This is a genomic window from Acrocarpospora catenulata, assembly GCF_018476525.1.
GTDB classification, from domain to species: Bacteria; Actinomycetota; Actinomycetes; order Streptosporangiales; family Streptosporangiaceae; genus Acrocarpospora; species Acrocarpospora catenulata.
Genome location: NZ_JAHCST010000005.1, coordinates 170,147 through 226,637, shown reverse-complemented (window position 1 = coordinate 226,637; position 56,491 = coordinate 170,147). Strand labels below are relative to the sequence as shown.

General features: G+C 70.4%; 53 protein-coding genes and 2 tRNA genes (2 of these 55 cut by a window edge). 32 read left to right on the top strand and 23 right to left on the bottom strand.

Translation table 11 applies throughout. From position 1 onward, the window contains the following. A protein-coding gene (locus tag KIP79_RS07650) for an NAD-dependent epimerase/dehydratase family protein (RefSeq protein ID WP_214103962.1) crosses the window boundary here: on the bottom strand, window positions 1-120 show its start. 867 nt of this gene lie to the left of the window's left edge; 120 of the gene's 987 nt are visible here — the first part of the coding sequence; the start codon lies at window positions 118-120; the stop codon falls past the left edge of the window. A 310-nt stretch (window positions 121-430) separates the two neighbouring features. Between KIP79_RS07650 and KIP79_RS49260 the strand changes: the two genes are divergently transcribed. Beyond that, window positions 431-3,181, top strand: coding sequence for a CARDB domain-containing protein (locus KIP79_RS49260; protein WP_214103961.1), 2,751 nt, complete (start codon window positions 431-433; stop codon window positions 3,179-3,181). Here KIP79_RS49260 and KIP79_RS07640 read toward each other — a convergent pair. Next, the gene (locus KIP79_RS07640; protein ID WP_250212821.1) at window positions 3,175-4,116 is read right to left on the bottom strand and encodes a hypothetical protein; all 942 of its coding nucleotides are present in this window, start codon (window positions 4,114-4,116) and stop codon (window positions 3,175-3,177) included. The two genes, KIP79_RS49260 and KIP79_RS07640, sit on opposite strands and share 7 nt — an antisense overlap. Window positions 4,117-4,313: 197 nt before the next feature. Between KIP79_RS07640 and KIP79_RS07635 the strand changes: the two genes are divergently transcribed. Both KIP79_RS07635 and gnd read left to right on the top strand, forming a co-directional pair. Beyond that, window positions 4,314-5,483, top strand: coding sequence for a TIGR03118 family protein (locus KIP79_RS07635; protein WP_214103960.1), 1,170 nt, complete (start codon window positions 4,314-4,316; stop codon window positions 5,481-5,483). Between the two features lie 26 nt (window positions 5,484-5,509). Continuing rightward, window positions 5,510-6,928, top strand: a complete 1,419-nt coding sequence (gene gnd / locus KIP79_RS07630; RefSeq protein ID WP_214103959.1) for an NADP-dependent phosphogluconate dehydrogenase — start codon at window positions 5,510-5,512, stop codon at window positions 6,926-6,928. 58 nt (window positions 6,929-6,986) lie between these two features. Here the strand turns inward: gnd and KIP79_RS07625 are convergent, their stop codons facing one another. Further along, on the bottom strand, window positions 6,987-8,564 hold the full coding sequence (locus KIP79_RS07625; protein ID WP_214103958.1) for an MDR family MFS transporter: 1,578 nt from the start codon (window positions 8,562-8,564) through the stop codon (window positions 6,987-6,989). 127 nt (window positions 8,565-8,691) lie between these two features. On the opposite strand from KIP79_RS07625, the gene KIP79_RS48160 reads away from it, so the two are divergent. The 3 genes from KIP79_RS48160 to KIP79_RS07610 are packed head-to-tail and all read left to right on the top strand — an operon-like array spanning window position 8,692 to window position 12,266. Then, on the top strand, window positions 8,692-9,297 hold the full coding sequence (locus KIP79_RS48160; RefSeq protein ID WP_308169614.1) for a TetR/AcrR family transcriptional regulator: 606 nt from the start codon (window positions 8,692-8,694) through the stop codon (window positions 9,295-9,297). A 36-nt stretch (window positions 9,298-9,333) separates the two neighbouring features. Further along, window positions 9,334-9,735: a nitroreductase family deazaflavin-dependent oxidoreductase gene (locus KIP79_RS07615; protein WP_214103957.1), complete on the top strand. Its 402-nt coding sequence runs from the start codon at window positions 9,334-9,336 to the stop codon at window positions 9,733-9,735. A gap of 47 nt (window positions 9,736-9,782) precedes the next feature. After that, window positions 9,783-12,266, top strand: coding sequence for a DEAD/DEAH box helicase (locus KIP79_RS07610; protein WP_372453533.1), 2,484 nt, complete (start codon window positions 9,783-9,785; stop codon window positions 12,264-12,266). A gap of 135 nt (window positions 12,267-12,401) precedes the next feature. Here the strand turns inward: KIP79_RS07610 and dusB are convergent, their stop codons facing one another. Then, window positions 12,402-13,517, bottom strand: a complete 1,116-nt coding sequence (dusB, locus tag KIP79_RS07605; RefSeq protein ID WP_308169613.1) for a tRNA dihydrouridine synthase DusB — start codon at window positions 13,515-13,517, stop codon at window positions 12,402-12,404. Between the two features lie 118 nt (window positions 13,518-13,635). Between dusB and KIP79_RS07600 the strand changes: the two genes are divergently transcribed. From KIP79_RS07600 to KIP79_RS07585, 4 genes are all read left to right on the top strand, one after another. Then, entirely contained in the window at window positions 13,636-14,298 is a 663-nt protein-coding gene (locus KIP79_RS07600; protein WP_214103955.1) for an ACT domain-containing protein, read from the top strand. Window positions 14,299-14,341: 43 nt separating this feature from the next. Further along, a tRNA-Gly gene (locus tag KIP79_RS07595) sits at window positions 14,342-14,416 on the top strand. A gap of 28 nt (window positions 14,417-14,444) precedes the next feature. Beyond that, window positions 14,445-14,518, top strand: a tRNA-Cys gene (locus tag KIP79_RS07590). Window positions 14,519-14,591: 73 nt separating this feature from the next. Then, window positions 14,592-15,356, top strand: coding sequence for an rRNA methyltransferase (locus KIP79_RS07585; protein WP_214103954.1), 765 nt, complete (start codon window positions 14,592-14,594; stop codon window positions 15,354-15,356). Here the strand turns inward: KIP79_RS07585 and KIP79_RS07580 are convergent. From KIP79_RS07580 to KIP79_RS07565, 4 genes are all read right to left on the bottom strand, one after another. Next, the gene (locus KIP79_RS07580) at window positions 15,310-16,167 is read right to left on the bottom strand and encodes a TrmH family RNA methyltransferase (protein ID WP_214103953.1); all 858 of its coding nucleotides are present in this window, start codon (window positions 16,165-16,167) and stop codon (window positions 15,310-15,312) included. The two genes, KIP79_RS07585 and KIP79_RS07580, sit on opposite strands and share 47 nt — an antisense overlap. A 56-nt stretch (window positions 16,168-16,223) precedes the next feature. Continuing rightward, a complete protein-coding gene (gene ybiA, locus KIP79_RS07575) occupies window positions 16,224-16,799 on the bottom strand; it encodes a riboflavin biosynthesis intermediates N-glycosidase (protein ID WP_214103952.1) in 576 nt (191 codons plus the stop codon). A 71-nt stretch (window positions 16,800-16,870) separates the two neighbouring features. Next, complete coding sequence (locus tag KIP79_RS07570; protein WP_214103951.1) at window positions 16,871-17,425, bottom strand: ATP-binding protein; 555 nt, start codon at window positions 17,423-17,425, stop codon at window positions 16,871-16,873. 427 nt (window positions 17,426-17,852) lie between these two features. Continuing rightward, on the bottom strand, window positions 17,853-18,089 hold the full coding sequence (locus tag KIP79_RS07565; RefSeq protein ID WP_214103950.1) for a DUF397 domain-containing protein: 237 nt from the start codon (window positions 18,087-18,089) through the stop codon (window positions 17,853-17,855). A gap of 570 nt (window positions 18,090-18,659) precedes the next feature. Between KIP79_RS07565 and KIP79_RS07560 the strand changes: the two genes are divergently transcribed. From KIP79_RS07560 to KIP79_RS07550, 3 genes are all read left to right on the top strand, one after another. After that, window positions 18,660-19,469, top strand: a complete 810-nt coding sequence (locus KIP79_RS07560; protein ID WP_308169612.1) for an SAM-dependent methyltransferase — start codon at window positions 18,660-18,662, stop codon at window positions 19,467-19,469. Between the two features lie 139 nt (window positions 19,470-19,608). Beyond that, window positions 19,609-20,481: a helix-turn-helix domain-containing protein gene (locus tag KIP79_RS07555; protein ID WP_214103948.1), complete on the top strand. Its 873-nt coding sequence runs from the start codon at window positions 19,609-19,611 to the stop codon at window positions 20,479-20,481. Between the two features lie 294 nt (window positions 20,482-20,775). Further along, entirely contained in the window at window positions 20,776-21,174 is a 399-nt protein-coding gene (locus KIP79_RS07550; protein ID WP_214103947.1) for a helix-turn-helix domain-containing protein, read from the top strand. On the opposite strand, the gene KIP79_RS07545 is transcribed toward KIP79_RS07550, so the two are convergent. Both KIP79_RS07545 and KIP79_RS07540 read right to left on the bottom strand, forming a co-directional pair. After that, complete coding sequence (locus KIP79_RS07545; protein ID WP_250212819.1) at window positions 21,161-22,003, bottom strand: SAM-dependent methyltransferase; 843 nt, start codon at window positions 22,001-22,003, stop codon at window positions 21,161-21,163. The genes KIP79_RS07550 and KIP79_RS07545 overlap by 14 nt on opposite strands. Before the next feature lie 270 nt (window positions 22,004-22,273). Next, window positions 22,274-25,171, bottom strand: a complete 2,898-nt coding sequence (locus KIP79_RS07540) for an AfsR/SARP family transcriptional regulator (protein WP_214103946.1) — start codon at window positions 25,169-25,171, stop codon at window positions 22,274-22,276. A gap of 361 nt (window positions 25,172-25,532) precedes the next feature. Between KIP79_RS07540 and KIP79_RS07535 the strand changes: the two genes are divergently transcribed. Both KIP79_RS07535 and KIP79_RS07530 read left to right on the top strand, forming a co-directional pair. Further along, a complete protein-coding gene (locus tag KIP79_RS07535; protein WP_214103945.1) occupies window positions 25,533-26,768 on the top strand; it encodes a hypothetical protein in 1,236 nt (411 codons plus the stop codon). Next, on the top strand, window positions 26,765-28,135 hold the full coding sequence (locus KIP79_RS07530; protein ID WP_214103944.1) for a hypothetical protein: 1,371 nt from the start codon (window positions 26,765-26,767) through the stop codon (window positions 28,133-28,135). Before KIP79_RS07535 ends, KIP79_RS07530 begins: the two co-directional genes overlap by 4 nt. Window positions 28,136-28,234: 99 nt before the next feature. Here KIP79_RS07530 and KIP79_RS07525 read toward each other — a convergent pair whose 3' ends face one another. Then, the gene (locus KIP79_RS07525; protein WP_214103943.1) at window positions 28,235-30,523 is read right to left on the bottom strand and encodes a hypothetical protein; all 2,289 of its coding nucleotides are present in this window, start codon (window positions 30,521-30,523) and stop codon (window positions 28,235-28,237) included. Between the two features lie 47 nt (window positions 30,524-30,570). Beyond that, a complete protein-coding gene (locus KIP79_RS07520; RefSeq protein ID WP_214103942.1) occupies window positions 30,571-31,941 on the bottom strand; it encodes an ATP-binding protein in 1,371 nt (456 codons plus the stop codon). Window positions 31,942-32,482: 541 nt separating this feature from the next. Between KIP79_RS07520 and KIP79_RS07515 the strand changes: the two genes are divergently transcribed. The 7 genes from KIP79_RS07515 (at window position 32,483) to KIP79_RS07485 (ending at window position 38,368) form a co-directional block, all read left to right on the top strand. Next, the gene (locus tag KIP79_RS07515; RefSeq protein ID WP_214103941.1) at window positions 32,483-33,160 is read left to right on the top strand and encodes a hypothetical protein; all 678 of its coding nucleotides are present in this window, start codon (window positions 32,483-32,485) and stop codon (window positions 33,158-33,160) included. Beyond that, window positions 33,157-34,236, top strand: coding sequence for a 3-deoxy-7-phosphoheptulonate synthase (gene aroF, locus KIP79_RS07510; protein WP_214103940.1), 1,080 nt, complete (start codon window positions 33,157-33,159; stop codon window positions 34,234-34,236). The genes KIP79_RS07515 and aroF overlap by 4 nt, the downstream gene beginning before the upstream one ends. Window positions 34,237-34,314: 78 nt before the next feature. Beyond that, window positions 34,315-36,069, top strand: coding sequence for an MFS transporter (locus tag KIP79_RS07505; protein ID WP_214103939.1), 1,755 nt, complete (start codon window positions 34,315-34,317; stop codon window positions 36,067-36,069). A gap of 22 nt (window positions 36,070-36,091) precedes the next feature. Then, entirely contained in the window at window positions 36,092-36,670 is a 579-nt protein-coding gene (locus tag KIP79_RS07500; protein ID WP_214103938.1) for a chorismate pyruvate-lyase family protein, read from the top strand. A gap of 46 nt (window positions 36,671-36,716) precedes the next feature. Continuing rightward, entirely contained in the window at window positions 36,717-36,968 is a 252-nt protein-coding gene (locus tag KIP79_RS07495) for a DUF5302 domain-containing protein (protein WP_214103937.1), read from the top strand. After that, the gene (locus KIP79_RS07490; RefSeq protein WP_214103936.1) at window positions 36,968-37,636 is read left to right on the top strand and encodes an NUDIX domain-containing protein; all 669 of its coding nucleotides are present in this window, start codon (window positions 36,968-36,970) and stop codon (window positions 37,634-37,636) included. The genes KIP79_RS07495 and KIP79_RS07490 overlap by 1 nt, the downstream gene beginning before the upstream one ends. Before the next feature lie 66 nt (window positions 37,637-37,702). Beyond that, entirely contained in the window at window positions 37,703-38,368 is a 666-nt protein-coding gene (locus KIP79_RS07485) for a hypothetical protein (RefSeq protein ID WP_214103935.1), read from the top strand. A 27-nt stretch (window positions 38,369-38,395) separates the two neighbouring features. Here the strand turns inward: KIP79_RS07485 and KIP79_RS07480 are convergent, their stop codons facing one another. Together KIP79_RS07480 and KIP79_RS07475 are read right to left on the bottom strand one after the other, a co-directional pair. Beyond that, window positions 38,396-39,055, bottom strand: coding sequence for a hypothetical protein (locus KIP79_RS07480; RefSeq protein WP_214103934.1), 660 nt, complete (start codon window positions 39,053-39,055; stop codon window positions 38,396-38,398). A gap of 183 nt (window positions 39,056-39,238) precedes the next feature. After that, window positions 39,239-39,727 (bottom strand): hypothetical protein, encoded by a 489-nt coding sequence (locus KIP79_RS07475; protein WP_214103933.1) that lies wholly within the window; start codon window positions 39,725-39,727, stop codon window positions 39,239-39,241. A 165-nt stretch (window positions 39,728-39,892) separates the two neighbouring features. On the opposite strand from KIP79_RS07475, the gene KIP79_RS07470 reads away from it, so the two are divergent. Further along, a complete protein-coding gene (locus KIP79_RS07470; protein ID WP_214103932.1) occupies window positions 39,893-40,393 on the top strand; it encodes a GNAT family N-acetyltransferase in 501 nt (166 codons plus the stop codon). A gap of 36 nt (window positions 40,394-40,429) precedes the next feature. Here KIP79_RS07470 and KIP79_RS07465 read toward each other — a convergent pair whose 3' ends face one another. Further along, window positions 40,430-41,080 (bottom strand): fasciclin domain-containing protein, encoded by a 651-nt coding sequence (locus tag KIP79_RS07465; protein WP_214103931.1) that lies wholly within the window; start codon window positions 41,078-41,080, stop codon window positions 40,430-40,432. A 157-nt stretch (window positions 41,081-41,237) separates the two neighbouring features. On the opposite strand from KIP79_RS07465, the gene KIP79_RS07460 reads away from it, so the two are divergent. Next, window positions 41,238-42,254 (top strand): zinc-dependent alcohol dehydrogenase family protein, encoded by a 1,017-nt coding sequence (locus KIP79_RS07460; protein ID WP_214103930.1) that lies wholly within the window; start codon window positions 41,238-41,240, stop codon window positions 42,252-42,254. Window positions 42,255-42,260: 6 nt separating this feature from the next. On the opposite strand, the gene glgA is transcribed toward KIP79_RS07460, so the two are convergent. Then, the gene (glgA, locus tag KIP79_RS07455) at window positions 42,261-43,436 is read right to left on the bottom strand and encodes a glycogen synthase (protein ID WP_214103929.1); all 1,176 of its coding nucleotides are present in this window, start codon (window positions 43,434-43,436) and stop codon (window positions 42,261-42,263) included. A 49-nt stretch (window positions 43,437-43,485) separates the two neighbouring features. Here glgA and glgC point away from each other — a divergent pair, with 49 nt between their 5' ends. The 3 genes from glgC to KIP79_RS07440 all read left to right on the top strand — a co-directional run bounded on the left by glgC (window position 43,486) and on the right by KIP79_RS07440 (window position 45,685). After that, window positions 43,486-44,712, top strand: a complete 1,227-nt coding sequence (gene glgC, locus KIP79_RS07450) for a glucose-1-phosphate adenylyltransferase (RefSeq protein ID WP_214103928.1) — start codon at window positions 43,486-43,488, stop codon at window positions 44,710-44,712. A 269-nt stretch (window positions 44,713-44,981) separates the two neighbouring features. After that, on the top strand, window positions 44,982-45,269 hold the full coding sequence (locus tag KIP79_RS07445; protein WP_214103927.1) for a hypothetical protein: 288 nt from the start codon (window positions 44,982-44,984) through the stop codon (window positions 45,267-45,269). Continuing rightward, window positions 45,266-45,685, top strand: a complete 420-nt coding sequence (locus KIP79_RS07440) for a hypothetical protein (RefSeq protein ID WP_214103926.1) — start codon at window positions 45,266-45,268, stop codon at window positions 45,683-45,685. The genes KIP79_RS07445 and KIP79_RS07440 overlap by 4 nt, the downstream gene beginning before the upstream one ends. Window positions 45,686-45,690: 5 nt before the next feature. Here the strand turns inward: KIP79_RS07440 and KIP79_RS07435 are convergent, their stop codons facing one another. Further along, window positions 45,691-46,881 (bottom strand): benzoate/H(+) symporter BenE family transporter, encoded by a 1,191-nt coding sequence (locus KIP79_RS07435; protein ID WP_214103925.1) that lies wholly within the window; start codon window positions 46,879-46,881, stop codon window positions 45,691-45,693. 94 nt (window positions 46,882-46,975) lie between these two features. Between KIP79_RS07435 and KIP79_RS07430 the strand changes: the two genes are divergently transcribed. Beyond that, window positions 46,976-47,518 carry a helix-turn-helix domain-containing protein gene (locus KIP79_RS07430; protein ID WP_308169611.1) on the top strand — a complete coding sequence of 181 codons (543 nt, stop codon included), beginning with the start codon at window positions 46,976-46,978 and terminating at the stop codon, window positions 47,516-47,518. Here the strand turns inward: KIP79_RS07430 and KIP79_RS07425 are convergent. Next, window positions 47,515-48,114: an Rv1733c family protein gene (locus tag KIP79_RS07425; RefSeq protein ID WP_214103923.1), complete on the bottom strand. Its 600-nt coding sequence runs from the start codon at window positions 48,112-48,114 to the stop codon at window positions 47,515-47,517. The two genes, KIP79_RS07430 and KIP79_RS07425, sit on opposite strands and share 4 nt — an antisense overlap. 140 nt (window positions 48,115-48,254) lie before the next feature. On the opposite strand from KIP79_RS07425, the gene KIP79_RS07420 reads away from it, so the two are divergent. Continuing rightward, window positions 48,255-49,376, top strand: a complete 1,122-nt coding sequence (locus KIP79_RS07420) for a DUF5685 family protein (protein ID WP_214103922.1) — start codon at window positions 48,255-48,257, stop codon at window positions 49,374-49,376. A 25-nt stretch (window positions 49,377-49,401) separates the two neighbouring features. Then, a complete protein-coding gene (locus tag KIP79_RS07415; protein WP_214103921.1) occupies window positions 49,402-50,037 on the top strand; it encodes a hypothetical protein in 636 nt (211 codons plus the stop codon). 66 nt (window positions 50,038-50,103) lie between these two features. On the opposite strand, the gene KIP79_RS46585 is transcribed toward KIP79_RS07415, so the two are convergent. The 3 genes from KIP79_RS46585 to KIP79_RS07400 form a co-directional block, all read right to left on the bottom strand. After that, window positions 50,104-50,433, bottom strand: a complete 330-nt coding sequence (locus tag KIP79_RS46585) for a hypothetical protein (RefSeq protein ID WP_250212817.1) — start codon at window positions 50,431-50,433, stop codon at window positions 50,104-50,106. Between the two features lie 104 nt (window positions 50,434-50,537). After that, window positions 50,538-51,497 (bottom strand): alpha/beta hydrolase, encoded by a 960-nt coding sequence (locus tag KIP79_RS07405; RefSeq protein WP_214103920.1) that lies wholly within the window; start codon window positions 51,495-51,497, stop codon window positions 50,538-50,540. A gap of 30 nt (window positions 51,498-51,527) precedes the next feature. Beyond that, complete coding sequence (locus KIP79_RS07400; RefSeq protein ID WP_214103919.1) at window positions 51,528-51,845, bottom strand: putative quinol monooxygenase; 318 nt, start codon at window positions 51,843-51,845, stop codon at window positions 51,528-51,530. Window positions 51,846-52,008: 163 nt separating this feature from the next. Here KIP79_RS07400 and KIP79_RS07395 point away from each other — a divergent pair, with 163 nt between their 5' ends. Then, a complete protein-coding gene (locus KIP79_RS07395; RefSeq protein WP_214103918.1) occupies window positions 52,009-52,905 on the top strand; it encodes an AraC family transcriptional regulator in 897 nt (298 codons plus the stop codon). Between the two features lie 5 nt (window positions 52,906-52,910). On the opposite strand, the gene KIP79_RS07390 is transcribed toward KIP79_RS07395, so the two are convergent. Continuing rightward, complete coding sequence (locus KIP79_RS07390; RefSeq protein WP_214103917.1) at window positions 52,911-53,570, bottom strand: response regulator transcription factor; 660 nt, start codon at window positions 53,568-53,570, stop codon at window positions 52,911-52,913. Continuing rightward, a complete protein-coding gene (locus tag KIP79_RS07385; protein WP_250212816.1) occupies window positions 53,567-54,676 on the bottom strand; it encodes a sensor histidine kinase in 1,110 nt (369 codons plus the stop codon). The genes KIP79_RS07390 and KIP79_RS07385 overlap by 4 nt, the downstream gene beginning before the upstream one ends. Before the next feature lie 367 nt (window positions 54,677-55,043). Between KIP79_RS07385 and KIP79_RS07380 the strand changes: the two genes are divergently transcribed. After that, window positions 55,044-56,491: the 5' portion of a DUF1349 domain-containing protein gene (locus tag KIP79_RS07380; protein WP_214103915.1), read on the top strand. Its footprint extends 49 nt past the window's final position; only the first 1,448 of its 1,497 coding nucleotides appear in the window; its start codon is at window positions 55,044-55,046; its stop codon lies off the right edge, out of view.

Sequence of the window (56,491 nt, the reverse complement as noted above, 5' to 3'; positions counted from 1 at the left end):
CCAAGAATCCAGCGGTTTGACATCTACGGCGATAACCGGCTGTCCGGATTCCACCAACCGCCGGACCACATGTCCCCCGATGAAGCCACCGGCGCCCGTTACCAGCACTTCCCCGCTCAAAATGATCGTTCCCTGTCTCAGGGCGATGTTGGCATGAGATTACCCTGGGCATCTCCCCCTGCCAATGTCCAAACCCTCCAGCGCCCATGATCTCCGCCCATTACTCCGCGAATCCTAATTTATCCGGACAAATGGACGCGCTGGGTGGTCTTTGAGTACGGGGCTACTCATGTCTGGGGGTGCGGGTCGCTGAATCGTGGGGAATATGGTGACCAGTCCCTTACGGGTGGCCCTCGCGTTGGTTTTGGTTGTTGCGGGGTTGTCCGTGTACAGCGCTCCAGCAAGGGCGGCGGCGACGCAGCCGCTCACTGTGCGCATTCTCCTGGTGAACTGCATCGATCCCTGTCGTAACGAGGGGCTTGAGGCGGCCGGGGAGAGTGCGCCCGACTTCTATGCGGAGATCACGTTCGCGGGGTTTCCGACGCATACCACGCCCCGAGCTCCCGACGATCAGGAGCAGGTCACGCCGTTCTGGGAGGTGACGCGGGATATTCCGACCACCGTGGTCGAGCAGGACATCGCCATCCTGATCAAGGACCATGACTCGACCAGCGCGGACGACCTGGCCGACAGCTCGCCGCGGGTGGGCGACCCCTACACCCGGGTCAAGGTGAACATGATCAACGGCAAGGTCACCGGCGACCTGACCTCCTCGGCGGGGTGCGTGGCGGGTAACGGCGAACCCGGTGGCGGGATCTTCGGCGCCGATCCCCAGCCGGCCGTACAGGTCTGCTTCGAGATCACCCCGTCGTCCGCCGCGGACTCCGACGGCGACGGCTTCACCGACTACGAGGAGTACCGCGGCCGGGACTTCGACGGCGACAACGTGGTCGATCTGGTGCTCCCGAACGCCGACCCCACCCGCCGGGACATCTACGTCGAGATCGACTACATGCGGGGCCTGCGCCCGCAAACCGGAGTGCTGTCGACGGTCGAGGGCGTCTTCAACAACGCGCTCGTCACCAACCAGCAGACGGGCGCGAGCGGCCTGGCCCTGCACCTGCTGGAGGACGAGGAGGTCCCGTTCGCGACCACGACGTCCTTCAACAATGTGCCGCCCGACGCCCCGGCCGACGACTTCGACAACATCAAGCTCGGCAGCCCGGAGAAGGCGTGCGGCACCACCGGAACCGGCCGGTTCGGCACCGCCGCCGACCGGGCCAGCCCGCTCTGCGCGGACATCCTCAACTTCAAGCGCCAGCGCTTCCGGTACGGCCTGTTCGTCAACGGCCTGACCGGCGCGGGCACCACCTCGGGCCGGGCCGAACTGCACGACAGGGGCGGCAACGACTTCGTGGTCTCGCTCGGCCGCTGGACCACCAACATGTTCACCAACGTGGGCGGGCGCAAGGCCGCCGAGGAGGCCACCCTGCTGCACGAGCTCGGCCACACCTTCGGCCTCGGCCACGGCGGCCGCCGCGACAACGGCACCGTGGACCTGGTCAACTGCAAGCCGAACTACCAGAGCGTGATGAGCTACTCCTGGCAGTTCACCGACCTGGACGCCAACCGCCCCCTGGACTACCAGCGCTTCGGCAAGGCGACCCTGGTCGAGAACAACCTCGACGAGACCGCCAACCCGGGCCTGCCCGGGGTGGTCCGCCCGGTCATCTACGGCGTGGGCGGCGTCGTCACCTACGGCTCGGCCAGCGGGCCCATCGACTGGACGGGAGACGGCCCGCCGTTCTCGGCCAGCGCGCAGGCCAACATCAACCACCTGCCGACCGTCGGCAACGACTGCATCAGCACCTCCAACACCGAGACGCTGCTCAGCTCGCCGGACTGGGACCGCCTCCAGTACAACTTCACCAACAGCCCGCACTGGTCGGACGGCAACCGCGGCGACATGCCCGCGGAGCTGACCGGCGAGGAGGTGCTCACCGCCACCTCGGCCGACCTGACCGCCGCGCTCACCGTGGACAAGACCGACGCGAACGGCGGCGACACGGTGACCGCGACGGTGACGATCGGCAACAAGGGCGGCAGCGGCTCGACCGCGACCTCGGTGACGTTCACGCCGCCGGCGGGCAACCCGGTCACCCGGACGATCCCCGACCTGGCGCCCGGCGGTTCGCGGACCGAGACGTTCACCTACACGGTCCCGTGCACGGTGACGGACGGCGGCACGCTGACCGCGACCGCCACGGTGACCGGGAAGAACGCCCAGGGCACCCCGGAGCCGGCCGAGCTGCTGGCCGACAACACGGCCTCGGCGACCACCAGGGCGCACGTCCCGGTGCTGACGTTGACCCCGTCCGCGACCGCGACGGTCAACGCCGGTGAGGCGATCACCTACACGGTGAGCCACCGCAACACCGGCAGCGCCGCCGCCACGGGCGCCACGCTGACGTACACGCTCCCCGCGAACGTGTACTACAGCACCGGCCTGGACACCGGCGCGGGCCCGCGTCCCGCCACGGTGACCAGGAACGCCGACGGCACCACCACGCTGACCTGGAACCTCGGCACGGTCGCCGCGAACGGCACGGGCACCGTCGCCTTCACCGCGCGGCCGAGCCTGCTCCTGGTGGCGGGGACGCCGGTGACCGGCACGGCCAGGGTGTCCTACGGCGGCGCCAACGGCTGCGCGTACGACCCGGTGACCGGATCGGCCACGACCACCGTGACGGTGGTCCCGCCGAGCCGCCAGCCGCTGGTCAGCGCGTTGTGGATGGTCCGCACCGACCTGCGCACCCCGGAGGCGCTGGCCCGGGTGCAGGCCACCGACCAGCGCTTCGACGGCGCGGACGGCTCCGCCGCCAACGGCGTGCTGTCCCAGCCGGAGGCGTCGGCGGCGCTCTTCCCGCCGTCCGCGCAGCCGCGCAGGCTGCAGCAGGAGTTGCTGGCCACCCTGCTCAACCTGGCCACCCGCCGGATCAACGCGGGCACGGAGGTCCGCACGGTCACCATCCAGCGGCTCGACCTGGACACGGTGGCCGACGCCGTCAGGTACGCGCAGGCGACCCTGACCCAGCCCCCGACCCTGGCCAACCTGATCCGCTACAACGACGCCTCGCTGGTCCTCACGGAGATCAACACAGGCGTGGCGGAACGCTACTGATCGGAATCAGCCGGTACGCCTTCCGGGAGAGCCTCCGGGAGGCGTACCTCCGTGCGGAGTTCGTGGGCCCCGTCGGAGCGGGTCCACTCGTAGTAGATCCGGGTCCGGCCGTCAGGCAGCGGAACGATGTCCAGGTAGCGCAGCCCGCCGTACACGGAGGAGGCGTGCGGCTCGGTGCCGACGGCGGTCAGCGTGGAGGGGCCGGGCCCGGCGGCGACGCCGGTGCGCTCCTCGTAGTTCTCCAGCGCCGAGGCCCGCCCGTCGTAGAACGCCAGGACGCCGGCCGGCGTGAACCGCACCGCCGAGACCCGCACCCCGCGGGAGTCCCAGTACCCGGGCCGCCGGTCCAGCGCCGTGCCCTGCCAGCTCCATTCCAGGCCGTCCGGGCTGGTGGCGTAGTCGGTGACCATCTGGTCGGCCTCGGCGGGGATCTCCAGCGGATGGCAGGAGGCCCACAGGTGCCAGATCCCGTCGTGGTGCACGATCACCGGGTCCTTCACCCCGGTCTTCAGATCGCCGGGCAGCACCACTTTGGCGGTGGCCGGGTCGAAGGCGTCCGGCCGGTCGGCCTCGAGCAGTTCCACCCGCCAGTGCTTGGTGCCGTAGGTGGCGCAGCTCAGGTAGAGCCGCCAGCGGCCGGACGGGGTGCGGACCAGGGTGGGGCGCTCCAGCGACTCGGTGCGCATCTGGTCCTTGGTGATCGTGAGCAGCGGCTCGAAGTGCGCGCCGTCGTCCACCGAGCGGGCGACCACCACGGCGTACCCACGCCCTTCCGCGAGCGGGCGGCGCAGGCGGTAGGCGAGGTAGACGGCGTCGTCGCCGGCGACGGCGCTGGGCGCGCCGGCCCAGAAGCCGGGGCCGTCGCCCGGCGGGGGCACGGCGACCGTGGAAAGTTGCGGCTGCGGTAGGTACACGCTGGTGTCTCCATTGATCACGGCACGACCATAGACGCCCACGTCCCGGCAGCCGGTCGCTTTTGCCCGTCCGTTAACACCGAAAAGCCTACTGGTAAAGAAGGGTAAAAAGCCCTGAACCGAATCCCGGGGGGCCGCGTATCTCGCCCAGTAAGGGAGTTTCGCGAACTCAGCTACCTCAGCAGTCAAGAACCCCGAGCAGGTTCCAAGGAGGCTTGATGCGATCACGCATCGCCGTTCTCTGTGCCGGCGCACTCATTCTGAGCACCGTCCCCGGCACGGCCCACGCGGCATCGGCACCCCTATCCCCCGTACTGGCCGGCGGCAAACTCGGCAAGGTCACCGCCACCCGGTTCAGCCAGGTCAACCTCGTCTCCGACGTGGCCGGGCAGGCCAGCGTCACCGACCCCAAGCTGGTCAACCCGTGGGGCCTGGCCATGGGCAAGACCCTCTGGGTCTCCGGCACCGGCACCGGCGTGGCCACCGTCTACTCCGGTGCGGTCAAGAAGGAGCAGACCGAGGTCGCCATCCCGGGCGGCGCGCCCACCGGCCAGGTGGTCAACACCGGCCAGGACTTCACCGTCAAGGGCAAGCCCGCCACCTTCATCTTCGCCAGCCCGAGCGGCGCGATCACCGGCTGGAACGCCGAGGTGGACCCGAAGAACGCCATCATCGCCGCCTTCACCCGGGGCGCCGACTACAAGGGCCTGGCCCTGATGACCACCAACCGCGGCTCCTTCCTGCTGGCCCCGTCCTTCTCGCACGGCAGGATCCACGTCTTCGACGAGGACTTCGCCCGGGTACGGCTGGCCCGCTGGCAGTTCCGCGACCCGCGCCTGCCCCGCGGCTACTCCCCCTGGAACGTCGAGGTGGTCGGCAACTCGGTCCTGGTCGCGTACGCCCTGCGGGACGCCACCACGGGCAAGGCCGTACCGGGCAAGGGCAAGGGCTTCATCAGCCAGTTCACCCCGGACGGGCGGTTCGTCGGAAGGTTCGCCGCGCGGGGCGCGCTCAACGCGCCGTGGGCGATGACACTGGCGCCGCGTGGCTTCGGCGGCTTCTCCGGCGCCTTGCTGGTGGGCAACTTCGGCGACGGCTGGGTCAATGCGTACAATCCCCGCAACGGCCGCTACCTCGGCCCGCTGCGCAAGGCCGACGGGTCGCCGATCGCGATCGAAGGCCTGTGGGACCTCGAACGCGGCACCGCGGCCAACGGCGGCGAGAACGCGATCTGGTTCTCGGCCGGCATCCAGAAGGCGCAGCACGGCCTGCTGGGGCTGCTCCGACCGGCCACGGCGAGCTCAGCGGGTACCGGGGCGAGCGCCACCCCGACCGTCACACCATCTGCTACGCCGAGCAAAGCCGGGGGCTCGTCGTACGGTTACTGACCTGGCCCGAAGGATAGGAGCGGCTCATGGAGACAGCTGACATCGGAGTGACCGGCCTGGCGACGATGGGCCGCAACCTGGCCAGGAACTTCGCCCACCACGGTTTCGTGGTGGCGGTGCACAACCGGAGTGAGAGCAAGACCAAGCAGCTCATGGAGGACCACGCCGACGAGGGCAGGTTCCTGCCCGCGGCCTCGGTGGCCGAGTTCGTGGCCTCGCTCCGCAGTCCCCGGCGGGCGATCATCATGGTGAAGGCCGGTCCGGCCACCGACGCGGTGATCGAGGAGCTGGCCGCGCACATGGAGCCGGGCGACATGATCGTCGACGGTGGGAACGCCCATTTCGCCGACACCCGGCGCCGCGAGGCCGCGTTGAAGGAGCGCGGGCTGCACTTCGTCGGGGCCGGTATCTCCGGTGGTGAGGAGGGCGCGCTCAACGGCCCGAGCATCATGCCGGGCGGCGCCCCCGAGGCCTACCGTGACCTGGGCCCGCTGCTGGAGACGATCGCCGCCCAGGTGGACGGCGTGCCGTGCTGCGTGCACGTGGGCCCGGACGGCGCCGGTCACTTCGTGAAGATGGTGCACAACGGCATCGAGTACGCCGACATGCAGCTGATCGCGGAGGCGTACGACCTGCTCAGGCAGGCGCTGGGGCGCACCCCCGGCGAGCTGGCCGAGATCTTCCGGGAGTGGAACCGGGGCGACCTGGAGTCGTACCTGATCGAGATCACCGCCGAGGTGCTGGCCCATGTGGACGCCACCGGCCAGCCCCTGGTGGACGTGATCGTCGACCAGGCGGAGCAGAAGGGCACCGGCCGGTGGACCGTGCAGAGCGCCCTGGAGCTGGGCGTGCCGGTCACCGGCATCGCCGAGGCGGTTTTCGCCCGGGCGCTCTCCGGCCACCCTGAGCAGCGCGCCGCCGCCCGCCACCTCGAAGGTCCGGACGGCACCGCCCCGAACTACTCGCTGGTGGAGGACGTACGGCTGGCCCTGTACGCGTCGAAGATCATCGCGTACGCCCAGGGCTTCGACCAGATCACCGCGGCCAGCGCGGAGTACGGCTGGGACGTCGACCGGGGCGCCATGGCCACCATCTGGCGGGGTGGCTGCATCATCCGGGCCCGGTTCCTGGACCGCATCCGGGCCGCGTACGAGGCGAACCCGGGCCTGCCCACCCTGCTGGCCGACCCGGCCTTCGCCGACGCGCTGACCGAGGCGCAGCAGGCCTGGCGCCGGGTGGTCTCCACCGCCGCCCAGATCGGGGTGCCGACCCCCGGCTTCTCCTCCGCGCTCGCCTACTACGACGCGCTGCGCCGGGACCGGCTCCCGGCCGCGCTCATCCAGGGCCTGCGCGACTACTTCGGTGCGCACACCTACCGCCGGATCGACCGAGAGGGGGTCTTCCACACCGACTGGTCCGGTGACCGGGCCGAACGCCCGGCCTGATCGCGAAAATCCCGGTACGGCCACCGCCCGGACAGCCGGGTGGCCGTACCGGGAGAACTCACAGCGCCGGGACCGGCTCGCTTTCCGACGCGGGCTGGGCAGGACCGCCGCGCAGCGGGATCTCCTTGACGAAGGCCGCCAGCACCGGGACCACCACCGCGAACAGGACGGCCCAGAAGAAGACGCTGCCGATCGCGCCCGCCAGCGACTCCAGGAAGCCCGCCTTGACCTCGGGGGGCAGCTGGGCCATGGCGGCCGGGCTGGTCTGCGCCCCGCTGGAGACCATCGTGGCGGCCTCCGGGCCGAACCGGTCGGTCAGGCTGTTGGTCAGGTGGTTGTTGAAGATGGCGCCGAACAGCGCCACGCCGAACGAGCCGCCGATGGACCGGAAGAACGTGGCGGCGCTGCTGGCCACGCCCAGGTCCTTCTGCTCCACGCTGTTCTGCGCGATGAGCATGGTGGTCTGCATCAGGAAGCCCATGCCGGCGCCGAGCACGGCGATGAAGACACCCGTCTGCCAGCTGGGCGTGTGCACGTCCATCAGCGAGAGCAGCGCCATGCCGACGGCCATGACCGCGCCGCCGATCACCGGGAAGATCTTGTACTTGCCGGTCTTGGTGATGGTGCGGCCGACGAACAGCGAGATCACCATGGCCGCCGCCATCATCGGCAGCAGCAGCAGACCGGAGTTGGTCGCCGTGGCGCCCTGCACGAGCTGCTGGAAGAGCGGCAGGAAGCTGATCGCGCCGAACATGGCGAAGCCGAGCAGGAAGCCGATCCAGGAGATCAGGTTGAAGTTGCGGTCCCGGAAGACGTGCAGCGGCATGATCGGCTCGGCGGCCCGGCGCTCGATCGGGATGAACAGGGCGATCGCCACCACGGCGACCACCGCGAGCGAGATGATCTGCCAGGAGCCCCACGGGTAGCCGTGGTGCTGGCCGCCCCAGGAGGTGATCAGCACCAGCGCGGTGATGGCCACGGTGAGCACGGCCGCGCCGATCCAGTCGATGCGGTGCTCGGTGCGGTACTTGGGCAGGTGCAGCTTGAACCAGAGCCAGAGCAGGGCGATGCCACCCAGCGGCAGGTTCACGTAGAACGCCCAGCGCCAGTCCAGGTGGTCGGTGATGAAGCCGCCGACCAGCGGGCCCGCGATCATCGCCAGCGACATGATGGCGGCCATGATGCCCTGGTACTGGCCACGCTCCCGGGGCGGGACCAGGTCGCCGATGATGGCCATCACGCCGACCATCAGGCCGCCCGCGCCGAGGCCCTGGATCGCGCGGAAGGCGATCAGCTCGGTCATGCCGCCGTTGACCCCGCCGAGGAACACCGAGCCGGCCATGCCGCAGAGCGCGGAGCCGATCAGGAAGAGCACGATGGAGCCGAGGAAGATGTTCTTCCGGCCGTAGAGGTCACCGAGTTTGCCCCAGATGGGGGTGGAGACGGTGGTGCCCAGAACATAGGCCGTGGTGACCCAGGTGAAATATTCCAGACCGTTGAGCTCGCCGACGATGCGCGGCATGGCGGTTCCAACGATCATGTTGTCCAGCATCGCGAGCATCATGGCGAGCATGAGACCGGGCAGGACGACCATGACCTCTTTGGACCGGGCCGGTCTGGCCTCGGCATCCGTCATTCTGAGCCCCCTAGTTAGTTGCGCCTTAAAGTAATGTGAACGCGGGCTTACTTGCCGACCGGCAAGTGGCCAAAGGTAAGGTAAGGTCCGTACTAGCCGGGCGTCAAGTAAGATTAAAGGGACAAAGGTGAATATAAGGGAACGAACGACCACAGAGAGCGCGTTCGCCCCCACGTCCGCGGAGGAGCGCCCTCGCGACACCCGCACGCGCATCCAGGAGATCGCGCTGCGCCTGTTCACCGAACAGGGCTACGAGGCCACCTCGCTACGGGAGATCGCCGAGGTCCTGGGGGTGACGAAGGCCGCTCTCTACTACCACTTCAAGACCAAGGAGGACATCGTCGCCAGCCTCGTGGTGCGGCGGACGGCCTTCCTTGACCAGCTCATCGACTGGGTCCGCGACCAGCCCCGCACCCCGGAGGTCCGCCGCGAGGCGGTCCGGCGGTACGCCGCGTCCCTGACCAGCGAGGGCTACCACGAGATCATGCGGTTCCTGGAGCGGAACCAGACCGCGCTCAAGAACCACCCGGACATCGGCCAGATGCGCGCCAAGATGGTCAGCCTCTGTGGCCACCTGGTCGACCCCACCGCCCCGCCGGAAGTCCGGCTGAAGGGCGCGCTGGCCCTGTTCGCACTGCACGCGGCGCTCTTCCTGCTCCCCGACGAGGATCTCACCGAGGCCGACCGCGCCGACGCCGCGCTGAAGGTCGCCCTGGAATTGATCGACGCCTGACGGAGTTAGCGCGATCGAAAGGGTAGGTGACTCATCATGCTTTTCGGTGCGGAACACGTGGAAAGATACATCGCCACCGACGGCCGCGAAGGCCACGACTGGCGCGGAACTACGGCCGCGTTGCTCACCACCACGGGCCGGAAGACCGGCCGGCGGCACACCACCCCGCTGATCTACCAGCGGTACGGTGACGACTACCTGGTGGTCGCGTCCAAGGGCGGCAGCGACGCCCCGCCCGCGTGGTACCTGAACCTCGAGGCCAACCCCGAGGTGGAGTTCCAGGTTCTGGGGGACAGGTTCAAGGCCCGGGCGCGTACGGCGACGCCCGAGGAGAAGCCGGACATGTGGCGGGTGATGGCCGCGACCTGGCCGGACTACGACGCCTACCAGCGCAAGACCAGCCGGGAGATCCCCGTGGTGGTCATCGAGCGCGTCTGATGATTCGCGGTTAGGGGCAGGCGGCGGTTCGGGGCAGGATAGAGGGCGTGAACCTCGACCTGCCTGCCGCCGCTGACCCCGACAGCATCTTCGACGCCTTCGTCCGGTGGAACGAGGAACGGGGCCTGACGCTCTACCCGGCGCAGGAGGAGGCCCTGATGGAGGTGGTCTCCGGGAACAACGTGATCCTGGCCACCCCCACCGGCTCCGGCAAGAGCCTGGTCGCCGCCGGGGCGCACTACGCGGCCCTGGTCAGGAACGAGGTCAGCTTCTACACCGCGCCGATCAAGGCCCTGGTCTCGGAGAAGTTCTTCGACCTGTGCGCGATCTTCGGCACCGAGAACGTCGGCATGATGACCGGCGACGCCTCGGTCAACGCGGACGCGCCGATCATCTGCTGCACCGCCGAGATCCTGGCGCAGGTGGCGCTGGCCGAGGGCACCCAGGCCGACGTCGGCACGGTGATCATGGACGAGTTCCACTTCTACGCCGAGCCGGACCGGGGCTGGGCCTGGCAGGTGCCGCTGCTGGAGCTGCCCCAGGCGCAGTTCGTGCTGATGTCGGCCACCCTGGGCGACGTGCAGCGGTTCGAGAAGGACCTGACCCGGCGCACCGAGCGCCCGACCGCCGTGGTGAAGAACGCCGAACGCCCGGTGCCGCTGGTCTACTCCTACCGGATGACCCCGCTGCACGAGACCCTGGAGGAGTTCCTCTCCACCAACCAGGCCCCCGTGTACGTGGTGCACTTCACCCAGGCCGCCGCGATGGAACGCGCCCAGGCCCTCATGTCCATCAACATGTGCACCAAAGCCGAAAAAGAGGCGATTGCCGCACTCATCGGGAACTTCCGGTTCACCACGCGGTTCGGCCGGGCGCTCTCCCGGCTGGTCCGGCACGGCATCGGCGTGCACCACGCCGGCATGCTGCCCAAGTACCGCCGCCTGGTGGAACGCCTGGCCCAGGCCGGCCTGCTGAAGGTCATCTGCGGCACCGACACGCTGGGCGTCGGGGTGAACGTGCCGATCCGGACCGTGCTGTTCACCGCGCTCACCAAGTTCGACGGCAGCAAGGTGCGCCGCCTGCGCGCCCGGGAGTTCCACCAGATCGCCGGCCGGGCCGGCCGGGCCGGCTTCGACACCATCGGGTACGTGGCCTGCCAGGCCCCCGACCACGTGATCGAGAACGAGCGCGCCCTCGCCAAGATCGGCGACGACCCGAAACGGCGCCGCGGCTACGCCAGGAAGAAGCCGCCGGAGGGGTTCGTCAACTGGAGCGAGGAGACCTTCACCAACCTCCAGGAGGCCGAGCCGGAGCCGCTCAACTCCCGCTTCAAGGTCAGCAACGCCATGCTACTGGCGGTCATCAACCGGCCCGGCGACTGCTTCCAGGCGATGAAACGCCTGCTGACCGACAACCACGAGGACCGCAAGTGGCAGCGGCGGCACGTCAGCCACGCCATCGCCATCTACCGCTCGCTGCTGGCCGGCGGCATCGTGGAGACCCTCAAGGAGCCCGACGAGCAGGGCCGCCGAGCCAGGCTCACCGTCGACCTCCAGCAGGATTTCGCGCTCAACCAGGCCCTGTCCACCTTCGCGCTGGCCACCTTCGACCTGCTCTCCCGCGACTCCCCCACGTACGCGCTGGACCTGGTCTCCATCGTGGAGTCCACCCTGGACGACCCCCGCCAGATCCTGCACGCCCAGCTGAACAAGGCCCGCGGCGAGGCGGTCGCCCAGATGAAGGCCGACGGGGTGGAGTACGAGGAGCGCATGGAGCTCCTCCAGGAGGTCACCTACCCGATGCCGCTGGAGAGCCTGCTCTTCGGCGCGTACGAGACCTACCGGCAGGGCCACCCCTGGGTGGGCGACCACACGGTCAGCCCCAAGGCCATCGTCAGGGACATGTTCGAGCGGGCGATGACCTTCGCCGACTACATCCAGTTCTACGAGCTGTCCCGCTCGGAGGGCACCGTGCTCCGCTACCTGGCGGACGCCTACCGCACGCTCTCCCGCACCGTGCCGGAGCACCTCAAGACCGACGATCTGATCGACCTGATCGAGTGGCTGGGCGAGCTGGTCCGGCAGGTGGACTCCAGCCTCATCGACGAGTGGGAGAAGCTGGCCAACCCGTCGGAGGCGCTGGAGACCCGCAACGAGCTGGAGTCCTCGATCCGCCCGGTGACCGCCAACACGCGCGCCTTCCGGGTACTGGTCCGCAACGCCATGTTCCGGATCGTCGAGCTGGCCGCGCTGGACAAGCAGGAGGAGCTGGAGGAGCTCTACCCCGACGTGGACTGGGCGGCCGGCCTCGACGCCTACTACGACGAACACGACGAGATCGGCACCGGCGCCTCGGCCCGCGGCCCCGCCTTCCTGCGCATCGAGGAGGAGAAGGAGCTGTGGCGGGTCCGCCAGGTCATCGAGGACCCGGCGGGCCACGGCGACTGGGGAGTCAGCGCCGAGGTAGACCTGGCCGCCTCCGACGAAGCCGGCTCCGCAGTACTCCACGTCACCGGCCTGACCCGGCTGTGACCCAAACTGAACGCGCTGTGACCCAAACTGAATGCCCTGAGAGCGCCGCGCAGAACGGCCGCGCTTTTGGCGCCGGTGCGGCGAGATCCCTTCACCTGCGCTGACGGCGCCGGATAACGGCGAGGAGCCGTGACCTCACCCGCCCGAGGTGGCGTCCTCGGCTTCCGCGCCGGGCACCGTGAGGTCGTCGGGGTCCTCAAGCCAGCGGTGCGGTAGCAGGACCTTCTGGCGTTCGCCGCTCTTGCCGCGCGGGCCGTCGGCGGCGGTCCCCGGCCAGGGCTGGTCCCGGTCCAGTTCGTTGATCCGATCGGTCAGCTCGGCCAGGCTCTCGGCGAGCGCCAACCGGCGGCGGGTCTCCGCGCCGACCGCGAAGCCCTTCAGGTACCAGCCGAGGTGCTTGCGGAAATTGGACACGCCGTACTTCTCGCTGCCGACCATCTCGCAGAGCAACTCGGCGTGGCGGAGCAGGGTGGCGGTCACCTCGGCCAGGACGGGCTCCGCCCGTTCGGGGCTGCCGTTGAAGGCGTTCTCCAGGTCCCGGAAGAGCCACGGGCGGCCGAGGCAGCCCCGGCCGATCACCACGCCGTCGCAGCCGGTCTCGGCGACCATGCGGAGCGCGTCGTCGGCGGTCCAGATGTCCCCGTTGCCCAGCACGGGGATCTCGGGAACGGCGTCCCGCAGGCGCTTGACGGCGTCCCAGTCGGCGGTGCCGCCGTAGAACTGCCGGGCGGTGCGGGCGTGCAGCGCGATCGCGGCCAGCCCTTCCTCAACCGCGATCCGCCCCGCGTCGAGATAGGTCAGATGCTCATCGTCGATGCCCTTGCGCATCTTCATGGTCACCGGCAGCCCGCCCGCGTTCGCCACCGCCGCCCGCAGGATGGCCCGCAGCAGCCCCCGCTTGTACGGCAGCGCCGACCCGCCCCCGCGCCGGGTCACCTTGGGCACCGGGCAGCCGAAGTTGAGGTCCACGTGGTCGGCGAGGTCCTCCTCGGCGACCATCCGGACCGCCCGGCCGATGATGGCCGGGTCCACGCCGTACAGCTGGATGCTGCGGGGACGCTCGGCCGCCCCGAATCTGATCATCTCGTAGGTGAGCGGGTTCCGCTCCACCAGCGCCCGCGAAGTGATCATTTCGCTGACGAAGAGCCCGCCGCCCTGCTCCCGGCAGAGCGTGCGGAAGGCGATGTTGGTGATGCCCGCCATGGGGGCCAGCACCACCGGCGGCCAGACCTCGAACGTCCCGATTTTCACCCGCCTATTCTCCCGGTGCGGCGCGGGTGCTCCGACGCCCCGGGCATTCCAAGATCGTGGACGTGGGGCGAATCGGGCCGATACCCTTGACTTCGGCAGCGGTCGGGGAGGTCGGCACATGTTGTTGCGGCTGCGAATCGCCGTACCGGATCGTCCGGGTTCGCTGGGTCAGGTGACCAGCGCGCTGGGCGCGGCCGGGGCGGACATCACGCAGGTCGTCGTGTTGGAGCGGGGCGACGGCCGGGCGGTCGACGACTTCACCGTGTTCTGGCCGGACGCCGCACCCAGGGAGTACCTGGTGCGTGCCCTGGAGGACATCGAGGACGTCAAGCTGGAGGGCGTCTGGTCCACGCGGGAGGCCCCGGGCACCTACCCCGAGCTGGAGATCCTCAAGTTCCTGACCACGGCGGGGGAACGCGCCCTGGCCACCCTGATCGACTCGATGCCGGTGCTGTTCAGCGCCGACTGGGCGGCGGCCGGGACCGACCGTGTCCCACGCGAGGTCGTCTACTCCAGCTGGCGGGCCCCCGAGGACATCCCGTTCCCGGCGGAGACTCCCGCCCGGCCGACCGCGTCCACGCTGGAGTCCGGGCTGCACCTGATCACGGCGCCGCTGCCCCCGCTGGCCCTCACCCTGGTGCTGGCCCGCGCCGAAGGCCCCGATTTCCACCGCATCGAGGTGCACCGGCTCACCCGCATCCTGGAGATCTTCCTGATGCTCCCGGCCATCGAACGCGGCGCCGATCGCGCGTTCCGCAACCTGTCCGCGAAGAACATGTGATTAACCATCGCCTGGGAAAACCCGATAGAGTGCGGGGAGTCACGCGGAAGTGGCTCAGTGGTAGAGCATCACCTTGCCAAGGTGAGGGTCGCGGGTTCGAATCCCGTCTTCCGCTCCAGTTCTTCTGAAAGTCCCACGAGCTCCCGGGTGGAGTGGCCGAGAGGCGAGGCAGCGGCCTGCAAAGCCGCGTACACGGGTTCAAATCCCGTCTCCACCTCCATTTTCCTTCAAATCCTGAGCCAAGAAGGCCGCCGGGGTCCGTCCACCCCGGCGGAAGCAGAAGGACGGGCAGATTGGCGTACCGGTACGAGACGGCGCGGGCCGACTACAGCGACTTGGCCAGCGGTGCCGTGCTCCACTCCGCACCGGGTATGCCGGCCTTCCCGGTACGGCTCGCCTCCGAGATCTTCCAGCGCGCCCTCGCCCTGCGCGGCGGCGGGGATCAAGCCGTGGTGTGGGATCCCTGCTGTGGAAGCGGCTATCTGCTCACGGTGCTGGGCCTGCTCCACCGCCCGCGCATCAGAACGCTACTGGCCTCCGACGTCTCCGACGACGCATTGGGCACGGCACGGGCCAACCTGAACCTGCTCTCCGAGCCTTCCCTGCGAGACAGGGCCGCGGAACTGGCGGACCGGGCCGAACGCTTCGGCAAACCCGGATACGCGCAGGCCGCCGAGGCGGCGGAACGGCTCGCCCGCCGGTTGACCACGGGCGGCGGGCCGCTGCCCCACCAGCTGACCCGGGCCGACGCCTTCGACCCGGTCCAGCTGGCTGCCGCGATCGACGGGCACGAGCCGGATATCGTGCTCACCGATCCGCCCTACGACGAACAGACCAGCTGGCAGGGAAGCCACCGGGACAAGGACCTCCCGGCGATGATGTCGGCGCTGGGGGCGGTTCTCCCGCCGCGCACGGTGGTCGCGGTGGCCGTACGCGGCCGTCGCGTGCCCGCGGGGCCGGGCATCCGCCCCCGTCAGTCGTTGCGGATCGGCACCAGGGCCGTCGCCCTGTTCACCGCCGCCGACCTCGTGGGAGCCGACCGCTCCCCGCAACGGTGATCCGCTGCCGGGACGCCTCATAGAGGAGCGCGGTGGCCGCGTTCGCGGCGTTCAGCGAGCTCGCCGCCCCGACCATGGGAATGCTCACCATGAAGTCGCACGCCTCGCGCCAGGCACCGCTGAGGCCGCTGGTCTCGTTGCCGATCAGCAGGAGCGTCGGCTGGGTGAAGTCGAAGTCGAAGACATCGCAGTCGCCGTGCTCGTCGGTGCCCACCACGACGATGGGCTTGCCCCGGTCACGCTGCGCGGCCACCCAGGCGACCACGTCGCTCGGCGCGGGGACCCGGACCGCGGGCAGGAAGAAGAGCGAGCCCGTGCTCGCCCTGACCGACTTCGGGTCGTACACGTCGGCGGCGTGACCGGCCACGATCAGCCCGTGCGCGCCGAGGGCGTCCGCCGAGCGGATGATGCTGCCGATGTTGCCGGGACTCGTCGGCCGGTCCAGCACGACCCCCAGGAAGTCGTCCTCGACCGGGATACGGCCGAGGTCGTCGGCGGGCATCTCCACGACGGCGACGACCTCGGGCGGCGCCTCGTTCTTCTCGCCCAGCTCCGCCACCATCTCGGGAGCCATCGCGATCAGGTCGGCCCGCACCGTGCCCAGCAACTCCTCCAGCCACTTCGACGGCTTGCGCTCGGCGTCGTAGATAAGCGCGTGGACAGGCCAGCCGTACTGCACCGCGAGCGAGATCGGACGGACCCCCTGGACCAGGAATTCACCGGCTCGGGACCGTTTGTTGCGGTTGGTCAGCAGGGACTGCCACTGCTGGAACCGAGCATTGCGCGTGGTGATTCGCTGAACCGTCGACACCTGTGTCCTTCCGAGGCGAGTGACCCGCTCCGGTAGGCCACCCTACGCGCCCACGACTACCGGCTCGGGCTCTCCAGCGCGTCCCGGGCGTCCATCAGCGCGAACCCGAGCAGGTTGAGGCCCTGCCAGGTGGCGGGCGAGGCGGCGGCGGGGTCGCCCGCGGCCAGGCCGATGCCCCAGACACGGTCCAGCGGGCTGGCCTCCACCAGCACCCGGCCGCGGCTGCCGAGCAGGTACGCCCGCAGCTCCGGGTGCTGCCCGAACTTGGCGGTGCTCGCCCGCACCACGATGGCGTACCGGTGCGCGGCCCAGACCTCCTCGTCGAAGCCTCCGACGCCCCGCCCCAGGGCCTTGGCCTCCCCCGGCGTGGCGGCGGCCAGGATCCGTCGCGCGGTGGCCTCGTCCCCGAACAGCCACGCCTTGTGGGCCATCATGTAGTGCTCGGCGGTACGGAACACCTGGCCGTTCTCGGTGAACTCGGCCGGCCACCACTGGCTCAGGCACCCGGCGCCGACGCCGCCGTCCCGGTTCGGCCGGTGGCCCCAGAAGTAGACGTAACGTAACCGCCGCCCGGCCTGCTCGGCCGCGACGGCCTCCGCCACCGACCGGGGCAGTCTCGCGATATCGGACATCCCGTCACCCTCGCACACCCACGTCCGGCTCCGCGAACGGATTGCCGGCCCACCCGAGGAATGACCCCGTTTCAGGAAATGTCGGGCAAGGGAAGGGCGAAAGCCACCGCCTTGCCGGTGGTGGTGGGGATGGTCGTGCTGATCTTGGTGGGGTAGGCGCCGCACCAGCCCTGGGAGAGGCGGTGGACCACGTCGAGGCCGCGCCCGCACTCCAGCAGGGCCGGGTCGAGGACGGCGTCGATGTCGTCCAGGGTCAGCGGCGCACGGCCGGTCGACGGGAGTTTGGGGAGGGTCTCCAGACCGTCCACCACCTCGCAGACCACCACCCGCGGGCTCCGGTAGAGCCGGAGCTCGAAAGGGGCGACGGCGTGCCGCATCGCGTTGGTGACCAGTTCGGAGACCATGACCACGCCGTCGTCGACGGTCTCGCCGTTGAAGCCCAGGCCGGTCAGCACGCCGCGCATCAGGTCGCGGCTGCGCACCACCGTGTGGGACCCGGCCGCCAACGGCCAGGTGGCGAGCGAGGCGGCCGGACCGATGCCGGAGGCGGGGAAACTCTGGTCGGCGAATCTCATGTCGGCGAATCCCATGAGCGGCGAGGCGAGCGCGGACTCTGTCCCTCTCACACCGTCGATCTCCTCACGTCGAAGCACGCGGACAGCCGCTCGCTCGAGGCCGGGTTCCGGACTAGCGGAAATGTCGCCCCCAAACGCTTGGCGTCTGCGCTTCCGGGCATTCGCGCGACCACGGCGTCGCAAGGTTCACCCGTACCATGGACAGTCCAAATTTGCGGAACGTCCTAAGTATCTATCGGTCCCCGGTCGGGTGCAAGGCTTGACCGTCCGGTAAGGACACCTACTTTCCCTGCGTTAATTTCCTTCCCGGCGGCCCCGCACGGCGTCCCTGACCGACTGCCCCGGATACCGAAATTCGAAAGGCCCGCAAACACCACTTGAGCTTGCGCAAAAAGGGTCCAGTACGCATTGAGCTGCCAAAACGGGAAGAGCCGGAATCCGCGCGGGCGGATCCCGGCTCTTCGCGGCGGCGGGCGCGTCAGGTCAGGTCGAATTCACCGCCCTTAACCCCCTCCACGAAAGCGCGCCATTCCGCGGGGGTGAACTCCAGCACCGGGCCCCGGCCGCGCTGCTTGGAGTCGCGGACCCCGATGACCCGGTCGGCGCCGGATGTCCCGGTGGTGGCGGTGGTGGCGGTCGCGACTTCGACGCAGTTGTCGCCGCCGCTGGAGCGGGTGGACTTGCGCCAGTTGGTGAACTTGCTCTCTGGGCTCATGAACGGTCTTTCTCGCTCAGTGACTGGGGTTCGGTCACGAGGGGTGCCCCAGTGCGGTGGGCCGGACGCGCCTGTGCGTCCCGGCCGGCGGCCGGGTGGACGGCACGCGGTCGCGCGGCCCCGAGACCGATCACCTGTCGAGGTCGATCGCCTTCGGGGTCGCGTCTGCCTGCTCCGGAGCGGCCGCCGACCTCGCTGTCCCGGCCCGCCCGGTGGTCAGCGGCGTTGGTGCGGGCGATGGTGTGCACCCTCATGCGCACCTTGATGTGCGCCGTGATGCGCGCAGGGACCGTGCATTCCCGTCCTCCGGACATCGGCCAACCCTGGACAGTACAAAAGTGTCGCATGTCCGGAATATCGCCGTGCACGGGGTAAGCCGGATATCGGCGATCCGTAACGTCCATCCCCCAACGAACCCCTGCGACCGCAACATCCCGCCCCGCCCGGAACATCCATTCGGATGCCTTGCCGGGGCATCCATACAGATGGATACTCAGCACCGATCGAAAAGCCAGGACCGTGGGGAACCCGGAGATGTCCAGCCGGGTGGACGTCATCGAAAGGTGCGCTGTGTCTGACAGCTACGAGGCCGAGCCGATCAACATCGACACCAGCACGGCCCATTCGGCCCGCGTGTACGACTACTGGCTCGGCGGCAGCACCAACTTCGCCGCCGACCGCGCGGCCGGGGACGCCGTGCTGGCCGCCCGCCCGGGCCTGCGCTACAGCGTACGCGCCAACCGGGCCTTCCTGGTGCGGGTCGTGCGCTGGCTGGCGGGCGAGCAGGGGGTGGACCAGTTCCTGGACATCGGGACCGGCATCCCGAACGAGAACAACGTGCACGAGGTGGCCCAGGCGGCGGCGCCGGGGGCCCGGGTGGTCTACCTGGACAACGACCCCATCGTGCTGGCGCACGCCCACGAGCTGCTGAAGACCGGCCCCGAGGGCGCCACCGACTACGTCAGCGCCGACCTGAAGGACACCGACCGGGTGCTCCGCGAGGCCGGTCGCACCCTCGACCTCTCCCGCCCGACCGCGATCCTGCTGCTCGGCGTGCTCCACCACATCCAGGACGAGGACGACCCGTACGGCATCGTGGCCCGGCTGGTCGACGCGGTGCCCGCGGGCAGCTACCTGGTGGTCTCGCACCCGGCCAGCGACCTGCTCCCGGCCACCCAGGGCGAGGCGACCAAGCGCTACAACCAGCACGTGGCCACCGGCCAGCGGCTGCGCTCCCGGGAGGAGGTGGCCCGGTTCTTCGACGGCCTGGAGCTGGTGGAGCCGGGGCTGACGCAGTGGCACCTGTGGCGGCCCGACCCGGACGAGCAGGTTCCGGCGGACGCGATCACCGGGCACGCCGGCGTGGCCCGCGTGCCGTGACCGGCCACCGCCGGAAGCACGAGACGATATACGGGGGCACAAGCACCTAAACCGTAAATGTCACTAGAAACGTCAGCAGAAGCGGACAGGCGGAGGGACGGGCCATGCGAGAGACGACAGCCCAGGGCCGGAGGCGGCGATGATCAGCCCCTACGTGCGCCGCCTCCGCCTGGCCGCCGAGCTGCGCAGGTTGCGCACCTCCGCCCAGCTGACCCACGAGCAACTGGCCAAGCGCATCGGTCTGCCGCGCGCTCAGATTTCTCGACTGGAGAACGGCCACGTGGTCGATCTGGCCGACATCATGGCCATCCTGGAGGAGCTCGCCGTGCACGGCGAGCGGTGGACCCAGATCATCACCATCGCCCGGGAGGCGGGCGAGCGCGGCTGGTGGGAGTCGAACAAGGCGATGGGCGAGCGGCAGGCGCTCTTCGCCGACCTGGAGGCGGGCGCGCAGACCATCCGCGAGTTCCAGATGACCTTCCTGCCGGGGCTGCTCCAGACCGCCGAGTTCACCCGGGCGCGGGCGGACGCCGACCGCCGGGACGGGGCGGCCGGATTCCGCCCCGACAAGGCCGCGGAGGCCCGGCTGGGGCGGCAGCGCATGCTCCGCCGGCCGGGCGGCCCGACCTACGAAGTGATCGTTGACGAGGTGGCCATCCGGCGCCGCGCGGCGCCCGCGGAAGTGGTGCAGCAACAGCTTTATCACCTCGCGGCCACCGTCAACGGGGACCCCAAGATCACGCTCCGGGTGCTGCCCATCGACGCGGTGATCGACGGCTACAGCCTGCCTCGATCCGCGTTCTCGATCTACACCTTCGCCGATCCCGGCGACCCCACGGTGGTGGCCGTGGACACCGTCACCGACGATCTCGTGCTGACCGAATCCGACGCCACGACCCGCTACGAGACCCTGTTCGGCCGCATCCGCAACGCCGCGCTGCCCCCGGACGAGAGCCTCCAGTTCTTGATCGGATCGGCCCGGTCGATTCCCAACGGGCATCGCTCTGCGTAACCGGAACGGGGGCTCGGAACGTTCCCGGCCTGTGATCCGCGTCACCCTTCGACCGGAATGTCAAAACGGCCCACCCGTATCGCCGCGGCTCGAATCCGCAGGTCATCGGGGCTGCTCTTCTATTTCCCCGGCTAAGTACCGGGTGTGGCAAACTGATATGCAATTCCCGCTTAATATCCCGGACATTCGAGTTCTCTATAGAACTTGCCTCTTGCCAAAAATTGGGGTCTTCCTATTCACTGGGTACACATGTAAGCATGACGTCAATTGACTCGAGGTCGAAAGGCTAGTCAAGTGACGGTGTCCGAGGCACTGGGTGACCGCCTCCGCCAACTCCGCAAGGAGGCGGGCCTGACCCAGGACAGACTGGCGCGGCGCGCCCATGTGAACGACAGCTACATCTCCCTGATCGAGACCGGCCGGCGGGTCCCCTCGCCCGAGGTGACCGCGGCGCTGGCCGCGGAACTCGGCTGCACCGTGGAGTACCTGCTCTACGGGAAAGCCGGCATCCCGGTGCAGTACTCGGTGGAGACCCGTGGCTCGGCCAACCGCCGGCTGCTGCGGCCCCTGAAGCGCCCCCTGGCCGGGTTCCGCCCTGGTGACAAGGTCGAATACCGTCAGTCCGGGGCGCTGCTGATGATTACCTACATCCGCCGGGTCGGAGAGAACGCGGCGGCGGTCAGTGAATCTTGACCGCCACCCCGCCGAGCACGGCGCCGGGCCCCTCGCCCGGCGCCCGGACCGGCGTGCGGCCCACCGGACCGTCCCCGTTCGGACGCCAGTCCTGGACCGGTACGACTCCGGGCTGAATGATTTCAAGACCGTCGAAGAACTGAATTATCTGCGACTCGCCACGCGGATAAAGCGGTTTGTTAGTTCGATTGTATATTTCCAGAATTCGAGCCTCGTCCGCTTCGCCGGCGCTCCCCGCGTGTTTTCCGTGGGATAGCACGAGATAACTGCCGCGGGGCATCGCCCGCATCAGCCGGGCCACGATGTCGTGTGGGCCGTCGGTGTCGGGGACGAAATGGAGGACCGATGTGAGAATGACGCCCACCGGCCCGTCCAGGCTGATCACCTCGTTCAGCCGCGGGTCGGCCAGGATCTGCTCCGTCGCACGCATGTCGCCACTGGTGGCGACCGTGTTGCCGTCGGAGAGGATCGCCTGGAGGTGGGCGAAGACGATGGGGTCGTTGTCCACGTAGACGACCCGCGCCCCCGGCGCCGCCGCCTGGGCCATCTGGTGGACGTTCTCCCTGGTCGGGAGGCCGCTGCCGATGTCGAGGAACTGCCGGACCCCGTGTTCGGCGAGGTACTTCACGGCGCGCTTGAGGAACGCCCGGTTCCGGACCGCGATGTCCGCGGCGTCCGGCGCGACCTTGAGGAGCTCCTCGGCCGCCACCCGGTCCGGAGCGTGGTTGTCGCTCCCCCCGAGCAGATGATCATACATCCGTGAGGCGTTCGGACAGTCAGGGTCGAACACGTTCTGCCGCTTCATGTAGTCACCCTCGCCGGTGCCCATTGGAGCTAGCGTTTGATCACTTTCTCCGATCAACCATAGCAACCAACGCTATAAACGTCAGGTGCGGATCATGTTGTCATGCCGTCCCCGGGGTTTCTCCGCGGGCGCCATGAACGTGTGTTGACCGTCGCGAGTATATGACTACATGCCCGACATGGCCGATAAATCTGGCCCAAGAATTTTTCGCGTTCCGGGCTGAACCATTTCGCCATTCCGGATGGACCGATCCCGTGCCCGGCCGCCGTGCCGGAGGCGCGGCCAATGTCACAGTCACCAGGACCCGGCTGTTTTCCGCATCGCTGCCGCGTCTACCTGGTACCCCAGGTTCTCCAGCTCCCGGGCGCTCCGGTCCACCATGGCCCGGGCCTCCCCCACCGCGCCCTGTGCCGCGTACACCGCGGCGATCTTGCAGCGGCAGAGGGGCGGCCGCCGCTCGTCCAGCGCGAGTTCGAACAGCCCGGCGGCGGCCGTGTAGCGGGCGATCGCCTCGGCGTGCCTGGCCAGGCCCGCCAGGGCGTCCCCGGCGTACTCCTGGAAGGCCGCCTCGGCGGGGAGGTCGGCGTTCTCCCTGGCCAGCGCGCGGCCGTGGTCGCTCAGGCGCAGGGCCTCGTCCAGGTGACCGGCGGCCAGCCGTACCGTGACCAGGGAGTCCAGGGCCAGGCTCTCGTAGGCGCGCTCGCCGGTCTCCCTGGCCACCTTCTCGCCCCGGGTGTAGGCCGCCTCGCAGAACCGCACGGCCTCCTCGAACCGGCCGCGGCCCCCGGCCACCAGGCCGAGCACCCGCAGGCAGGCCACCTCGGCGGGGGCGTCCTCCACCGCGCGGGCCAGCTCCAGGCCGCGCGCGGCGTCCGCCCTCGCCTGGTCGGCCTGGCCCAGCCGGTGGCCCACCAGGGCCCGCCAGGCCAGCGACCTGGCCACCCCCTCGGCGTTGCCGACTTGCTCGAACACCTCCAGGCAGGTGGTCAGCAGGGTCACCGAGCGCTGCTCCTGGCCGGGCTGGCGGCCCACCACGGCGGCCAGCCGCAGGCGCGCCTCCGCCGCCAGCCGGGTGTCCTCCTCGGCCAGCGCGGCGGTCATCACCCGCTCCCACATGTCCTCGGCCTCGCGGTGCCTGCTCTGCTGGCACAGGTACGACGACAGCCGCAGGGCCAGGCCATACGCCAGCCGGTACCGGCGCTCCAGGCAGGCCAGCCGGATGGCGGCCAGGATGTTGGCGCACTCGGCGGCGAACCAGCCGGCCGGACCGGCGTCGATCAGGTCCCTGGCCTCCTCGGGGGCGAACAGCTCCACGTTGAGCCTGGCGGGGCGGGGGAAGTGCGGCTCCCCCGGCAGCCGGGCGTCGGCCCGGTCGGCCAGCTCCAGCCAGCCGAGCAGCAGCCGTTCCACGGCCAGGTCCCGCTCGCTGACGTGGTCGTTCAGCCGGGACTCCGCGAAGTCCCTGAGCAGGTCGTGCTGGCGGTACCTGGGCGGCCCGGGAGTGCCCGCGCTGACGGTCACCAGCAGGCTCCGGTTGGAGAGGGTCTCCAGCAGTTCCTCGGCGTCCAGGGTGCCGAGCAGCATGGCGATCAGCCAGACCGGGAAGTCGCCGGGCCCGGCCAGCGCGAGCACCCGGAAGGCCTGCCTGGCGGGCCCCGGCAGGGCGTCGTAGCTGTCGGCGATGCTGGCGCTGACCGTCATCTCGCTGGCCCGCAGTGCCCTGAGCCGGTCGCTGAGCCGCCCGGCGAAGTGCGCGATGGGCCAGTTGGGCTGGGCCGACAGCCGGGCCCCCGCGATCCGCACGGCCAGCGGGAAGCCGCCGCAGGCGGCCATCACCTCGTCGGCGGCCTCCGGTTCCGCGGCGACCCGTTCGGGCCCGATGATCTCTTCGAGCAGCCGCAGGGCCGCCGCGCGCGGCAGCGGGTCCAGCCGAAAGGGCCGGATACCGGCCCCGCCCGTGAGGTAGGCCCTGGAGGTCACGATGACCGCGCAACCGGCCGTGCCAGGCAGGAAGGGCTGCACGTGGGCGGCGCCGGCCGCGTCGTCGATGACCACCAGCACCCGGCGCCCGGCCAGCATGGAACGGAACAGCGCGGACCGCTCCCCCGTGCTGGCGGGCAGGCTCTCCGGGGCGGCCCCCATGAAGGCCAGCAGCTCGCCCAGGACCTCCCCGGCCTCCCGGGGGTGGGCGGACATCCCCGCCAGGTGGATGTAGATCTGGCCGTCGGGGAAGGCGCCGCGCAGCCGGTGCGCGATGTGGATGGCCAGGGCCGACTTGCCCACGCCAGGGGGCCCGATCAGCGAGGCGATGGGCACACCGGTGACGTCGGGGCCGGGGGTGAGGAACTCGGTGACCCGGGCCACCTCCTCGTCCCGGCCGGTGAAGTCGATCACGTCGGGCGGCAGCTGGGCGAGCGGCGGGGGTGGGGGCGGCGCGGCGGCCTGGGCGGGGGCGCGTTCCGCCGTCAGCGACTCGTCGTCGGCGTCGATGGCGTCCCTGAGCTGGCGCAACGCCAGGCCGGGCCCGCTGCCCGCCTCGCGCATCAGCAGCGTGGCGACGGCGTCGAAGTGGCGCAGCGCCTCGGCCCGGTAGCCGGAGCGGTAGAGCGCGGTCATCAGCAGCGCGTGCAGCTGCTCGGAGAACGGGTCCTCGGCGATGCCCCGGCGCAGGTCGCCGAGCACGTCACGGTGCTCGCCGAGATGGATGCGCTCGCGGAACAGGGCGATCTGCGCGGCCCGCCGCTCGAAGACCAGCTCGTCCCGCATCAGCCGGAGCCTGGCGGTGTGGTCGGGCAGGTCGGCCAGCGGCGGCTCGCCCTGCCCCCACAGGTCCAGGGCCCGCTGGAGGGCGGTCACCGCGGCGGCGTGCTCGCCCCGGCGGGTGGCCTCGGCGCCCTCGGCGACCGACGCCCGGAACTGGTGGGCGTCCAGGGTGTCGGCGGGGCCGAAGTCGATGCGGTAGCCGCCGGAGCCGCCGGCCGGGATGCGTCCGGGGAGCACTCGGCGTAACTGGGAGAGGCAGGTTTTCAGGGAGCCCTCCCGGGCGTACCCGTCGCCCCACACGGCCTCCATCAGCTCCGCGGCGGAAAGCCCCTGCTCACCGGCGAGCAGCAGCGCGCACAGAGCCCGTCTCTTGATCGGCGAAATGGCAAGCGGACCACCCTGGTCCGGGATCACTTCCAACCGGGTCAAGATCCGGAAGTGCACGCTTTGGCCCCCAATCCACTCGGAGGTGCGCACTGATCAACATGTCATTGAGCGGGAATCCGTTGAAAACAGCGCCGTGGTGATACTACTGCTTTTCTGTCTCCCAGCCATGACTAAATGCTGACTGGGTTGCAACCTTCCGATTACCGGGTCTGGATAGCGTTTGGCCACCTGGGAAGGCACGCCATTCACGGAGTGTCACCGGGAGCCACAACCGATCGCACCCCCGGCACAGCCCGGCGGCTTTCAACTGGCGAGGGAAGTCGCGGAGCCGGAATGAGCAAGTCGAATATATGGTTTTGGACATGCCTTAAGGTTGCCTTAATGCCAAAGAGGAGGCGCTGAAGTGGGCGACTGGGAGGTCTCGCCAGATTCTCGCTGCCCGGCACTGCCCGACGGCGAACCCCCGCCCGGCCGTTTCATGGTGGACGGCCACCCCATGCACGGGGTCTACCGGCGGCCCACCAAGGCCGCCTTCTCCGATCTTCTCGTGACCTGGAACGGCCACCGGCTGTGGCAGGGCGAGGAAGCCGCGCGCTTCACGGTCGACGCGTCCCCGCTCCTGAGCATCTGGAACCTCGTCTACACCGACGAGTTCGCCGCGCGCGGCTGGCTGGTCCGGGCCCGCGCCGACGTGGCCGGGCGGGGCCTGCAGTGGCAGAGCCCCGACCCCAGCGGCCGGGCCGACTGGATCGACCTGTGGAAGGCCCAGGCGCTTCTGGACGGCTTGCTGCCCTTCGCCCGGCTCACCCTGCCCGAGTCGGACGCGCTGCGCTGGTGCGCCACCGCCGGGCGAGCCGGGGTGATCGCCAACATCTCCCGGAACCTGACGGCCGACCCGCTCGCCGAGACCGGCCCGAACCATCTGGTGATCACCGCCTCCCGGGACGCGACCTACGGGAGCCTGTTCCCGATCGACGCGATCATCGACGGCTACCGCGAGGTCCTGCCGAAGGCCATCGCGGAGCGGGAGACCGAGGCCCTGGAGTACCACCGCGGCCTCTCCGTCGCCACCTACGTCGCCGCGTACGGTCAACTCGACGAGGTGGGTGGAGCGGTCCGCGGGCTCACCCTCGGCCACCCGGTCGCGGTCACGGTGGCGCAGATCGTGGACGATGCCTTTCCCCTCAACGACCCCGACCTTAAGGACTACGACTTCAGGGACCAGGACACCGTCACCGCCGAACGGCGGGCCGGGCCGTACCAGCTCGACGTGGGGCTGATAGATGGGGAGTTCCAGGTGGACATTCCCGTCTGCCCGTACTCGGCGCACGCGCACGCGCGGCTCTGCGACGCCACGGCGCTGGACCAGGAGCTGGTGGAGTTCGTCCGGGCCAACTGGTCGCCGGAGTTCCTGCCGGGCTCGGCGGTGAACTCGCTGGAGGAGCTGGCCGGGCGGGCCTACGTGCTCTCGGTTGCGTACGTGCACTACCTGGTCTCCCGGGCCTTCGAGGCGCGGCCGCTCGACTCGCAGGTGCACGCCTACATCTGCTGCCTGCTGCGGCAGCTCGGGCACGAGCCGCGACAGCTCGTCAACGAGGTCAGGCTCATGGAGCGTGCCGGACTGCGAGCCAAGCCTTGACCAGCCAGTACATCGAGCGCCGCGAGATCGTGCGGGAGACGGGCTGCTCGGTCCGCGACTGCGGCCGGGTGGTGCTGGCCCTGGGCGTCTGCGCCCACCACTACTACGGGGCCCCCGACAAGCGCGCCGCCTGCGCGGCCGGCGACTGCGACCGGCAGGCCCACCGGCGCGGCCTGTGCACCACCCACTACCGGGTCTGGCGGCTGGCGGTGGCCGCGCCCTGCTCGGTGGAGGAGTGCGAGCGCCCGGCCGTGGACAGCGGCATGTGCGGGCTGCACGTGCAGCGGGTCCGCAAGTCCGGGTCGGCCGGGGAGGCGTCCTCCCGGCTCCGCTCCACCAACGGGGTGTGCGGCGAGGACGGCTGCGAGCTGAAGATCTTCACCCGGGGGCTCTGCCGGAGCCACTACCTGGCGCACGGGCTGCCCTGCTCCGTCGAGGGCTGCGACAAGCCGGTGGTGGCCAGGAAGCTCTGCGGCATGCACTACGCCCGCCTGGTCAAGACCGGCGATCCCGGCGAGGCGCTGCCGCGCCGGATCAGGGCCGCCGCGCCGGTGGCGCCGGAGCCGGTGGCCGACCCGCGGGTCTGCTCGATCGACGGCTGCGAGCGGCCGATCTGGAGCCGGGGCCTGTGCGGCATGCACTACCAGCGCCGCCGGGCGTACGGGGACGCCAACCGGGTGCCGCCCCGCTGGGAGCGGCGGCCGTGCGCCGTGGAGGGCTGTGAGGAGCGCGCCAGGGACCTCGGCCGATGTCCGCGGCACGCGGCCAAGTTCCGGCGCGACCGGCGGCGTACGCTCAAGATCCCGTCGCCGGAGACGATGATCGCGCTGGCCGAGGCGGGCGAGGCGGCCCGCCGGTGGCGTGCGGAGGCCGAGGAGGTGCTCGGGTGCCGCCAGGACCGCAACGACCTGGTCCGCACCTTCGCGCTGACCGCGGGCGAGCCCGCCAGCGCCCGGCTGGCGGCCGCGGCCGGGGTGCGGCAGAGCACGCTCCGGCAGATACTGGCGCAGCCGGTTGAGCGCCCGGAGCGGCTGGGCGAGTGGCGGCGGCTGCTCGCCGACCTGACCGCGACGGGGGCGAGCATCGCGCGCTGCGCCGACCCCGCCGAGCTGGGCGAGCTGGCCCGGCTGCGGCAGCGGCTCTGCCTCTGGCTGCTGGAGGGCGTCGGGCGGTTGAGTGAGCGGCTGGCCGAGGCCATGGACGCGGAGCTGAACGCGCGCGGCAAGCGCGACCAGCTGATCGCCGAGTGCTGGCGGTCCGGCGTGCAGAACCTGTCGCTGATCGAACGCCGGACCGGCCTGTCCCAGGCCACGGTTTACAAGGCGCTGCGCGAGCACGGGATCAACCCTCCCGACATCCGGCGGTAGTCAGCCTCTAACGGTAATCAGTTGGTGTTGCCGGTCTCCGGGGACAGCCTTGCCGCGCGCCCGGCTGTCCCCGGAGCCCGAGTATGGAGCCGCCCGCGCTCAGGCCGGGCAGCCTGTCACCTTGAGGGTGACCTTCCCGTCGGTCCGCACCCCTTCGTTGGTGCCGGTCCAGCGGATGGTGATGGTGTCGGCCACGGTGGTCTCCACCGCGAGCTCGTCGTTCACCTCGAACAGGCAGGAGGAGGCGAGCACCCCGTCGGGGGTCAGCTCGACGGTCAACCTGACCTTCTCCCCCGCCCTGACGGTGCCGGAGGCTGGCGCGATCTGGGCCAGCCCTTCGGTGCTGACGGCCCGCCACCTGATGGTGCCGGCGCTGGCCGACAGGGTGACCGTAGAAGCGCCGCCGGACAGCGCCAGGGTGAGCGGCCGGACCGAGAGCGCGGGCTTCTTGACCGGCGCCGGCCGCTCCTCCTTCTTGGTCTCTTTCGCGGTCGCGCTGGGCTCGCTCACCGGGACCGACCGCGCCTGCGCCGAGGCCGAGGGGGTACGGCGTTCCGGGGGCGTGGCCGCCTCGGCGGACGCGGTGGCGGACGGGGCGGCCGTGGGAACCTGGGCGGTCGGGGACCGTACGGGGTCGATCAGGGACGGCGCCACCTTGGGAACCGTCTGCACCGCCCGGTTGGAGGCCGGGAAGGCCGGGTACTCGCGGGCGGACAGCCCCCGCCAGGCCAGCGAGACGATCAGCAGCCCGGCGGCGGTCAGCGCCACCATCCGGATCGGACGGCGCCGGGGACGGCTCTCCTGCCGCCGCTCGCGGCGGAGCCTGGCCCGCTCCCTGGCCCGCGCCCGGCTGCCGCGCCGGGTCAGCCGCCCGCGCGAGGACACCTCCTCGTCCCAGACCTCGGTGGCCGGCGGGGTCGCCTTGGGCACCCCGGCGGCGATGCGCCGCTCCCAGATCTCGGCGGGCGGCGCGGCGTCCATCGGGGGACGCGGCGCGGGGACGGGGTGCCCGTTGGGCCGGGCGTGGTAGGTGAGGCGCGGCCCGACGCGCCGGTCGACCGTGCGGTCGTCCTTGAAGGAACGTTCCTCCCAGCCGCGACCGGCGGGCAGGCGGGGCACGGGCCGGTTCTCCCAGACCCGCTCCGGGTAGCGGCGCACGCGGGTGCGGTCCAGCTCCTGCCAGTCGGGTTCCGGCAGGTCCTCCCACGCCTCGTCCGGCAGGCGAGGCGTGGGAGGCCGCTGGTCCCAGACGTCTTCCGGTGGGTGTGGGGCGGAAGGTCCGGGGGTCCGGTCGAGCTCGTCCATCCGGCGGACGCGCTCCAGCTGGTCTTCGTACACGGGGGCGGCCAGCGGCATCGAGCGCGGGCGGGCCTCGCGCGGCGGCTGCGGGTGGACGTAGTCGTTGTCCAGCCAGTTGCTCTCGTCCCAGTCGCTGTCCCGCCACTCGGTCTCCCGGCGGTCCCGGTGCCGCTGCTCCCACTCGCGCTGCTCCCGGTCCCGCTGGTCCCGCTCCCAGTAGCCGATCCGGGAGCCGGCCCGGAGCGCGGCGTTGAGCACCGGCGCCTCCTCCGGCACCGAGGGCGGGTTGTAGGCGTCGGGCTGGAGCGGGTAGTCGTGCTGGCTCCACCGGATGTCCACGCCCTCCGGCCGGGCCGGGACCGCGATCCTGGCCCGGGAGAGCTCGTCCAGCTCGGCGATGGGCAGCCGGGCCAGCAGGGCGGGCACCGACACCGTCATGGTGGCCGACTTCATGCAGGTGAAGCAGGTGAGGATGTGCGACTTGAGGCGGCTGCGCAGTTCCCGCCTGGGCGACTCCAGCCAGGCCAGCGCGATCGGGTTGGCGGCGTCGCAGGCGGACTTGCCGGACTGGGCCAGCTGCACGCAGGTGACGAAGCACTCGACCAGGTCCTGGGCGCCCAGCGCCAGCTTGGCCGCCTCATCGGTGGGCACGCCCAGCACCAGGCCGACCGCGGGCACCGACATGCCGTGCCGGTGGATCAGTTCGAGCACCTCGCGCTCCCGGCGGCCGAGCGCCCCCATGGCGTTGGCGGTCAGCTCGGGACCGTCGCCCTCGCCGGGGCGCAGCGGCGGGAAGGGGGCGGTGGTGAAACCGCCGTAGTGGGGCTGGGAGTGGCAGTGCACGCGGGCTATCGCGTACAGCCAGGCGCGCAGGTGCTCGTGGCCGGGATAGAGGTCCTGGTGCACCTCCGCCAGGGCGATGGTGTTGCGGACGGCGTTGATCGTGGCGAGCTTGTCGCCCAGCCAGAGCGAGCAGTAGTCGTAGAGGCTCCGCGCGTGGTCCGCGATGAGCTCCTCGGCCGAAGGTAACTGGAAAGTGGCCTGGGGTGCGGTGCTGTCCGACGGGTCCTGCGGTGCTCGGCTAACCATGGTCCTGTTTCTCCCCGGGAGAGGTGGTACGAGGTCGTATCGGGTCGTTATCGGGAACCCGACACCGACATGGCCGGGGTCAACGACCCGTCGGCCGCCACCACCGTGACCTTCAGCGCGCGACGCAGCCGGTCCAGGCGTTCGTGGCATTCCCTGCGGTTGCGGCCGGTGACGACGGCCAGCCCGATGCGCGCGGTGTGCCCGTCGGGTGACGGGTCCACGGCGCTGCCGGGCGCCACGTCCAGCACCAGGCGTTCCAGCCAGGCGGCCCGGCCGACGTGGTCGCTCAGCTGGGCGCCGAGCTCCAGCTGGGAGACCCGCCCGGGCGCGGGCGCGCTCAGGTAGGTCACCGCGGCCACCCGGTGGTGCCGGTGCGGTGTGACGGTGACCGGGGCACCGCAGGCGATCATGGTTTCCGCGGTGGCCAGGTCCGCGTCCGCGGCCAGGTAGACCAGCCGGGTGATCAGGTCGTGCAGGCCGGCCTTGACGGCCATCACGCACGGACCCGACGGGGTGAGCCGCATGACGACCTGGCTGGCCCCGTCCTGCACGCCGAGCGCCCGCAGGCTCACGTTGGCGGCGTGCAGGATGGTCGGCTCGTCCAGCAGCGGGTCGTTGGCGTCCACCAGGTGGCCCAGGTCGGCGGCGGTCGGGGTGAAGTCGGCCCGGGTGCGGACCACGCTCACCAGCTGGGTGACCCCGTCGGTGGTGAGGCAGACCGCGACGATCTCCTGGCCGTCCAGGTGCTCCTCGACCAGGACGCCGCGCCGCCCGCCGAAGGTGGCCGAGGCGGCCCCCGCCGTGGCCGCGAAGCCGGTGATCAGGCGGCCGTGGTCCTCGGCCAGCCGGGCCGGGAAGCCGGCGGTGCGGAGCCGGGGCTTGAGCACGACCGGGTAGCCGAACCCCTGCGCGGCCTCCTCGGCCTCGGTCAGGTCCACGGCGAGGACCGAGCGCGGCACCGCACAGCCGGCGGCCTCCAGCAGGGTGTGGGTGACCGCGCGGTCCCGGGTGGCGGTGGCGGCGGTCCGGCCGTACCCGGGCAGCCGGAGCCGGTCGGCGACCGCGGCCGCGGCGGTGAAGTGCCGGTCCTCCCAGCAGAGCACGCCGTTGACCGGCTCGGGGAAGGAGCCGACCGCGCCGGTCAGGGTGGCCGCGTTCATGGCGGGCACCCACTTGTGCCCGGCCAGGTACGGCCGCTGCCACGCGGCGGGGATGGACCGGTCGAAGACGACGACCCGGACGCCCGCCTCCTGGAGCCGGCGGAACAGGTGCTCGCGGCCGGTGCGGTCCGCCTGCCCGCCGCCGATCATCGCCACCAGCGGGCCGGCCTCCGGCACCGCCCGTACGGTCCTGCGGTGCGGCCACGGGGTGCGCACCGGCTGGGTCGGGATCGGTTCTACTGCGTCTGAATACGTCACGAGCGGCAACCTTCTGCTCGGCCGGTAATGTCGGCGGGAATTGCATTTAACGTCTCTAGATAGGTCCCTATGAACGCCATTTAAGTTCTCTAGATAGGCGCTCTTAGGTTCTCTAGATAAGTCAAGGATTCAGTTTTTCGACCGCCTGGCGCCCCTCACACTCACCCTGTGGCAACCGTCTCCCCGAGGTCGCCAGGCAGTCACTTGCCATGGTCAGCACCTTGACACATAGTTGTCAAGGGTGTCGGGACGGCATTTCTCATATCGGCTCGGCACCTTACAGAATTGGTGAGTCAGTAAGCTGACTTCAGTCAGGAAGGACTGACTTGCATGTGCCGTTTATGTGAACTTTCATCGAAGCTCTAGCGCGATAACAGTTCACTTGTCTATGCTCCCGACTCGTAGAATTGAATCTTGTCAAGAAGCCGTCGAGAAGCTGTCGAGAAGAAATAGCAGGTCAACAACCAGTCGAGCCCCCAAGCCCCTCACCCGCCCCACCCGTTCAACGCGGGCCGCGCGCCCGCTGACCCGAAGGAGCGGCATGCGCCGCAATCCGTTTCCCGGCACCGGACCTGACCGTCCGCGGCCGACGGCGTTCGCTGACTACTTAGTCCCCACCCAGGGCACCCCCGCCCAGGACCCCTCAGACCAGAACCCCGCGGACCAGAACCCCGCCCCCGAGGACACCCCCGCCTCCCCCGCCGAAGTCCTCAACTCCCCCACGGCGCCGCACTCCCCGCCTGATCCCTACATCGCCGACCTCCCGCTCGACCCGTACGCGGACGACCCCCCGGAGGCGGTCACCGGCCAGCGCCCGGTGCTCGGCCGGCACGCCCGCCCGATGCCCGGTGGGGTGCAGCCATGGCAAGGGTGGCTGCCGGACGGACGGATTCCCCGGCCCGTTCCCCCGCCGCGCCGGCCCCTGTCGGACCCGCCGCCGGCCCAGCAGCAGGACCGGGCGGCCCGCGGCCCGGTGTTCTCGGCGCCGGTGGCCGACACCGACATCGCCTACGAGCTGCACCGCAAGCTCCAGTCCGGGCTCCCGCTCGGCCTGGACCTCGGCCTGGACGAGCGGCGCGGCTCGCTGCCGCCGGAGGTGCTGGCGGCCGTCCGCGAACTGCGGGCGCAGACCATGCAGCTGATGTCCGCGCTGGAGGCGGCCATCGAGAACGAGGGCGGGGTCCTGTGGCCCGGTCCGGCCCGCGGGACGCAGCGATGATCGTCTCCATGAGCCCCGGGGCCACCAAAGAGGACATCGCCGCCGTCGTCACCGCCGTCACCTCCCGGGGCTGCGAGGCCTTCGTCAGCCGCGGCGTGAGCCGTACCGTCATCGCGCTGATCGGGAACACCGAGCAGATCGCGCAGACCGATCTGGGAGCGCACCGGGGGGTGGCCCAGGTGGTCCGGGTGTCCTCGCCGTACAAGCTGGTCAGCCGGGAAGGGCACGCGGAGCGGTCCACGGTCTGGGTGGGCGGCCGGTCCGCCGGGCCGGTGCCGATCGGGCCGGGACGGCTGACCCTGATCGCCGGGCCGTGCGCGGTGGAGACGCCGCAGCAGACCCTGGAGGCGGCCCGGATGGCCCGGGCCGCTGGGGCCGTCCTGCTCCGCGGCGGGGCCTTCAAACCGCGCACCTCGCCGTACGCGTTCCAGGGGCTCGGCGAGGCCGGGCTGAAGATCCTGGCCGAGGTGGGCGCCGAGACCGGGATGCCGGTGGTCACCGAGGTGGTGGACGCCGGTGACGTGGAGCTGGTCGCCCAGTACGCGGACATGCTCCAGGTCGGCACCCGCAACGCGCAGAACTTCTCGCTGCTGAAGGCGGTCGGCCGGGCGGGCCTGCCGGTGCTGCTCAAACGGGGTATGAGCGGCACCATCGAGGACTGGCTGCTGGGTGCCGAGTACGTGGCCCAGCAGGGCAATCTCGCGATCGTGCTGTGCGAGCGCGGGATCCGCACCTTCGAGTCGGCCACCCGCAATACGCTGGACATCTCCGCCGTGCCGATGGCGCAGCGGCTGTCCCACCTGCCCGTCCTGGTCGACCCCTCGCACTCCGGCGGGCGCCGCGACCTGGTGCTGCCGCTCTCCCGGGCCGCGGTCGCGGTCGGGGCGGACGGCGTCATCGTGGACGTGCACCCCCGCCCGGCCCAGGCCCTGTGCGACGGCGCGCAGGCCCTGCTCCAGGAGGACCTGCGCGAGCTGGCGGACTCGCTGGCCAGGCTGGCCCCCCTGATGAACCGTGTCCTGACCGTCACCGAATCCACCGAGGAGCCGGGGGCCCGCGTGCCCGTCGGCGCCTGAGACTCCCGCGACCGCGGGCGCCTCCCCCGGGCGCCCGCGAGTGTCTCCCATCCTCGACTCTCCGGACAGGAGAAGCCCATGGCTGTGCAGGCCCCCCCGGCCCCTCTCGCCCACCGGCGGCTGCGGACCGTGCAGACTTTGGTGGTCTGCATGGGCGCGATCGCGCTCTCCATGGCGGACTCCATCGGGGCGACCTTCGCCGTCCCGGTGATGACCGGCACCCCGATCGCGTTCGGGCTGGAACGTACCGACCTGCAATGGGTGATCACCGCGTTCGCGGTGCCGTACGCGGCGCTGCTGCCGACGGCGGGGCGGATCGCGGACCTGGTCGGGCACCGGCGGCTGCTGGTGCTCGGTCTGGGCGCCTTCACCGCGGGGGCCGCCGTGGCGATCACACTCGACTCCTTCCCGATGCTGGTCGTGGCCCGGGCGGTACAGGGGGTGGGCACCGCGGCGATGGTGCCGTCCTCGCTGGCGCTGATGCTGTCGAGCTTCCCCGCCGAGCGGCGGGCGGCGGCGATCGGCGCGTGGAGCGCGGCGCCCGGGCTGAGCGGGGCGCTGATGCACGCAGGCGGCGGCTGGCTGGGGGAAGGCCTTGGCTGGCGCTCCTACTTCATGCCGAGCGCGATCGTCGGGGCGCTGCTGCTCTGCGCCGCGCTGGCGCTGCCCCACGTCAACCGCCGGATCACCGGGAGACTGCCGGACCCGTTCGGCACCGCGCTGCTCTTCGGTTCGCTCGCGATGATCGTCTGGGCCATCGTGCAGAGCCCGAGCTGGGGGTTGAGCGGGCCACTGGCCGCCGCGCTGGGCACCGGTCTGGTGCTGCTGTTCCTGGCCATCTGGCGGTCCAGCCGCCATCCGGTGCCGGCGCTGGAGCTCGGGCTCTGGCGGACCCCGCAGTTCGCGCTGGCCGGGCTGCTGTCCGTGCTGTACGGCCTGATCGCCTTCCCGATGCTGGTGATGGCGCCCATGTACCTGCGGGACATGTGGCCGAACAACCCGGCCCTGCTGGGGGTGGGGCTGGCGCCGATCTCGCTGGGGGTGCTGGTCTCCGGCCTGATCTCCGGCCAGCTCACCAAGCGGCACGGCCCCCGGCCGGTGATCTACACGGGCGCGCTGCTGGTCACCATGGCCTGCGTCTGGCTGATCACCCAGGGCATGCAGGACGGCCCGCCCCGGCTGCTGGAGGTCTGGCTGCCCTCCAGCGCCGTCTTCGGCCTCGGCCTGGGCGCGCTGAGCACCGCGATCTCCGCGGCGGCGGCGCTGTCCGGCGGCCCGGAGCGGCACGCCTCGGCCACCGGCGCCAGCCAGTCGGCCCGCCAGGTCGGGGCGGCGCTGGGGGTGGCCTGCGCGGCCGTGCTGATGGACAACCCGATCGTGGCCGGGCCGATGCCCGGATACACCTCGAGCGTGCTGACCTGCCTGCTGATGGCGGCGGTGGCCGGGGTGCTCGGGCTGTTCCTGGCCCCGGCCAAGACCGCGGCCAAGGCTCCCGCCGCGGCCAGGCAGGAGGCCCCGCCTACCCGTCCGGTGGATCCGGACGAGCCGCCCGTGGTTCCGGTGGTGATCCGCCGGGAACAGCCGAAACCCCAGCCCGAGCCGGCGCCTGAACCGGTCGCCGGACCGATCACCGGATCCTTTGCCGGATCTTTCGCCGGGCCGATCATCGAGGCCGCTTCGGAACCGTCGCCGGAGCCCGCCAGGGTCACGTCGCTGATCGCCCTATATGAAGCCGCCGGACGGGTCGCCGCGGCCGCCGACACGGTGCTGGCCCAGCACACGCTGCACGAGGACGAGCAGCGCGAGCGGGCGCGCCGGGCGCACACCTCCTGAACCATCCGAAGGGACACCAGATATGAACATCGCGCCGGAAGCCCTGACCCGAATGGTCCTCGGCCACGACGGCTCCACCACCCGCCTGCTCTCCGCCCTGCTGGGCGAGCCGCTCCGGGTCCGGATCGGGCGCCAGGAGGTGCTGGAGGCCGGTCTGGCGCTGACCGCGGAGCTCCGCGCGCACCTGCGAGTGAGCGGCGCGGAGCGGGTCATCGTGCGCTACTCCGAGCTGGTCAAGCCCAGCGGGCACGCGGTGTCGGTGAACCGGGTGGTGATGATGCCCGACCGGCACCCCGTCATCGACCACATCTACCAGGGCGGCGACGTGCCGATCGGGCGGCTGCTCGACCAGCACGTGCCCGGCCACCACCGGCGCCTGCTGCGGGCCGGCACCCGCTGGTTCAACGGCTGGGCGGCCGACAGCCGGACCAGCGCCAGCCGCGCCTACATCATCATGCTCGGCGAAACCCCCCTGCTGTACGTCGAGGAGATCTTCAGCCCCCGGGTGGTGCCCCCGGTCACCGACTTCGAGGTACGGCCCAGCCGGGAGCCCATACTGCCGCTCCACCTGATCCCGCAGTGGCGGGAGCCGGTTACCTGAAATCCGGTTGAGGGGGCACGATAGGGTGGGTGATCAGGAGGTTCCGATGTCCGAGACAACGATCGAACCCAGCCCAGAGCCGGACGCGGAGCCCGTTCCCGAGGTTTCCGAAGCGGACGGAACCGACGGTTCGGGCGAGGATGCGCTGAAGCGGAAGTTCCGCGAGGCGCTGGAGCGCAAGCGGCAGTCCCAGGCCGACCGGAACGCCAAGGCCGGCGGCAAGGGCTCCTCGAAGATCCACGGCACCCACGGGGCCGCGGGCGGCAAGCGGTCCTTCCGCCGCAAGAGCGGCGGCTGATGACCGGCGGGACCGCGGGGATCGATGTTCCCGACAGGCGCGGCCGGACCGGTCTGGACCGGACCGGCCGCGACCTGACCGGCAACCCGCGAGTCCGGGTCCGCGACGTGCGACTGCTCTCCTGCAGTTGGTACGTGCTGCTCAAGACCACCTTCGACTACCAGCACGCGGACGGCCACTGGTCGGTCGAGGAGCGGGAGAGCTACGACCGGGGCAACGGCGCCACCATGCTCCTGTACAACCTGGAGCGGCGCACCGTGCTGCTCACCCGCCAGTTCCGCTACCCGGTGTACGTGAACGGCCACCCCGACGGCATGCTGCTGGAGACGCCCGGCGGGCTGCTGGACGCCGATGACCCGGAGACCGCCGTGCGGCGCGAGGTCCAGGAGGAGACCGGCCACCACATCGGCGAGATCGAGCACGTGTTCGACGTGTTCATGAGCCCCGGCTCGGTGACCGAGTGCGTGCACTTCTACGCGGCGCCGTACGAGCCGGGCGAGCGGGCCACCGGAGGGCTGGGGGTGGCCGAGGAGGGCGAGGACATCGAGGTCGTCGAGCTTCCTTTCGGTAAAGCGCTGGCCATGATCCGGTCTGGCGAAATCGCGGATGCAAAGACGATCATGCTCCTGCAGTGGGCGGCTCTGGAGGGCCCCTTTCGTTCCGGGTGATCCAGGCGCACACTGGAAAGTGACATCACGGACGAATCACGGACGAAATCGCTTGGAGGCGGACTCGTGCGAGGAGACCTTCCGGCGGCGGTCCCGCTGCTGACCCGAGGCAAACACCGCAATCCGCGTAAGGGCGCGTGCTTCATGGAGTTCGCGTCGTACCTGGCCGGGGAGAAGTGGAGCGACCATCCGTCCTGCACCCATCCGCTGCTGGCCGGGCTCGCCCGGCTGGTGAACGACCACACGACCGACGAGAACCGGCAGCGGCTGGCGCCGCTCATCCCGTCGGTGATCGGCCTGATCGGGGAGGACCCCCGGATCGAGGTGAAGATCGCGCTCCGCTGCGCCACCACCGCGCTGCCGGTGGTCGCCGCCGAGCGCCAGCTGGCGCTGGCCGTATCGGTGCTCGCCGCCGAACACGTGCTGGGCGAGCTGGAGGGCCGCCCGGCCGGTCTGGAGCCGGAGAGCGACGCGGCGCTGGCCCAGGTGCCCGAGGCGGCCCGGTGGGCCCGCGGCTTCCGGGGCGGCGTGCACGTCTCCCGCCGGGGATTCCGGCGGTACGCGGCGCCGAACACCGTCCAGCTGGCGGTGCGGGGCATCGCGCAGGCGTGCGTCAACGATCCCGACCGGCTGCTCAGGGAGCTGCTGGCCGCGGCGATCGCGGACTGCGCGGCGCTGATCCGCCAGCCGGAGCAGGTGGCGGCCGAGCAGCCGGCGCGCATCACCGTCTAACGCCGTTCCAGCTGTTCAGCGCCGGCGTCACAGGGTGGCGCAGCCGATCCGGACCGGGACCTTGTCCGACCAGCGGCCGGAGCGCACGTCGTAGGCGCGCGCGTAGCCGTTGGCGGGCTTGCCCGGGCCGGAGCAGTCGAACATGCCGGTCCTGCGGCCGAAGCTGCCGCCCGGATAGCTCGGGCGGGCATCGGCGTAGAGCGTGCCCGCCCAGGCCGTCCTGCCGTCGGCGAACCTGATGACGATCTTCACGGGGCCGAAGTTGAAGTAACTGCCGTTCACCTTGAGTTTGGCGACATTCTCCTGGTAGGTGGTGACCCAGACTTTGGCGGCCACCCTGCGGCTCGGGCCGGCCGCGTTGTCCTTGGCGGCCTGGTCGTGGACCACGGGGTGCACGCAGACGTCGTCACCGTCGAAGGCCTCCCGCCAGACGTAGCCGGTCAGGCAGGTGTGCCTGCCGTCCACGCCGTTGGTCCAGCGGGTGCGCTTGACGCTGTTGTCCAGCAGGGTCTGGTCGCGGTTGCCCGGGGTGACGCAGACCAGGTCGGAAGGGCGGGCGGTGCGCCAGACGTAGCCCTGGCGGCAGATCTCCGGGCCCGGGTTGCCGGCCGTGGCGCCGGCCACCGTGGCGGGCAGCAGGGCGGCCAACCCAGCGAGGGCGGCCACGCCGAGGCGGATGCGGTTCATGGGGGTGGGCTCCTGTGCGGCGGAAGCGGCTGAGCCTGTTTTCCACCCCGTCGCCTGCAGGTCCCTTGACTGTCACTTGCGGGGTCGCCCGCAGGCTCGGTCCCGTGGCGCGGCCGGGGCGCGCGAGGCGGCGCCGCGACCAGCAGGCCGCGCCTGGTCCGAGGGAAGCTGCTACGGGTGCTGTTACTGGGTGGAGTAGAGGATCTTCCAGGCTCCGGCGTACAGGCAGTTGATGGACGGGTTGGTGTGCTTGGCCTCGCTGCACACCTTCAACTCGACCAGGTAGACGCGCTTGTCGGTGAAGGTGAACGACTTGCCGGTGTTGTAGCCGCAGTTGCGGAAGGTGCGGTGCTTGAAGGGGAGCGAGCCGTCGGCCTTCATGTAGGTGACGCGGAATACGGAGTAACCGCAGGTGGCGTTCTTGGTGTAGTCGTAGGTCTTGCCGGACACCTTGACGGTGGCCACGGGCGGGATGGTGTCGGTGGTGACGTTCAAGGCGGTCAGTGTGCCCTTGCTGCGGGCCTTCTTGCCCGAGGAGTAGCGCTCGAACGACTTACGGGCGCTGAGGTTGAGTTCACCGGTCTTGGAGGCGATCGGGGCGGGCTGGGCGAGGGCGGGGGCCGCGGGTAAGAGCAGGATCATGGCTGAGACCAGCCCGGCGAGTACGCGCATGGCACGTTCCTTTCGCAGGTTTGGCCCTAGAATCCAGCAGATTGCCTCTCAAGCGCCACCTTTTCCCTCGGAATCCCTTGAAAACGGGCGTACCACCCGGCCATGGACGTCATCCACCTCCGCCCGCCTCGGCTGACGTCTTCGCCGCGGCCGTACCGTGGTCCCATGCCGACGATCAGAGCCCTGCGGCCCGGCGACCTGGCCGCGGTGACGGCCATCTACGCCCACTACGTGACCGGCAGCGTGGCCACCTTCGACGAGGTGCCGCCGGACGAGGCGGCCTGGCGGGTGAAGGCGGCCGACATCGCCGGCCGGGGACTGCCGTTCCTGGTCGCCGAGGTGGACGGAGAGATCGCCGGGTACGCCTACGCCTCCGCGTACCGCCCGAAACCGGCCTACCGGCACACGGTGGAGGACTCCGTCTACCTGGCCCCCGGGCTGACCGGGCGGGGCCTCGGCCGGTCCCTGCTCAAGGAACTGGTCGGCCTGGCGGCGGAGGCGGGCGCCCGGCAGATGGTCGCCGTCATCGCCGACAGCGGCGCGGCGGCGGCCGCCTCGATCGCCCTGCACACCGCCGAGGGCTTCACCGAGGCCGGCCGTCTCCGCCGGGTCGGCTTCAAGCACGGCCGCTGGCTCGACACCCTGCTCCTGCAGCGCGAGCTCTGACCGCGGGCTCCGGGCGGGGGGAGCCCGGAATGCCGCTTAGCTCGGGGGCATGAGGACCTTGTCGATCATGTAGACGGTCGCGTTGGAGGTCTGGATGTTGCCACAGACGACCTTGGCGCCGTTCACGGTGAAGTCCTGGCCGCTGCCCTTGACGTGGAGCTTGCCGCCCTCCAGGGAGACGGGCTGGGAGGCCTCCAGCTGCTCGGGGGTGAGGCGGCCGTCGACCACGTGGTACTTCAGGATCTTGGTGAGCTCCTGCTTGTTCGCCAGGATCTTGTCCAGCTGCTCCCTGGGCACCGCGGCGAACGCCTCGTTGTCGGGGGCGAAGACCGTGAGAGCCTTGGAGGAGTTCAGCGTGTCCGCCAGGCCGGCCTTCTTGACCGCCTCGACGAAGGTGGACAGTTGCGGGTTGTTGGACGCGGCGGTGACCACCGGGTCGCCCGCCATGGCCTGGCTGCTGCCCGGGCCGGAGGACGGGATGGCGGCGCAGGCCGTGCCGAACGGGCTGGCCGTGGTCATCGGGCTGGTCATGGGGCTGGACTCCGTGGTGGGCGTCGCGCCGGGCGAGGTCTCCGTGACGGCGACCGGCTCCGCGGCGCCGTTGGAGTTCATGCTGGACCCCCCGCCGCAGGCCGCCGTAGCGGTGACCGTGGCCAGCGCGCCGGCCAGCAAGAACATCCTCTTCATGCGCTTTCCTTCCCTACATTGCCAGGTCACTGAAGAGTGACGGCGCGGAACTGCCGTCCGCCCGAATCTTACTCTCTGTTGAGCACTCCTAACGCAGAGTATTCGACGTCGATCACCCCTGTCCTGCTCTTCTTTGCGGTCCGGTTAGGCTGGGCCGGTGCGCGCGGTGGTCTACGACGGTTTCGGAGTGCGTCCCGAGGTTCGCGAGCTGCCCGAGCCCGGGCCGCCGCCGGGCGGGGTGACCGTCAGGGTGGCGGCCACCGGCCTCTGCCGGAGCGATTGGCACGGCTGGCAGGGTCACGACCCCGACATCCGGCGTTTCCCGCACGTGCCGGGCCACGAGTTCTCCGGCGTGATCGCCGAGGTCGGCCCGGGGGTGACCGGCTGGCGTCCCGGCGACCGGGTGATGGTCCCCTTCATCTGCGCCTGCGGCGCCTGCGAAGAATGCCGGTCCGGCAACCACCAGGTCTGCCCGTACCAGACGCAGCCGGGTTTCACGCACTGGGGCTCGTTCGCCGGATACGTCGCCGTGCACCACGCGGACGTCAACCTGATCCGGCTGCCCGAGCACCTCTCCCACGAGGCCGCCGCCGCGCTCGGCTGCCGCTTCGCCACCGCCTTCCGCGCGGTGGTCTCCCGTGGGGCGGTACGGCCCGGCGAATGGGTGGCCGTGTACGGCTGCGGCGGGGTCGGCCTGGCGGCGGTCATGATCGCGTCGGCGGCCGGGGCCCGGGTGGTGGCGATCGACCCCAACCCGGAGGCGCTGGCCCTGGCCACCCGCTTCGGCGCGGCCCGCACGCTGCCCGCCGCCGACCCGGCCGCCGTGGTGGAGCTCACCTCCGGCGGGGCACACGTGGCGATGGACGCGCTGGGCAGCGCCGCCACCGCCGCCGCCTCGATCGAGAGCCTGCGCCGTCGGGGGCGGCACGTGCAGATCGGCCTGCTGCCCGGGGGGACCACGCTGCCGATGGGGCGGGTGATCGCCTACGAGCTGGACCTGCTGGGCAGCCACGGCATGGCGGCGCACGCGTACCCGCCGATGCTGGACCTGGTCGCCGCCGGGACCCTGGACCCGGCGGCGATGATCACCCGCACCATCACCCTGGACGAGGCGGCCGGCGCGCTGACCGCCTCGTCCGCGCCGGGCGTGACGATGATCGACCCGTGGCGCTGACCAGCCCTATGGATTGATCAACGAGGCGTACAGGTCTCTGGTGCGCTCGGCAATGCGCGCCCAGGAGAAGTGCTCGACGGCGCGGTGGCGGCCCGCCCTGCCCATGTCCTCGGCCAGGCCCGGGTCGGACAGCAGCGCGTTCACCCGGGCCGCGATGGCCACCGCGAACGCCTCGGGGTCCAGCGGCTCGCCGTCCTGGCCCTGCTCGATCGGGACCAGCAGGCCGGTCTGCTGGTCGGCGACCACCTCGGGGATGCCGCCGGTGGCGGTGGCCACCACGGCGGTCTCGCAGGCCATCGCCTCCAGGTTGACGATGCCCATCGGCTCGTAGACCGAGGGGCAGACGAAGACGGTGGCGTGGGTGAGGATCTCGATCACCTCGGGGCGGGGCAGCATCTCGGAGATCCAGATGACGCCCTTGCGGGTGGTGGAGAGCTCCTCGACCAGAGCGGTCACCTCGGCGGCGATCTCCGGGGTGTCCGGTGCCCCCGCGCAGAGCACCAGCTGGGCGGCGGGGTCGAAGGACCTGGCCGCGCGGAGCAGGTGGACCAGGCCCTTCTGCCGGGTGATGCGGCCGACGAAGACGACGTACGGGCGGCCGGGGTCGATGCCGTGCCGGAGCAGCGCCTGGTGGCCCGGTGCGGGGGCGTACTCGGCGGTGTCGATCCCGTTGTGAATCACCTGCACCTTTTGTGGCGATATTTCGGGATAACAGGTGAGGACGTCGCGGCGCATGCCCTCGGAGACCGCGATCACCGCGTCCGCCTCGGCCAGGGCCGTACGCTCCGCCCAAGAGGAGAGGGTGTAGCCGCCGCCCAGCTGCTCGGCCTTCCAGGGGCGCAGGGGTTCCAGGCTGTGGGAGGTGGCGACGTGGGGCACGCCGTACAGCATCTTGGCCACATGGCCGGCAAAGTTGGCGTACCAGGTGTGGCTGTGCACGAGGTCGGCGCCGGCGCAGCCGGCCGCCATCTCCAGGTCCACCCCCAGCACCTGGAGCGCCGGATTGGCGGTCGCCAGGCCGCCGGGCACCTGGTAGGCGGTGGCGTCCTCGCGCGGCGCGCCGAAGCAGCGGACCCGCACGTCCGCCAGGCGGCGCAGTTCGCGGGCCAGATACTCGACATGGACACCGGCGCCACCGTAGACCTCTGGTGGGTACTCCCGGCTGAGCAGATCGACACGCATACGATCAGCCTAGTGTTTGCACCCCTTTTGAACGGTTAAGGTCATGGCCATGAGGGTGCTCGCAGTCGTGCTCGCCGGTGGTGAGGGGAAGCGTCTGATGCCGCTGACCGCCGACCGGGCAAAACCGGCCGTTCCGTTCGGCGGGATCTACCGCCTGATCGACTTCGTGCTGTCCAATCTGGCCAACGGGCACTATCTCAAGATCGTCGTACTCACCCAGTACAAGAACCACAGCCTGGACCGGCACATCTCGCGGACCTGGCGGCTGTCGGCCATGCTGGGCAACTACGTGACGCCGGTGCCCGCGCAGCAGCGGCTGGGGCCGCGCTGGTTCGCCGGGTCGGCGGACGCGCTCTTCCAGAACCTCAACCTGATCTACGACGAGATGCCCGACCACGTCATCGTGTTCGGCGCCGACCACATCTACCGGATGGACCCCCGGCAGATGGTCGAGCAGCACATCGACTCCGGCGCGGACGTGACCGTGGCCGCGATCCGCCAGCCGCTCGCGCTGGCCGACCAGTTCGGGATCATCGAGACGGATCCGACCGGGCGCCGGATGACCGCCTTCCGGGAGAAGCCGACCGACGCGGTGGGGCTGCCGGACGCGCCCGACCAGGTGTACGCGTCGATGGGCAACTACGTCTTCAAGACCCAGGCGATGATCGACGCGCTCCGGGAGGACGCCCTCGACCCCGCCAGCAAGCACGACCTGGGCGGAAATATCATCCCGATGATGGTCAAAGGCGGAAGCGCGGAAGTTTACGACTTCGCCGACAACGTGGTGCCTGGTTCGACCGATCGGGACCGGGGCTACTGGCGGGACGTCGGGACCCTGGACGCCTACTACGACGCCCACATGGACCTGATCTCCGCCCACCCCATCTTCAACCTCTACAACGACCGCTGGCCCATCTACACCGGCCACGACCCCCTCCCGCCCGCCAAGTTCGTCCACAACGACGGCGACCGCGTCGGCCACGCCATCGACTCCCTCGTCTCGGCCGGGGTCATCGTCTCCGGCGGCACCGCCCTGCGCTCGATCCTCTCCCCCGGCGTCATCCTCCACTCCCACTCCCTCGTGGAGGACTCCGTCCTGATGGGCAACGTCAAGGTCGGCCGCGGCGCCATCATCCGCCGCGCCATCATCGACAAGAACGTCGTCGTCCCCGACGGCGCCCGAATCGGCTTCGACCTCGAATCCGACCGCCAACGCTTCGCCGTCACCCGCGGCGGAGTAGTAGTCATCGGCAAGAACGAAATCCTGGACCGCTGACCGCCCTTCACCGCTCTCACGGACCCACAGGGTCACCGCGTTCACACCCAGCGCCCGCCCGCGCCTCAAGCTCACCGGCCCTCGCCCCCCAACAAGCCGCCGAATCCCCCGATTCACGTCAGTTCGCAACGTAGGGGGAAAAGAATCCCGCAACAAGAACAACGGCCGGACAGGACACAAGACCGCTCGGCACCGACCGCCAAGGGCCTGGCGGATGTGCGCGCGGGCAAACCGCGCTAAAGATCTTAGGATTGTATTAGGTTGCTGGTATGAGCAAGCCACGGATCAACGTCGCTGTCACGCTCGACCCTGACCTGGTGGAATATGTGAAGAACCATCGGGTGGGCTCAGGCGAGGATGACGCGCGGTCGCTGTCGGCGTACGTGAACGAGGCGCTGGCGGAGCGGGTGCGGGAAGATCGTCGGCGTCGGCTGTTGCTGGAGACGCACCGGGCACGGGCCCGGGCGGAGGCCGATCATCAGCGTGTGGACCGGCTGATGTCGCATGTGCGGAGTCAGCTCGCGGCCATGCCGCGACTGTCGGAGGACGCCGAATGACCCTCCCGCCCCTCATTCTCGACACCGGGATGCTCAGCGAACTCGCACGCGGCGACCTCGACCTCATGGAACTGGTCGCCCGGTTGGACGAGCAGGGCCAGCCGATGGTCGTCTCGACGCTCGCCGTGACCGGGGCCACCCTCTTCGCGGGAAAGGTCAACGCCGATCTGCTGCTCGGCATATGCACCATGGACTCCGTCACGGTGGCCGGGACCACCACGCCCGAACACGGCCTGGCGCTCGCCGAAGCGATCAACCGGACTGGCCTCGAGCCCTGGGACGCTCACGTCGCGGCCCTGGCCGACGCAAGCATCTGTCCCGTCTTCACGCTCGACCGGGCACGTTGGGAGCACCCTGCCCGCGCCTTCGACGATCCGCTCTACATCATCGAGATCACCGAACCGCCGGGCGATTGAACCCACTACACGCCTGCTCGTTCCGGTGTGGGTTCCGTGGCGGCGGATGGTTGCTTTCTGTGGAGTAGTGCTGCTGTCAGGCCGCCCGCGACCAGGCCCCAGAACGCCGCGCCGATGCTCAGGATCGTCATGCCCGAGGCGGTGACGACGAAGGTGACCACCGCGGCCTCCCTGCCCTCCGGTTCGGTGACCGCGGTGGCCAGGGAGGAGCCGAGGGCCGGGAGTAGGGCGAGGCCGGCGACGGCGATGATCAGGACCGGTGGGGAGAGCAGGACGAGGGCCATGGCCAGGCCCGCGCCGAGGCCGAGGGTCAGTTGGCCGGCGCCGAGGGACACCGTGGCGATCCAGCGGCGGGCCGGGTCGGGGTGGGCGTCCTGGCCGGCGGTCAGTGCGGCGGTGATCGCGGCCAGGTTGACGGTGTGGCCGCCGAACGGGGCCACCGCGGCGCTGGCCAGGCCGGTCGCCACGAGGATCGGGCGCAGGGGCGGGATGTAGCCGTACGTCGCCATGACGGCCATGCCGGGGACGTTCTGCGCGGCCATGGTGACGAGGAACAGGGGTACGGCGATGCTCACCACCACGGCGAGGTTCAGTGCCGGGGTGGTCAGCTCGGCCGTGGGACGCAGGACCGCGCCGGACAGGCCCTCGCCCGGCCCGTGGACCGCGATGCCGATGACCGCCGCGACGAGCGCGCCGGGGACGGCCCACTGACGCCGGTACCGCAGCAGCACCGCCCAGGTCAGGATGACGGGGATGGCCAGGAGCGGGATGTCCACGACGGCGCGGACCGGCGCGGTGCAGAGGCTGAGGATGACACCGGCCAGCATGGCGCCGGCGATCGGGCGCGGAATGGCGGCGATGATCCGGGCCGGCCAGGGTGACAGTCCGGCGAGGACGATGAGCGCGGCGCAGAGCAGGAACGCGCCGACCGCGGCCGGGAAGCCGCCGGGCACGGGACCGGTCGCCACCAGCAGCGCGGCGCCCGGCGTGGACCAGGCGATGCTGATCGGCATGCGGTACCGCAGCCCGAGGAAGATCGCCACCGCCGCCATGCCGCAGCACAGGGCGAGCAGCCCGGACGCGGCCTGCCCGGGCGTCGCGCCCACGGCGCGCAGGCCGGCGAGGACGACGGTGAAGGAGCTGGCGTAGCCGACGACCGCGCTGATCAACCCCGCCACGATGGCCTGTGCCCGCACGGCTGCCCCCTCAATGCCATACCGTTCCGTATACGGAACGCACCTTAGTCAGCCGGACATCAACCGAACAAGGGCGGCCTGCCAGACTTGCCGGGTGGACAGGCAGGAAACGGGTGTCGGAAGTCGGCTGCGACAACTGCGGGAGGCCCGCGGAATCTCCCTGTCGGCGCTGGCCCGCAGCGCCGGCATCGGCAAGGCGACACTGTCCGGGCTGGAACTGGGCACCCGGAACCCGACGCTGAACACGCTTCACGCGCTGGCGGGAGCGTTGGGCGTACCGTTGACGGCGCTGGTCCTGGAGCCCGGCGCACCGCTCGCGACGGCCGCCATGGTGAACGGCGTCGCCGTCACGGCCACGCTGCTCGAGGTCTTCGAGGAGCCGGGCGCGACGTACGAACTGCTGCGCATGCGGGTCCGGCCCGGTGTCGTCCAGCACTCACCGCCGCACGCCCCCGGCGTGACCGAGCACTGGACGGTCTACGCGGGCGTACTGCGCGCCGGTCCTGCCTACGCCCCGCTGGTCGCCGCGGCGGGCGAGCACATCTCCTGGCAGGCCGACGTGCCGCACGTCTACAGCACGGTCGGGCCGGACGAGGTGCTGGCCAACCTGCTGATCCGCTCGCCCCGGCACCCCTAGTCGTTGATCCGCCAGGTGGGCTCGATGACGGTCCATTCCGCGGCCCAGGCGTGGCGGGCCTGGCGGGAGACGAGGGCTCGGGTGAGGAGCAGGAGCAGGGCGGCGAAGGCGGTGGCCAGGACCGGGATGCCGGTGCCGACGGTGAGGGCGGAGACCAGCGTGGTCTCCCGGTCGCGGGGGCGTTCGGTGATGGCGCCGCGGTCGTCCACCCAGACGGTGACGGTATGGCCGTGGGGCCGGAGGGCGGGCGCGTTGACCACGCCCTGCATGAGGGCGCCGTCGGGGGAACGCCAGGTGGCCATGGCGGGGGCGTACGCGGGCGCCGAGACGGAGATCCTGGGGCCGGCGGTTTCGAGGAGCGTGGCGGTGACCTGGTGACGGGTCCTGGCCTGCTGGGATTCGATGCGCAGGCCGTCCCGGTAGACCCGGACGCCGAGCAGCACGCCGAGCACGGTGGCGGTCAGCAGGCCGAGTAGAGAGATCAGGCGGATCGCCGACTCGAAGCGGTCACTGCGACGGCGTAGCGGATTGCGGTCCAGGCCGAGCCACCGGACGAACCGGATGGTGGGACCGCGCGAGCCAGGTTTCAGGGCCATCTCACACCTCATCTGGTGAGTACCACCCAGCACCCGGTTTATGCCTGTTTGCTGCCCCAAAGGAGGGTGATCATGCTTTCAGTGATTTGCAAGTAAGGCGTGGTTACCTTGCTGGTCGGCGATGATCAGGAGGTAGGGGATTGTTCGGGATCCTGCGGCCGTGCGGGCAGCACACGTGTCCGGAGTTGCAGCGGGCTTGGATGGCGCATCTGTGCGGGCTCTGCCTGACGCTGCGCGACCGGCACGGGCAACTGGCCCGGACGGCGACCAACTACGACGGCCTCCTGCTCTCCGTCCTCACCGAAGCCCAATCCCCCGAAATTTCGGGACATCGGGTGGCGGGGCCGTGTGCGTTGCGGGGGTTCCGCGGGGCTGACGTGGTCACCTCGGGGTCGTCCGGGACGCGGCTGGCGGCCGTGGTGTCCCTGGCCCTGGCGGCCGGGAAGATCCGTGACCACGCGGCGGACGGGGACGGCCTCGCCGCCCGTACGATCACCGGCGCGCCCGTACGGCGTACCGCGGAAACCTGGGCGAAGGCGGCAGAACGTGGGGGCGCGGCCATCGGCTTCGACACCGGCGTGCTGACGTCGGCCGCCCACCGTCAGCTCACCCTGGAGGCCGCGGCGGCCGTACATCCCGCCAGGACCGGCCGGGCGGCGCTGCTGGAGCTGACCGAGCCGACCGAAACCGCGTCGGCGGCGGCGTTCGCGCACACGGCGGTGCTGGCGGGGCGGCCGGGGAACGTGGAGACGCTCCGGGAGGCCGGGCGCCTGTTCGGGCGGATCGCCCACCTCGTCGACGCCGTCGAGGATCTGGCCGAGGACCAGGCCAGGGGCGCGTTCAACCCGCTCACCGCCACGGGGGTTTCCCGGGACGAGGCGCGGGCGATCTGCCTGGACGCCTGTCAGGGCATCGCGCTGGCCGTACAAGATCTGGAACTGGACGAGCGGCACCTGGTCGAGATGTTGTTGCGGGACGAGACGCGGCGGGCGGTGGACCGGACTTTCGGGCATTTCCCGCAGCACCCTCCGCGGTATCCGGGATTTCCGCAGCCGGGGCCGATCCGGCGGACACTTGGTGGATTAGGCACGTTTCTGACATGTGGCGTTTATCGGCCCAAGTGGAGCCGACTGCGGGGAAGGCCGTGCGACGAACGTTGTTACTGCTGTCGCTGTGACTGCCCGTCGTGTGACGGCGCGGATGGGTGCTGCGACTGCTGCAAGTGCGCGTCCCGCTGTGATTGCGATTGTGGCTCGCCGTGACCTGGGGGCGGGTTACGCTCGCCGGGTGCCGCGCGTACTCCTCCTAGCCGTTCTGCTCGTGTTCGCCGCCGCCGGATGTGGCAGCGACTCGCCACCGCCCTCCCGGCCGGCCGCGGTGCCCCTTCCGGATGGTTTCGCCAGGGTGGGCGGCATTTCCAATGGCCTGGTGCTCGCCGTACCCACTGAATGGCGGTCGGTGGACCTTTCCAAGGACACCTTCGAAGCGGAACTGGAGGCCAGCGGCCTCACCGGAGACGCCCTCCAGCAGGCCAAAGCCAGCCTGCAGGCACTGCGCAAGAACAAGGCCGTCTACGCCATGGACCCTGCCTCCCAGGCCGAGTCCCCCGACAAGTTCGTCACCAATCTGAACGGCTTCTGCCAGCCCAGCGTGGGCGCCTCCGCCGACGCCCTCATCCAGATCGCCAAGGAACAACTCACCTCGGTCAACGCCACCGTCTCCGAGGCCACCAGCATTCCGCTGGGAAACCGTTCGGCGGTACGAATCCGCTACACCCTTCCCATCAAAAAGGCCGTCGTCCGCGGCACCCAGTTCTACGTCCCCTCCGACAAGGGCCAGACCTGCGTGGTCACGTTGAGCACCGACCTCACCGGAAAGGAAGCCCTCTTCGACCAGATCGGCAGCACCATCCGGCCGCTCTGAGCTTAGTGATGGCGCCAACACGAAGGCGGGCCACCGATGGTGGCCCGCCCGTCATCAGTACGACGGTCAGGTGGGAGTGTGCATCCGCGTGTTGCCCGTCCGGGACGACATCTCCCTGGCCATTTCCTTCGTCTCGCCACGCATCATTTCCTTCTCGCGCATTTCCCGTTCCCGTACCTCCGGGTGGGTTTCCTCCACCCGCATGGCCGTACCGAGCGCGAAGAACGTCGGTGCCCACTGGCCGATGAAGATCCCCCACCGGTCGGCGCGGTCGATTCCCGCCTCCTCAGTGGTCCTCGACACCATCCAGGATGCGAGCGAGAGCCCGATCGACGCGAACCCCGCGATGAAGAAATGGTCGGACCTGATACCCATGTCGCGAAGCTTGTGGAGCATGCTGTCCCCCTCGTGTCACAGGACTTGTTCCCACCACAATCACCCCAAACCCCGCCTTATACACACAAAACGGACTCTTGCCTCGTGATCGACAAGGTCGGCGCCTACTTGCCGGAAGCCGGGTTCAGGAGCCGGGCGAGCCAGTCCTCGCGCGTCCGGCGCGCCGCGGCCGAGACCCGCACGTGCGGGTACAGCGCGTCGAATCCGTGGAAACCGCCCGCCCAGATGTGCAGCTCCGCCTGACCGCCGGCCGCCCAGATCCTGGTGGCGTAGTCGACGACCTCGTCGCGGAAGACCTCGGCCGAACCGGCGTCGATATAGGTGGGCGGCAGGCCCGAGAGGTCGTCGGCCACCGCGGGTGAGACGTAGGCGGGCACCTCCTCGGCGGCGAGGTCGCCGAGCACCGACCGCCATCCGTACTCGTTCATCCCGCGGGTCCAGACACCGGGCCCCGAGTACTGCCGACTGGAGGTGGTGATGTTGCGGTGGTCGAGCATCGGGCAGATCAGCATCTGGGCGGCGATCGCCGGGGCGCCCAGGTCGCGTGCCAGCAGGGCGAGTCCCGCGGTGAGGCCGCCGCCGGCGCTGGTGCCCGCCACGACGATGCGGGCGGGATCGATGCCCAGCTCGTCGGCGTGCTCGGCGACCCAGAGCAGGCCGCGGTAGCAGTCGTCGACCAGGGTCGTGCCGGTGACCTCCGGTGCCAGCCGATAGTCCACGGAGACCACCACGACACCGAGCTGGTCGAGCCACTCCAGCGGGATGTCGATGTTGGAGAAACGATCACCCATGATCATCCCGCCGCCGTGGATCCAGTAGACGCACGGTGCCGCCGTGGCGCGATCCGCGGGGCTGAAGATCGAGAGCGGGATTCGCACGCCGTCCTGGGTGGGAACGGTGACCTCGCGCCGGTCGACCGCGCGGCCTTCGAGGTGGGGTTCGACCGGCGTCGACATGAGTGGGCGCAGCTGCGCGAGAATCTCGGGGTTGAGCTCGGACATGAGCTGCATTTGCGCGAGTAGCTCGCTCAGCTCGGGGTCGATGTCGGGGCGTGCCAGTGTCATTGTGGGTTCCTTTCCGATGGACGAGTGAGGTCAGAAGGCGGCTTTGCCGTGGACCGGCACGTAGTCGGCGTACTCGCTCTCCTTGGCCAGCAGCTCGGCGAACCGCGCCACCATGGCCTGAGCGGCCTCACCGGCGAAAACCCGGTGGTGGTCCTCCTCGCTGGTCCAGCCCTCGGTGATGTGGACCACGTCGGGGTCGGACGTCGAACGGCTGACGAGGTAGACGACGCAGTACTCGCTCGCGGCGGGGTTGCCGTCCTTCAGGCCGGACAGCAGCAGCTCGACCACTTCGTCCCCCTTGCCCGGCAGGGCGGTCATCGTGGCCTGGAACCCGTAAGTTGCGATCATGACTACTTCTCCCAATCTCTGGAGCCGTGTACGTGCTCCGTGGAATCTGATGACTCAATTTCACCAGTCCCACCTGCGGAGAAGGTAGAAGGATGCTCGCAGGCCCTTGCACGATCCTCCCTCATTTGGAAATTTCTGGCCTTCCCTGTGCTGCAATCGGAGCATGCGCCTCGACGAACTGCGGGCCCTGCTGGCCCGGCACGTACGATCCGACTGGACGACCGCCATCGACGGCGTCCTCATCTCGAAAGTCGAACAACCCGATCCGCCGTCGGTGTCGATGTCCGGCACGGTGCTGGCGCTCATCGCCCAAGGCGCCAAACGCCTCAGGCTGGGCGACCGCGTGTACGACTACCGGCCAGGGCAGTACCTCGTCGCCTCGGTCGACTTACCGGTCACCAGCCACTTCACCGAGGCCAGCCCCCAGCACCCGGCGCTCGGGCTCGGCCTCACCCTGAACCCGTCTGCCATCGCCCAACTCCTGCTGCGGGCCGGCCCGGGAGACCTGCCGCGCGCCACCGGCGGCGCCCATCCCGGCATCATCGTCAGCGACGCACCTGACGAGCTGCTCGACGCGGTGATCCGGCTCCTGCGCCTGCTCGACCAGCCGCGCGACCGGGCGGTACTCGCCCCGCTCGCGATACGCGAGATCCTGTGGCGGCTGATCACCGGCGAGCAGGGCACCGCCGTACGCCAGCTCGGCCTGGCCGACAGCAGCCTCACCCACATCGCCCGGGCGGTGCAGTGGATCCGCGACCACTACACCGAACCCTTCCGCGTGGAGGACCTGGCGCGACTGTCCGGCATGAGCGTGTCCGCCTTCTACCGCAACTTCCAGGCGGTCGCCGCCACCAGCCCCATCCAGTTCCAGAAGCAGATCCGCCTGCACCAGGCCCGGCTCCTGCTCGCCGTCCACCCCGACGACGTCGCCGGTGTCGGCCACCGCGTCGGCTACGACAGCCCCGCGCAGTTCAGCCGCGAATACCGCCGCCACTACGGCACCCCACCCAGCCAGGACGCCCCCCGCCTCCGCCACTCCCCGCGCGCCGCCCTGCCGTAGCACCTTCACTGAGCGATGCGGTAACCGACGCCGGGGGTTGTGGTGATGACCGGCGGTTGGCCGAGTTTGCGGCGGAGGCGGCCGATGGTGACGGTCACGGTGTTGGTGAAGGGGTCGGCGTGTTCGTCCCAGACCTGTTCGAGGAGGGATTCGGTGCTGAGGGGGGCGGGGCTGGCGCGGAGGAGGGCTTCCAAAAGGGCGAACTCCTTCGCCGAAAGGTCCAGGGGGTGGCCGTCCCGGGTGACGGTGCGGTGGATGGGGTCGAGTTCGATGCCCGAGGCGCGCAGCGTGCGGGCGCGGGCGGAAGGCTGGCGGCGGGCCAGGGCGCGGATGCGCAGGACCAGTTCCGGGAAGTGGAAAGGCTTGGTGAGGTAGTCGTCGGCGCCCAGTGTCAGGCCGCTGACGCGGTCGCCGGGGGTGGCGGCGGCGGTGAGCATCAGCGTCATCACCCGCTCGTGGCGTTCGGCGATCATCTGGCAGAGGGTGTCGCCGTGGATGCCCGGCAGGTCGCGGTCCAGCACCACCACGTCGTACGCGTTGAGGTCGAGTTTGGCGGCGGCCTCCAGGCCGTCGTACGCCACGTCCACCGCCATGCCCTGATCCCGCAGGCCCTCCGCCAGGATGGCGGCCAGTGCGCGGGCGTCCTCGACTACCAGCACTCTCATGCCGGTACGCCTGCCAGGGGCAGGGTGATGGCGACCCGCAAGCCGCCCTCCGGCCGGGCGCGAAGGTCCAGGGTGCCGCCGTGGATGGCGGCGATGTCCGAGACGATCGACAGGCCGAGCCCCGATCCGTGGGCGTTGCCCGTGCGTTCGGCGCCCAGCCGCTGGAAGGGCCGGGCCAGTCGGCCGACCTGCTCGTGATCGAGGACGCGCCCGCCGGTCTCCACGACGAGCAGGGCTGTCTCGTCGTTCGCCGTGGCCGCGATCCGGATCCAGCCGCCGTGCTGGTTGTGGGTGACGGCGTTGTCGATCACGTTGTCGACCATGCGTGCCAGCAGCGTACGACTGCCGTGAATCCGGGCGTCGTCGTCCAACTCGTCGTGGACGGTCAACTCCATGGCGGAGACCTCGGCGGTCCTGGCGGCCAATGCCTCGGAGACCAGGTTGCCGAGCGGGACCGTCACCTCGTCCGGCGCGGCGCCGTGCTGGACGCGGGCGAGGAGCAGCAGGCCCTCCAGAAGCCGGTCGATCTGGTCCAGCTCGGTACGGAGGCGGTCGGCCAGCGCGGTCGTCTGTGCCGGTATCGGCGGCGGTTTGGCCACCGCGACGTCCAGCGCTGCCCGCATCGTCGTCAGCGGGGTACGCAGTTCGTGCGAGGCGTTGGCGACGAACCGGCGCTGCGCCTCGAAGGCGCCCTCCAGGCGTGCCAGCAGGCCATCGATGGTGTCGGACAGGTCCTTGACCTCGTCGTGGGGGGCGGTGACGGCCAGCCGTTCGTGCAGGTTGTCGGCGGAGATTCGCCTTGTCGCGGCGGTGATCGTACGCAGTGGGCGGAGCACCCGGTCGGCGACGACGCGACCGAGCACCGCCGAAACCGCGAGCATGACCGCCAGCGCGATCAACGAGCCGGTGAGCAGCTGCCGCAACTGCTGCGTGTGCACCTGGTCCAGCTCAGCCTGAAGCGCGGCGATGTGCTGCTGCGCGGCGACAAGCGGGACCGGTTGCGGCTGGCTACCGACCGGTGCGGACATCTTGACGTTGCCGATGGCCAGAAGGTTGGTGAGGGCCAGCAGCGCGGCTCCGGACAGCAGGAACAGGGCCATGTACATGGCGGTGAAGCGCAGTCTGATGCCTCGGCCCCGCAACCGAAAATGTCGTGACCCGCTCATCCTGCCCTCTCACCTATGGGCCCTCGTGTTCATCCGCGCCCGCCGCCATGTCGACCCGTCCAGGACAGCGCGCAACGTTGTGACCTGCTCATCCGTGCCCTGTCCCGGTGCCGGCCTCCCAGGATGCCGTGCCCAGCCCAACGTCGTGACCTGCTCATCCACACCCTGTCCCGGTATCGGCCTCCCAGGATGCCGTGCCTGGCCTAACAACGAGATGACGGCCGTCGTTCGGGGGGTGTTATGGCTGGATCTCTAGAACTTCGCGCATGCATGCAACCTTCGAACTCGCCCCCGGGCGGGTGGCGTGATGACCGCCGCCCCACCCCCGGAGGGGTTTTCTCGCCTGGTCCGTACCGAGTGGACCGGATTCCGCGCGGCTCGCGGCCGGATGGTCGGCTTGGCGGTCGCCGCGCTGCTCGTCATCCTGCCCGGCCTGCTCGGCGCGGTGGTAGCCCGGGTCATCTGCGAACCCGGCCCGTGCCCCGCCATACCGGTCGGACCGGACGGTCAGGGGGTCGAGGACCGGTTCACCTTCGCGCATCAGTCCCTGACCGGGGACGGCGGCATCACCGTCCGCCTGACGTCGATGACCGGGATCATCACCTATCCCCCGCCCGACCACGACAAGATCGTCTCTGGCCTGGTGCCCTGGGCCAAGGCCGGGATCATGATCAAGGAAAACACGCGGCAGGGTTCGGCGTACGCCGCGGTCATGCTCACCGGCCGCCACGGGGTACGGATGCAGCACAACTTCACCGAGGACACCGCCGGCCTGCCCGGCGGAGTCTCCACCGGATCACCGCGCTGGCTACGCCTCACCCGAACCGGCGAAACCATCACCGGCTACGAGTCGACCGACGGCGAACACTGGACCACGATCGGCACGGCCACCCTGCCGAAACTGCCTCCCACCATCCAGATCGGCCTGTTCGCCGCCTCCCCCGGCGACCTGACCGTGGACCGGACCCAACCCGGCGGCGCCATCCAGGTACGTTTCACCCAGTCCACCGCCACCTTCGACCACGTCACCCTCCAGGGCACGGCGTCCCCCGACGGATGGACAAATGACCAGGTAGGCGACGGACCCGGTCAGACCGACTGGGAGCGCTATCACCGCGCAAACGGCGTCGTCGAGTCCGGCGACACACTGACCGTAACCGGGACCGGCGACATAGCGCCGAAGCTCGATGGCCCCCGGATCGAGACGACCCTCATCGGAACGATCGCCGGACTGATCGCGATCATCATCCTGGCGGCCCGTTACACCACCACCGAATACCGGCGGGAACCAACTCAGGTCCTGGCGGCGAAGGCCACCGTCGTCGGGACGGCGGCCTTCGTCGCCGGACTGGTCGCCGCCATCGTGGTGCCCGTCGGCACAGCAATCCTGCGTGCCAACGGAAACCATGTCCTCCCGGCGTCCCTGCTCACCGAGGTACGGGTAATGGCCGGCACCGGGGCGCTGCTCGCCGCGGCCGCCCTGCTCGCCCTCGGTGCCGGTGCCCTGCTCCGCCGAGGGGTCGTGGCCATCGTCCTGGCCATCGTGATGCTGGTGCTCCCGTACCTGTTCGCCTTCTCCGGCCTCCTCCCCGAGGCCGTTACGGACTGGCTGTTCCGGGTCACTCCGGCGGCCGGATTCGCAATCCAGCAGAGCATCCCGCAATATCCGCAGGTGGTGGGGTACTACGCCCCCTCGCAAGGCTATTTCCCCCTGCCGCCGTGGGCCGGTTTGGCCGTGCTCGGCGGGTACGCAGC

Excerpts from the sequence above, each read along its gene's own strand:
- KIP79_RS07635 (WP_214103960.1), top strand. The coding sequence starts at position 4,314 with ATGCGATCACGCATCGCCGTTCTCTGTGCCGGCGCACTCATTCTGAGC.
- gnd (WP_214103959.1), top strand. The coding sequence starts at position 5,510 with ATGGAGACAGCTGACATCGGAGTGACCGGCCTGGCGACGATGGGCCGC.
- KIP79_RS07625 (WP_214103958.1), bottom strand. The coding sequence starts at position 8,564 with ATGACGGATGCCGAGGCCAGACCGGCCCGGTCCAAAGAGGTCATGGTC.
- KIP79_RS07615 (WP_214103957.1), top strand. The coding sequence starts at position 9,334 with ATGCTTTTCGGTGCGGAACACGTGGAAAGATACATCGCCACCGACGGC.
- KIP79_RS07600 (WP_214103955.1), top strand. The coding sequence starts at position 13,636 with ATGTTGTTGCGGCTGCGAATCGCCGTACCGGATCGTCCGGGTTCGCTG.
- ybiA (WP_214103952.1), bottom strand. The coding sequence starts at position 16,799 with ATGTCCGATATCGCGAGACTGCCCCGGTCGGTGGCGGAGGCCGTCGCG.
- KIP79_RS07565 (WP_214103950.1), bottom strand. The coding sequence starts at position 18,089 with ATGAGCCCAGAGAGCAAGTTCACCAACTGGCGCAAGTCCACCCGCTCC.
- KIP79_RS07555 (WP_214103948.1), top strand. The coding sequence starts at position 19,609 with ATGATCAGCCCCTACGTGCGCCGCCTCCGCCTGGCCGCCGAGCTGCGC.
- KIP79_RS07545 (WP_250212819.1), bottom strand. The coding sequence starts at position 22,003 with ATGGGCACCGGCGAGGGTGACTACATGAAGCGGCAGAACGTGTTCGAC.
- KIP79_RS07525 (WP_214103943.1), bottom strand. The coding sequence starts at position 30,523 with ATGGTTAGCCGAGCACCGCAGGACCCGTCGGACAGCACCGCACCCCAG.
- KIP79_RS07515 (WP_214103941.1), top strand. The coding sequence starts at position 32,483 with ATGCGCCGCAATCCGTTTCCCGGCACCGGACCTGACCGTCCGCGGCCG.
- aroF (WP_214103940.1), top strand. The coding sequence starts at position 33,157 with ATGATCGTCTCCATGAGCCCCGGGGCCACCAAAGAGGACATCGCCGCC.
- KIP79_RS07505 (WP_214103939.1), top strand. The coding sequence starts at position 34,315 with ATGGCTGTGCAGGCCCCCCCGGCCCCTCTCGCCCACCGGCGGCTGCGG.
- KIP79_RS07500 (WP_214103938.1), top strand. The coding sequence starts at position 36,092 with ATGAACATCGCGCCGGAAGCCCTGACCCGAATGGTCCTCGGCCACGAC.
- KIP79_RS07495 (WP_214103937.1), top strand. The coding sequence starts at position 36,717 with ATGTCCGAGACAACGATCGAACCCAGCCCAGAGCCGGACGCGGAGCCC.
- KIP79_RS07490 (WP_214103936.1), top strand. The coding sequence starts at position 36,968 with ATGACCGGCGGGACCGCGGGGATCGATGTTCCCGACAGGCGCGGCCGG.
- KIP79_RS07480 (WP_214103934.1), bottom strand. The coding sequence starts at position 39,055 with ATGAACCGCATCCGCCTCGGCGTGGCCGCCCTCGCTGGGTTGGCCGCC.
- KIP79_RS07475 (WP_214103933.1), bottom strand. The coding sequence starts at position 39,727 with ATGCGCGTACTCGCCGGGCTGGTCTCAGCCATGATCCTGCTCTTACCC.
- KIP79_RS07470 (WP_214103932.1), top strand. The coding sequence starts at position 39,893 with ATGCCGACGATCAGAGCCCTGCGGCCCGGCGACCTGGCCGCGGTGACG.
- KIP79_RS07465 (WP_214103931.1), bottom strand. The coding sequence starts at position 41,080 with ATGAAGAGGATGTTCTTGCTGGCCGGCGCGCTGGCCACGGTCACCGCT.
- glgA (WP_214103929.1), bottom strand. The coding sequence starts at position 43,436 with ATGCGTGTCGATCTGCTCAGCCGGGAGTACCCACCAGAGGTCTACGGT.
- glgC (WP_214103928.1), top strand. The coding sequence starts at position 43,486 with ATGAGGGTGCTCGCAGTCGTGCTCGCCGGTGGTGAGGGGAAGCGTCTG.
- KIP79_RS07445 (WP_214103927.1), top strand. The coding sequence starts at position 44,982 with ATGAGCAAGCCACGGATCAACGTCGCTGTCACGCTCGACCCTGACCTG.
- KIP79_RS07440 (WP_214103926.1), top strand. The coding sequence starts at position 45,266 with ATGACCCTCCCGCCCCTCATTCTCGACACCGGGATGCTCAGCGAACTC.
- KIP79_RS07425 (WP_214103923.1), bottom strand. The coding sequence starts at position 48,114 with ATGGCCCTGAAACCTGGCTCGCGCGGTCCCACCATCCGGTTCGTCCGG.
- KIP79_RS46585 (WP_250212817.1), bottom strand. The coding sequence starts at position 50,433 with ATGCTCCACAAGCTTCGCGACATGGGTATCAGGTCCGACCATTTCTTC.
- KIP79_RS07405 (WP_214103920.1), bottom strand. The coding sequence starts at position 51,497 with ATGACACTGGCACGCCCCGACATCGACCCCGAGCTGAGCGAGCTACTC.
- KIP79_RS07400 (WP_214103919.1), bottom strand. The coding sequence starts at position 51,845 with ATGATCGCAACTTACGGGTTCCAGGCCACGATGACCGCCCTGCCGGGC.
- KIP79_RS07395 (WP_214103918.1), top strand. The coding sequence starts at position 52,009 with ATGCGCCTCGACGAACTGCGGGCCCTGCTGGCCCGGCACGTACGATCC.
- KIP79_RS07390 (WP_214103917.1), bottom strand. The coding sequence starts at position 53,570 with ATGAGAGTGCTGGTAGTCGAGGACGCCCGCGCACTGGCCGCCATCCTG.
- KIP79_RS07385 (WP_250212816.1), bottom strand. The coding sequence starts at position 54,676 with ATGTACATGGCCCTGTTCCTGCTGTCCGGAGCCGCGCTGCTGGCCCTC.